This is a genomic window from Pseudoxanthomonas mexicana (assembly GCF_014397415.1).
GTDB lineage: Bacteria > Pseudomonadota > Gammaproteobacteria > Xanthomonadales > Xanthomonadaceae > Pseudoxanthomonas_A > Pseudoxanthomonas_A mexicana.
In genome coordinates, this window is record NZ_CP060731.1 from 2,402,936 (window position 1) to 2,458,524 (window position 55,589).

General features: G+C 66.9%; 54 protein-coding genes (2 of these 54 running past the window's edge). 22 read left to right on the forward strand and 32 right to left on the reverse strand.

Annotation, left to right across the window (positions count from 1 at the left end; genetic code table 11):
* Positions 1–526: the 5' portion of a methylthioribulose 1-phosphate dehydratase gene (locus IAE60_RS11290; RefSeq protein ID WP_187572317.1), read on the reverse strand. The gene continues 116 nt to the left of window position 1, outside the view; the window shows 526 of its 642 coding nt (coding positions 1–526); the start codon lies at positions 524–526; the stop codon falls past the left edge of the window.
* Positions 527–639: 113 nt separating this feature from the next.
* Here IAE60_RS11290 and IAE60_RS11295 point away from each other — a divergent pair, with 113 nt between their 5' ends.
* Positions 640–969: a high-potential iron-sulfur protein gene (locus IAE60_RS11295; protein ID WP_162109598.1), complete on the forward strand. Its 330-nt coding sequence runs from the start codon at positions 640–642 to the stop codon at positions 967–969.
* A gap of 72 nt (positions 970–1,041) precedes the next feature.
* Here the strand turns inward: IAE60_RS11295 and IAE60_RS11300 are convergent, their stop codons facing one another.
* Positions 1,042–2,472: an amino acid permease gene (locus IAE60_RS11300; RefSeq protein ID WP_187572318.1), complete on the reverse strand. Its 1,431-nt coding sequence runs from the start codon at positions 2,470–2,472 to the stop codon at positions 1,042–1,044.
* A gap of 75 nt (positions 2,473–2,547) precedes the next feature.
* The gene (locus IAE60_RS11305) at positions 2,548–4,038 is read right to left on the reverse strand and encodes an amino acid permease (RefSeq protein WP_162109596.1); all 1,491 of its coding nucleotides are present in this window, start codon (positions 4,036–4,038) and stop codon (positions 2,548–2,550) included.
* Between the two features lie 132 nt (positions 4,039–4,170).
* Here IAE60_RS11305 and IAE60_RS11310 point away from each other — a divergent pair, with 132 nt between their 5' ends.
* On the forward strand, positions 4,171–4,794 hold the full coding sequence (locus IAE60_RS11310) for an NUDIX hydrolase (RefSeq protein WP_425504422.1): 624 nt from the start codon (positions 4,171–4,173) through the stop codon (positions 4,792–4,794).
* A 127-nt stretch (positions 4,795–4,921) separates the two neighbouring features.
* Here the strand turns inward: IAE60_RS11310 and serA are convergent, their stop codons facing one another.
* Positions 4,922–6,163, reverse strand: coding sequence for a phosphoglycerate dehydrogenase (gene serA / locus IAE60_RS11315; protein WP_187572320.1), 1,242 nt, complete (start codon positions 6,161–6,163; stop codon positions 4,922–4,924).
* 192 nt (positions 6,164–6,355) lie between these two features.
* Here serA and IAE60_RS11320 point away from each other — a divergent pair, with 192 nt between their 5' ends.
* The 3 genes from IAE60_RS11320 to IAE60_RS11330 all read left to right on the forward strand — a co-directional run bounded on the left by IAE60_RS11320 (position 6,356) and on the right by IAE60_RS11330 (position 9,993).
* Positions 6,356–7,744, forward strand: coding sequence for an FAD-binding oxidoreductase (locus IAE60_RS11320; RefSeq protein ID WP_187572321.1), 1,389 nt, complete (start codon positions 6,356–6,358; stop codon positions 7,742–7,744).
* 144 nt (positions 7,745–7,888) lie between these two features.
* Positions 7,889–8,188, forward strand: a complete 300-nt coding sequence (locus IAE60_RS11325) for a DUF2388 domain-containing protein (RefSeq protein WP_162109591.1) — start codon at positions 7,889–7,891, stop codon at positions 8,186–8,188.
* The gene (locus IAE60_RS11330; RefSeq protein ID WP_187572322.1) at positions 8,188–9,993 is read left to right on the forward strand and encodes a DUF7844 domain-containing protein; all 1,806 of its coding nucleotides are present in this window, start codon (positions 8,188–8,190) and stop codon (positions 9,991–9,993) included. Before IAE60_RS11325 ends, IAE60_RS11330 begins: the two co-directional genes overlap by 1 nt.
* Before the next feature lie 77 nt (positions 9,994–10,070).
* On the opposite strand, the gene yeiP is transcribed toward IAE60_RS11330, so the two are convergent.
* The 8 genes from yeiP to IAE60_RS11370 form a co-directional block, all read right to left on the reverse strand.
* Positions 10,071–10,637 carry an elongation factor P-like protein YeiP gene (gene yeiP / locus IAE60_RS11335; RefSeq protein ID WP_162109589.1) on the reverse strand — a complete coding sequence of 189 codons (567 nt, stop codon included), beginning with the start codon at positions 10,635–10,637 and terminating at the stop codon, positions 10,071–10,073.
* Positions 10,638–10,766: 129 nt separating this feature from the next.
* Entirely contained in the window at positions 10,767–11,537 is a 771-nt protein-coding gene (locus IAE60_RS11340; RefSeq protein WP_187572323.1) for an SDR family NAD(P)-dependent oxidoreductase, read from the reverse strand.
* 228 nt (positions 11,538–11,765) lie between these two features.
* On the reverse strand, positions 11,766–14,330 hold the full coding sequence (locus tag IAE60_RS11345) for a sensor domain-containing protein (protein ID WP_187572324.1): 2,565 nt from the start codon (positions 14,328–14,330) through the stop codon (positions 11,766–11,768).
* Entirely contained in the window at positions 14,327–15,247 is a 921-nt protein-coding gene (locus IAE60_RS11350) for a hydroxymethylglutaryl-CoA lyase (RefSeq protein WP_162109586.1), read from the reverse strand. The genes IAE60_RS11345 and IAE60_RS11350 overlap by 4 nt, the downstream gene beginning before the upstream one ends.
* A complete protein-coding gene (locus tag IAE60_RS11355) occupies positions 15,244–15,855 on the reverse strand; it encodes a hypothetical protein (protein WP_187572325.1) in 612 nt (203 codons plus the stop codon). Before IAE60_RS11355 ends, IAE60_RS11350 begins: the two co-directional genes overlap by 4 nt.
* Positions 15,856–15,863: 8 nt before the next feature.
* Positions 15,864–17,855 (reverse strand): acetyl-CoA carboxylase biotin carboxylase subunit, encoded by a 1,992-nt coding sequence (locus tag IAE60_RS11360; protein ID WP_187572326.1) that lies wholly within the window; start codon positions 17,853–17,855, stop codon positions 15,864–15,866.
* A complete protein-coding gene (locus tag IAE60_RS11365) occupies positions 17,855–18,256 on the reverse strand; it encodes a VOC family protein (protein ID WP_187572327.1) in 402 nt (133 codons plus the stop codon). The genes IAE60_RS11360 and IAE60_RS11365 overlap by 1 nt, the downstream gene beginning before the upstream one ends.
* A 4-nt stretch (positions 18,257–18,260) precedes the next feature.
* Positions 18,261–19,061, reverse strand: a complete 801-nt coding sequence (locus tag IAE60_RS11370) for an enoyl-CoA hydratase-related protein (protein WP_187572328.1) — start codon at positions 19,059–19,061, stop codon at positions 18,261–18,263.
* Positions 19,062–19,169: 108 nt separating this feature from the next.
* Here IAE60_RS11370 and IAE60_RS11375 point away from each other — a divergent pair, with 108 nt between their 5' ends.
* The 3 genes from IAE60_RS11375 to IAE60_RS11385 are packed head-to-tail and all read left to right on the forward strand — an operon-like array spanning position 19,170 to position 21,535.
* Positions 19,170–19,415 carry a FeoA family protein gene (locus IAE60_RS11375; protein WP_187572329.1) on the forward strand — a complete coding sequence of 82 codons (246 nt, stop codon included), beginning with the start codon at positions 19,170–19,172 and terminating at the stop codon, positions 19,413–19,415.
* Positions 19,412–21,277 (forward strand): ferrous iron transport protein B, encoded by a 1,866-nt coding sequence (gene feoB / locus IAE60_RS11380; RefSeq protein ID WP_187572330.1) that lies wholly within the window; start codon positions 19,412–19,414, stop codon positions 21,275–21,277. The genes IAE60_RS11375 and feoB overlap by 4 nt, the downstream gene beginning before the upstream one ends.
* Positions 21,278–21,280: 3 nt before the next feature.
* Positions 21,281–21,535, forward strand: a complete 255-nt coding sequence (locus IAE60_RS11385; RefSeq protein WP_187572331.1) for a DUF6587 family protein — start codon at positions 21,281–21,283, stop codon at positions 21,533–21,535.
* A 9-nt stretch (positions 21,536–21,544) separates the two neighbouring features.
* On the opposite strand, the gene IAE60_RS11390 is transcribed toward IAE60_RS11385, so the two are convergent.
* From IAE60_RS11390 to IAE60_RS11415, 6 genes are all read right to left on the reverse strand, one after another.
* A complete protein-coding gene (locus IAE60_RS11390) occupies positions 21,545–21,913 on the reverse strand; it encodes a hypothetical protein (protein WP_162109579.1) in 369 nt (122 codons plus the stop codon).
* On the reverse strand, positions 21,910–22,443 hold the full coding sequence (locus IAE60_RS11395; protein WP_187572332.1) for a bactofilin family protein: 534 nt from the start codon (positions 22,441–22,443) through the stop codon (positions 21,910–21,912). The genes IAE60_RS11390 and IAE60_RS11395 overlap by 4 nt, the downstream gene beginning before the upstream one ends.
* Before the next feature lie 186 nt (positions 22,444–22,629).
* Positions 22,630–24,237 (reverse strand): carboxyl transferase domain-containing protein, encoded by a 1,608-nt coding sequence (locus IAE60_RS11400; protein WP_187572333.1) that lies wholly within the window; start codon positions 24,235–24,237, stop codon positions 22,630–22,632.
* Positions 24,238–24,358: 121 nt separating this feature from the next.
* Positions 24,359–24,736, reverse strand: a complete 378-nt coding sequence (locus IAE60_RS11405; RefSeq protein WP_162109576.1) for a hypothetical protein — start codon at positions 24,734–24,736, stop codon at positions 24,359–24,361.
* 167 nt (positions 24,737–24,903) lie between these two features.
* Entirely contained in the window at positions 24,904–25,248 is a 345-nt protein-coding gene (locus IAE60_RS11410) for a hypothetical protein (RefSeq protein WP_162109575.1), read from the reverse strand.
* Positions 25,249–25,419: 171 nt separating this feature from the next.
* Positions 25,420–26,595, reverse strand: coding sequence for a thiolase family protein (locus tag IAE60_RS11415; RefSeq protein ID WP_187572334.1), 1,176 nt, complete (start codon positions 26,593–26,595; stop codon positions 25,420–25,422).
* A gap of 112 nt (positions 26,596–26,707) precedes the next feature.
* Between IAE60_RS11415 and IAE60_RS11420 the strand changes: the two genes are divergently transcribed.
* Positions 26,708–27,481, forward strand: a complete 774-nt coding sequence (locus IAE60_RS11420) for a DUF2189 domain-containing protein (protein ID WP_187572335.1) — start codon at positions 26,708–26,710, stop codon at positions 27,479–27,481.
* A gap of 118 nt (positions 27,482–27,599) precedes the next feature.
* On the opposite strand, the gene IAE60_RS11425 is transcribed toward IAE60_RS11420, so the two are convergent.
* The gene (locus tag IAE60_RS11425; protein ID WP_187572336.1) at positions 27,600–28,772 is read right to left on the reverse strand and encodes an isovaleryl-CoA dehydrogenase; all 1,173 of its coding nucleotides are present in this window, start codon (positions 28,770–28,772) and stop codon (positions 27,600–27,602) included.
* 53 nt (positions 28,773–28,825) lie between these two features.
* Positions 28,826–29,926, reverse strand: coding sequence for a Glu/Leu/Phe/Val dehydrogenase dimerization domain-containing protein (locus IAE60_RS11430; RefSeq protein ID WP_185895921.1), 1,101 nt, complete (start codon positions 29,924–29,926; stop codon positions 28,826–28,828).
* Positions 29,927–30,144: 218 nt separating this feature from the next.
* On the opposite strand from IAE60_RS11430, the gene IAE60_RS11435 reads away from it, so the two are divergent.
* From IAE60_RS11435 to IAE60_RS11455, 5 genes are all read left to right on the forward strand, one after another.
* A complete protein-coding gene (locus IAE60_RS11435) occupies positions 30,145–30,765 on the forward strand; it encodes a TetR/AcrR family transcriptional regulator (protein WP_187572337.1) in 621 nt (206 codons plus the stop codon).
* Positions 30,766–30,785: 20 nt separating this feature from the next.
* On the forward strand, positions 30,786–31,715 hold the full coding sequence (locus tag IAE60_RS11440) for an alpha/beta hydrolase (RefSeq protein ID WP_187572338.1): 930 nt from the start codon (positions 30,786–30,788) through the stop codon (positions 31,713–31,715).
* 56 nt (positions 31,716–31,771) lie between these two features.
* Positions 31,772–33,337 carry a tetratricopeptide repeat-containing sulfotransferase family protein gene (locus tag IAE60_RS11445; RefSeq protein ID WP_187572339.1) on the forward strand — a complete coding sequence of 522 codons (1,566 nt, stop codon included), beginning with the start codon at positions 31,772–31,774 and terminating at the stop codon, positions 33,335–33,337.
* Between the two features lie 121 nt (positions 33,338–33,458).
* Positions 33,459–37,094 (forward strand): methylmalonyl-CoA mutase family protein, encoded by a 3,636-nt coding sequence (locus IAE60_RS11450; RefSeq protein ID WP_187572340.1) that lies wholly within the window; start codon positions 33,459–33,461, stop codon positions 37,092–37,094.
* Positions 37,095–37,159: 65 nt separating this feature from the next.
* Positions 37,160–38,935, forward strand: coding sequence for an AIPR family protein (locus tag IAE60_RS11455; protein WP_187572341.1), 1,776 nt, complete (start codon positions 37,160–37,162; stop codon positions 38,933–38,935).
* Positions 38,936–39,214: 279 nt separating this feature from the next.
* On the opposite strand, the gene IAE60_RS11460 is transcribed toward IAE60_RS11455, so the two are convergent.
* On the reverse strand, positions 39,215–40,069 hold the full coding sequence (locus IAE60_RS11460) for a type II toxin-antitoxin system RelE/ParE family toxin (RefSeq protein ID WP_187572342.1): 855 nt from the start codon (positions 40,067–40,069) through the stop codon (positions 39,215–39,217).
* Positions 40,070–40,354: 285 nt separating this feature from the next.
* Here IAE60_RS11460 and IAE60_RS11465 point away from each other — a divergent pair, with 285 nt between their 5' ends.
* The 3 genes from IAE60_RS11465 (at position 40,355) to IAE60_RS11475 (ending at position 44,691) form a co-directional block, all read left to right on the forward strand.
* Entirely contained in the window at positions 40,355–42,172 is a 1,818-nt protein-coding gene (locus IAE60_RS11465) for a P-loop NTPase fold protein (protein ID WP_187572343.1), read from the forward strand.
* Positions 42,173–43,016: 844 nt separating this feature from the next.
* Positions 43,017–43,856 carry an amidohydrolase family protein gene (locus IAE60_RS11470; RefSeq protein ID WP_222937113.1) on the forward strand — a complete coding sequence of 280 codons (840 nt, stop codon included), beginning with the start codon at positions 43,017–43,019 and terminating at the stop codon, positions 43,854–43,856.
* 328 nt (positions 43,857–44,184) lie between these two features.
* On the forward strand, positions 44,185–44,691 hold the full coding sequence (locus IAE60_RS11475; protein WP_187572344.1) for a hypothetical protein: 507 nt from the start codon (positions 44,185–44,187) through the stop codon (positions 44,689–44,691).
* Positions 44,692–44,784: 93 nt separating this feature from the next.
* On the opposite strand, the gene IAE60_RS11480 is transcribed toward IAE60_RS11475, so the two are convergent.
* Positions 44,785–45,588, reverse strand: coding sequence for a DUF2306 domain-containing protein (locus tag IAE60_RS11480; RefSeq protein WP_187572345.1), 804 nt, complete (start codon positions 45,586–45,588; stop codon positions 44,785–44,787).
* A 191-nt stretch (positions 45,589–45,779) separates the two neighbouring features.
* Between IAE60_RS11480 and IAE60_RS11485 the strand changes: the two genes are divergently transcribed.
* Positions 45,780–46,856 carry a helix-turn-helix domain-containing protein gene (locus IAE60_RS11485; RefSeq protein ID WP_187572346.1) on the forward strand — a complete coding sequence of 359 codons (1,077 nt, stop codon included), beginning with the start codon at positions 45,780–45,782 and terminating at the stop codon, positions 46,854–46,856.
* A 186-nt stretch (positions 46,857–47,042) separates the two neighbouring features.
* On the opposite strand, the gene IAE60_RS11490 is transcribed toward IAE60_RS11485, so the two are convergent.
* The 3 genes from IAE60_RS11490 to IAE60_RS11500 are packed head-to-tail and all read right to left on the reverse strand — an operon-like array spanning position 47,043 to position 49,785.
* Positions 47,043–47,303, reverse strand: coding sequence for a hypothetical protein (locus tag IAE60_RS11490; RefSeq protein WP_187572347.1), 261 nt, complete (start codon positions 47,301–47,303; stop codon positions 47,043–47,045).
* Positions 47,300–48,622, reverse strand: coding sequence for a TFIIB-type zinc ribbon-containing protein (locus tag IAE60_RS11495; RefSeq protein WP_187572348.1), 1,323 nt, complete (start codon positions 48,620–48,622; stop codon positions 47,300–47,302). The genes IAE60_RS11490 and IAE60_RS11495 overlap by 4 nt, the downstream gene beginning before the upstream one ends.
* A 14-nt stretch (positions 48,623–48,636) precedes the next feature.
* Positions 48,637–49,785 carry an SPFH domain-containing protein gene (locus IAE60_RS11500; RefSeq protein ID WP_187572349.1) on the reverse strand — a complete coding sequence of 383 codons (1,149 nt, stop codon included), beginning with the start codon at positions 49,783–49,785 and terminating at the stop codon, positions 48,637–48,639.
* A gap of 172 nt (positions 49,786–49,957) precedes the next feature.
* Here IAE60_RS11500 and IAE60_RS11505 point away from each other — a divergent pair, with 172 nt between their 5' ends.
* Positions 49,958–50,485: a hypothetical protein gene (locus IAE60_RS11505; RefSeq protein WP_187572350.1), complete on the forward strand. Its 528-nt coding sequence runs from the start codon at positions 49,958–49,960 to the stop codon at positions 50,483–50,485.
* Between the two features lie 10 nt (positions 50,486–50,495).
* Here IAE60_RS11505 and IAE60_RS11510 read toward each other — a convergent pair whose 3' ends face one another.
* Positions 50,496–50,975, reverse strand: coding sequence for a VOC family protein (locus IAE60_RS11510; RefSeq protein WP_187572351.1), 480 nt, complete (start codon positions 50,973–50,975; stop codon positions 50,496–50,498).
* A 76-nt stretch (positions 50,976–51,051) separates the two neighbouring features.
* Positions 51,052–51,669, reverse strand: a complete 618-nt coding sequence (locus IAE60_RS11515; protein ID WP_187572352.1) for a dihydrofolate reductase family protein — start codon at positions 51,667–51,669, stop codon at positions 51,052–51,054.
* Positions 51,670–51,821: 152 nt separating this feature from the next.
* On the opposite strand from IAE60_RS11515, the gene IAE60_RS11520 reads away from it, so the two are divergent.
* Positions 51,822–52,004, forward strand: coding sequence for a YgaP family membrane protein (locus tag IAE60_RS11520; protein WP_185895939.1), 183 nt, complete (start codon positions 51,822–51,824; stop codon positions 52,002–52,004).
* Between the two features lie 59 nt (positions 52,005–52,063).
* Positions 52,064–53,113 carry a S66 peptidase family protein gene (locus IAE60_RS11525; RefSeq protein WP_187572353.1) on the forward strand — a complete coding sequence of 350 codons (1,050 nt, stop codon included), beginning with the start codon at positions 52,064–52,066 and terminating at the stop codon, positions 53,111–53,113.
* Between the two features lie 16 nt (positions 53,114–53,129).
* Here the strand turns inward: IAE60_RS11525 and IAE60_RS11530 are convergent, their stop codons facing one another.
* From IAE60_RS11530 to IAE60_RS11550, 5 genes are all read right to left on the reverse strand, one after another.
* Positions 53,130–53,339, reverse strand: coding sequence for a hypothetical protein (locus IAE60_RS11530; RefSeq protein ID WP_187572354.1), 210 nt, complete (start codon positions 53,337–53,339; stop codon positions 53,130–53,132).
* An 11-nt stretch (positions 53,340–53,350) separates the two neighbouring features.
* Positions 53,351–53,668 (reverse strand): YkgJ family cysteine cluster protein, encoded by a 318-nt coding sequence (locus tag IAE60_RS11535; protein WP_162111364.1) that lies wholly within the window; start codon positions 53,666–53,668, stop codon positions 53,351–53,353.
* Positions 53,669–53,946: 278 nt separating this feature from the next.
* Positions 53,947–54,258, reverse strand: a complete 312-nt coding sequence (locus IAE60_RS11540; protein ID WP_187574741.1) for a DUF6122 family protein — start codon at positions 54,256–54,258, stop codon at positions 53,947–53,949.
* 8 nt (positions 54,259–54,266) lie between these two features.
* Positions 54,267–54,737 carry a YaiI/YqxD family protein gene (locus tag IAE60_RS11545; protein ID WP_187572355.1) on the reverse strand — a complete coding sequence of 157 codons (471 nt, stop codon included), beginning with the start codon at positions 54,735–54,737 and terminating at the stop codon, positions 54,267–54,269.
* Positions 54,734–54,889, reverse strand: coding sequence for a hypothetical protein (locus tag IAE60_RS11550; RefSeq protein WP_187572356.1), 156 nt, complete (start codon positions 54,887–54,889; stop codon positions 54,734–54,736). The genes IAE60_RS11545 and IAE60_RS11550 overlap by 4 nt, the downstream gene beginning before the upstream one ends.
* Positions 54,890–55,185: 296 nt before the next feature.
* Between IAE60_RS11550 and IAE60_RS11555 the strand changes: the two genes are divergently transcribed.
* Positions 55,186–55,589, forward strand: partial view of an alpha/beta hydrolase gene (locus IAE60_RS11555; protein WP_187574742.1) — the start only. Its footprint extends 916 nt past the window's final position; only the first 404 of its 1,320 coding nucleotides appear in the window; its start codon is at positions 55,186–55,188; its stop codon lies beyond the right edge, outside the window.

A 55,589-nucleotide genomic window follows, 5' to 3' on the forward strand; every position in this document is an offset into this window, starting at 1 on the left:
CGTCGATCAGGTAGCCCCACAACGGCTGCCGGTCGAGCAGGGCGTCGACCTGCGCTGCCAGGGTCGGCATGTCCTGGGTGTTGGCGAACACCGGCACATCGATGGCCATCTCGTGGGTGTGGTTGCCGTGGAAGGCCTTCAGCAGTTCGAAGCCCTCCAGCCGGACATGGCCGGCGCCGGCGAACAGGCGCGAGGCCACCGTCTGCACCAGCGAGTGCGTGTGCAGCACGCAGCCGATCTCGGGGTAACGCCGATAGAGCTGGGTGTGCAGCAGGGTTTCCGCCGAGGGGCGATGGTCGCTGCCGACGGCCTTGCCCTCGAAGTCCACCACCATGATGTCCGACTCCACCAGCCGCCCCTTGTCGCGGCCGGAGACGGTGATGGCCGCATGCCGTTCGTCCAGCCGCTGCGAGAAGTTGCTGCTGGTGGCCGGGGTCCAGCCCAGCTGCGACAGTTCGCGCACGTTGGAGATGATGGACTGCGCGCGGTCGCGCAGCTGGTCGGCGTCGTAGGGCAGGGCGTTCATGCCGCGCATTCTAACGGAACCCGTCCGGCGGCCCGACTGATTGATCCTGCTCAATGCGGTCGGCGGGCCGGAAGCGCGACACTGCAGCCTCCTTCCCGCAGGTGCCCAGCCAGATGAGCCACGATGCCTCCCGCCGCCGTTTCCTGACCACCACCCTGACCGCCGCCGCCGTGGCCCCGCTGGCCTGGCACGCGGTGCGTGCCGAGGCTGCCGCGCCTGCCGCCCTCCCCAAGCTGGACGCCAACAACCCCACCGCCAAGGCGCTGGCCTACAGCGAGAACGCCGCCACCGTGAAGCACCCCAAGCACAAGGCGGGCGATCACTGCGCCAACTGCAACTTCTTCAAGGCGCCGGCGGGCCAGGCCTATGGCCCGTGCACGCTGTTCCCGAAGAACTCGGTCGCCGCGAAGGGCTGGTGCAGCGCCTGGGCCAAGAAGCCCTGATACATCCGGTTCACGGAAAGCGAAAAGGCGCGGTCACCCGCGCCTTTTCCATGTCCGGTCCCCGGAACCGGCTCAGCGCGGCGTGCGCAACCGGCTGTGGCGGTAGCCGTACAGGAAATAGATCAGGAAGCCGACCGCCGTCCAGACGCCCATCAGCATCCAGTTGTGCGCCGTCATCGCCGACAGCAGCGCCATGCAGCTCAGCACGCCCAGCGAGCAGACCAGCCAGGCCGCGGGGATGCGGAACGGACGCGGCAGGTCCGGCTGCGTGCGGCGCAGCACCAGCACGCCCACGCAGACCGAGGCGAACGCGATCAGGGTGCCCATCGAGGTCAGTTCGCCCAGGATGTCGAGCGGGAACAGTGCCGCCAGCAGGGCGATGCCCACGCCGGTGATGACCGTGTTGATGTGCGGCGTGCGGTATTCGGGATGGATCTTGGTGAACACCGGCGGCAGCAGGCCGTCGCGCCCCATGATCATGAAGATGCGCGGCTGGCCGATGATCATCACCAGCACCACCGACGACAGGCCGATCAGCGCACCGATCTCCACCGTCACCCGCAGCCAGCCCAGTTCCGGATGGGCGGCCACCGCGGTGACCACCGGCTCGGCGGTGCCCAGCGCGGTATAGGGCACCAGGCCGGTCATCACCGCGGCCATGGCGATGTAGAGGATGGTGCAGATGGCCAGCGAGGCCAGCATGCCGACGGGCAGGTCCTTCTGCGGGCGATGCGATTCCTGGGCCGCCACCGACACCGCCTCGAACCCGATGTAGGCGAAGAACACCATCGCCGCGCCCCGCAGCACGCCGTCCCAGCCGAACTTGCCCGGGCCTTCATTGGCCGGAATGAAGGGCTGCCAGTTGCCCGGGTCGACGTACTGCCAGCCGGCGATGATGACCAAGATGATCAGGCCGGTCTTCAGCACCACCATCGCCATGTTCATGGCCGACGACTTGCGGATGCCGACGTAGCACAGCCAGGTCAGCAGCAACACCAGAAGGGCAGCCGGCACGTTGGCGATCGCGCCGGTGGGGCGCAATTGCGCGTCCAGCGGCGCGCTGACGAAGGCTTCGGGCAGATAGATATTCGCGTGTTCGAGCAAACTCAGCAGATAGCCGGTCCAGCTGACCGCGACCGCGGACGCCGATACGCCGTATTCGAGGACCAGCATCCAGCCGATGAACCAGGCGGTCAGTTCGCCCAGCGTCGCGTAGGTGTAGGTATAGGCGCTGCCGGACACCGGCACCATCGCCGCGAATTCGGCATAGGCCAGCGCGCAGAACGTGCAGCAGATGGCGGCCAGCACGAACGACAGCATGATGGCGGGGCCGGCGTGGTTGGCCGCGGCCTGGCCGGTGATCACGAAGATGCCGCCGCCGATCACCGCGCCGATGCCGAGCGCGGTCAGGCCCCACGGGCCGAGCGTGCGGCGCAGGCTGAGCCCTTCGGCTTCGGTATGGGCGGCGTGGGGGTGCTTGGTGGCCAGGAGCTGTCGGAGCATCGTGCGTGGTCTCGGGACGTTATCGAGGAGTACAACCAAAAAGGCCGGCGGTGTGCCCGCCGGCCTTGAAGACGATCAGGCGCGCTGCCTGAGTTTGCTGTTCCGGAAGCCGTAGGCGAAGTAGATCACCTGCCCCAGTACCGTCCAGCCCACGAAGATCTGCCAGTGTTCCATGAACGACTGCATGAACAGGAACAGGCAGGCCAGCACGCCCAGCGGGCAGATCAGCCAGAACATGGGCACGCGGAACGGACGGGCGAGGTCGGGGCGGGTGAAGCGCAGCACCAGTACGCCGAGACAGACGGTGGCGAAGGCCAGCAAGGTACCCATCGAGACCAGTTCGCCCAGCACGCTGAGCGGCATGAAACCGGCCAGCAGGCAGGCCAGCACGCCGACGATGATCGTGCCGACGTAGGGCGTATGGAACTTCGGGTGCACCTTGCCGAACAGGCGCGGCAGCAGTCCGTCGCGGGACATCGAATAGAAGATGCGCGGCTGTGCCATCAGCATCACCAGGATCACCGACGACAGGCCGGCGATGGCGCCGATCTCCACCGCTGTCTTCAGCCAGCCGACGCTGGCGCCCGGATCGGCCTTCAGGACCTCTTCCAGCGCGGTGGCCACCGGCTTGGCGGTGCCGAGCAGGCTGTAGTGGGTCATGCCGGTCAGCACCGCGCAGACGGCGATGTAGATGACGGTGCAGATGGCCAGCGAACCCAGGATGCCCTTGGGCATGTCGCGCTGCGGATTCTTCGCTTCGCCGGCCGCGGTGGAGACCGCGTCGAAGCCGATGTAGGCGAAGAACACGATGGTCGCCGCGCGGAACACGCCGTCCATACCGAACTGTCCGGGACCGGTGTTCTCCGGGATGAAGGGCGTCCAGTTGGCCGGGTCCACGTACTGCACGCCGAAGCCCAGGAACGCCGCGATGACGAGCACCTTGATCGCCACGATGATCGCGTTGACGAAGGCCGACTGGGTGATGCCGACATAGCACAAGCCGCTGACCGCCGCGACGATCAGCACCGCGGGCAGGTTGATGATGCCATTGGTGGCGACGAACCCGCCGTCGGCCCAGGTGATGGGCGCGGTGGCCAGCTGTTCGGGGAAGGGTACGCCCAGCGTGGAAGTCAGGAAGCTCACCAGGTAGCCCGACCAGCCCACCGCGACGGTGGACGAGGCGAACAGGTATTCCAGTACCAGGCACCAGCCGATGAACCACGCCACGGCTTCGCCCAGGGTCGCGTAGGAATAGGAGTACGCGCTGCCGGACACCGGCATCATCGAAGCGAATTCGGCGTAGCACAGGCCCGCCATGGCGCAGGCGAAGCCGGCCAGCACGAAGCTCAGCATGATCGCGGGGCCGGCATGGTTGGCGGCGGCCTGGCCGGTCAGCACGAAGATGCCCGCGCCGATCACCGCACCCACGCCCAGCATGACCAGGTGCTTGGCCGTCAGCGTCCGTTTCAGGGTGGCTTCGCCGTCCAGGCTGCCTTCGAAGGGTTCACCGGCATCGACGTGGCCTGCCGGCGCGACCGGCTTGACCCTGAACAGAGCTTTGAGCATTCGCAGCGTCCCCTGAGATGACTGAGTGCCGATGGACAGGCCCACCGGGCGGTGACAACGGTCATGGGGACGGTCCCCACGGAAGGCCGTACCTTGCCAAAGCGGGCGGGGGATCACAAGCGCAGGTGCAGCATGGCCGGCGATAATCGGCGCCGTCTTCGCCATCGCGGAAAGGAAAAGCACGTCGTGTCAGCCGCTTATGCTTCGCTACGAGAACACCTGGCCGACTACGGCCGCCGCTGGCCCGACGAAGAAGCGGTCATCGCCCAGTTCCTGGCCCTGCTGGACGAGCCGGCCAACCCGTTCGTCCGCGAGCGGCTGGAAGGCCATCTGACCGGCGGCGCGTGGCTGGTCAGCGGTGATGGCCGGCGCATCCTCATGACCCATCACCGCAAGCTGGACCGCTGGCTGCAACTGGGCGGGCACGCCGATGGCGACACCGACATGGCCCGTGTCGCACTGAAGGAAGCCGAGGAGGAGTCGGGCCTGTCCGACCTGGCGGTGGAGGGCGGCATCTTCGATCTGGACCGCCACTGGATCCCCGAGCGCAAGGGCGTTCCCGGGCACTGGCACTACGACGTGCGCTACGTGGTGCGCGCAGGCGGCAGCGAGGCCTACGTGGTCAGCGAGGAGTCGCTGGACCTGGCCTGGCGCGAGATCGCCCCGCTCGCGGGCGATGCCGACGTGTCGATCAGCCGCATGGCCCGCAAGTGGCTGGCGATGCAGGCCCTCGCGGGCGAGGATGCCGCTCTGTAGGAGCGCCCCATGGGCGCGATGCTGCTGTCGGCGGATGTGGAAAAGCATCGCGGGCATGGCCCGCTCCTACAGTCGCCTGCGCGACGAAACTCAGGAGCGCCAGCCTTGCCACGCCAATGCTTGCTGCTCAGTACAGCACGCGTACCCGCAGCGTACCGTCGATGGCCGCCATCGCCTCGCGCAGGCTGGTGGTCTGTTCCTCGTCGGCGGTGACGTCGATGACCACGTAGCCGACCTTGGGATCGGTACGCAGGAACTGCCCGTCGATGTTGATGCCGCGGTCGCGGAAGATGTCGTTGATCTGCGACAGCACGCCCGGCACGTTGCGGTGGATGTGCAGGATGCGGCGGCTGCCGTCATGGCCGGGCAGGGTGACCTCGGGGAAGTTCACCGCCGACAGCGTGCTGCCGTTGTCGCTGTAGCGCACCAGCTTGGCCGCCACCTCGATGCCGATGTTGTCCTGCGCTTCCAGGGTGGAACCGCCGACGTGGGGCGTGAGGATGACGTTGTCCAGCCCGCGCAGCGGCGACTCGAACGATTCGGCATTGCCCTTGGGCTCGACCGGGAACACGTCCACCGCCGCGCCGCCCACCTGGCCCGACTTCAGCGCATCGGCCAGCGCGTCGATGTCGACCACCGTGCCGCGCGAGGCGTTGATCAGGTGCGCGCCGCGCTTCATGCCGGCGATCTGCGCCGCACCGAACATGCCCTGGGTGGCCGGCGTTTCCGGCACGTGCAGGGTCACCACGTCGCTTTGCGCCAGCAAGTCGTCCAGGCCGATGGCCGGGCGCGCGTTGCCCAGCGAGAGCTTGGTCTCGATGTCGTGGAACAGCACGTGCATGCCCAGCGCCTCGGCCAGCACGCCGACCTGCGTGCCGATATGGCCGTAGCCGATGATGCCCAGCGTCTTGCCGCGCACCTCGTGGCTGCCCGCGGCCGACTTGCTCCAGCCGCCGCGGTGGCATTCGGCGTTCTTCTGCGGAATGCCGCGCATCAGCAGGATGGCCTGGGCGATCACCAGCTCGGCCACGCTGCGGGTGTTGGAGTAGGGTGCGTTGAAGACCGGAATGCCGGCCAGCTCCGCGGCGTCCAGGTCCACCTGGTTGGTGCCGATGCAGAAGCAGCCCACTGCGATCAGCCGGCGCGCCTGCGCCAGCACATCGTCGGTCAGATGCGTGCGCGAACGGATGCCGACGATGTGCGCCTCGGCGATGCGGCGCTTCAGTTCGTCTTCCGGCAGGGACTTTTCGTGGAACTCGATCTGCGTGTAGCCCGCCGCCCGGAAGGTCTCCACCGCCGTCCGGCTGACCCCCTCCAGCAACAGTACGCGGATGTCCTGCTTCGGGTACGAGGTCTTCTTGTTCGACATTGCCGGAAGGTCGTGCGGGGAATGGAAAGGGGTCGTCACTATGCCAGATGCGCGCCGTCGATGCTGCGGCGCGGAATGGAATGCTCGGTTGCCGATTTCCCGGCTTGGTTGCCTCTGAAACGACCTCGCCATCGGCTGGACGCCGCACGGCATCGCTGGCACCCTGAGCGCCCCCGAAAACCCACCCGTGCAATGAGCGATCCGCGCCTGCAAACCCTGCTCGACGCCGCCCCCGGGCTGCGCCTGAAGACCGATCCCGCCGACCTCGAACACTACGGCCGCGACTGGACCCGGCGCTGGACGCCCGCGCCGCTGGCGATCGCGTTGCCGGCCACCGTCGAGGACGTTCAGGCCGTCGTGCAGTGGGCCAACGCGCATCGCGTCGCGCTCGTGCCGTCGGGCGGCCGCACCGGCCTGTCCGGCGGCGCCGTGGCGGCCAACGGCGAACTGGTGCTCAGCCTGGAACGCATGAACCAGGCGATCGATTTCAATGCGGTCGACCGCACGTTGACGGTGCAGGCCGGCATGCCGCTGGAGGCCGTGCACAATGCGGCGCGCGAGCAGGGCCTGGTCTATCCGGTGGATTTCGCCTCGCGGGGCTCGTGCGCCATCGGCGGCACCATCGCGACCAACGCGGGCGGCATCCGCGTGATCCGCTACGGCAACACGCGCGAATGGATCGCCGGCCTGAAGGTGGTCACCGGCGCGGGCGACGTGCTGGAGCTCAACAAGGCACTGATTAAGAACTCCAGCGGCTACGATCTGCGCCATCTGTTCATCGGGTCCGAGGGCACGCTGGGCGTGGTGGTGGAAGCCACCGTGCGGCTGACCGATCCGCCGCCGCCGACCAACGTCATGCTGCTGGCGCTGCCGTCGTTCGAGGTGCTGATGCAGGTCTTCGCCGCATTCCGCGAGCGCCTGCAGCTGGAGGCGTTCGAGTTCTTCACCGACCGCGCGCTGCAACATGTGCTCGCGCACGGTGCGCAGAAGCCGTTCGACGAGGTGCACCCGTACTACGTGGTCACCGAGTTCGCCATCGGCGACGAGGCGAAGGAAGCCGCCGCGATGGCCGCCTTCGAGGCCTGCCTGGAGCAGGGCTGGGTCAGCGACGGCGTGATCAGCCAGTCCGACGCGCAGGCCGCGCAGCTGTGGCGCCTGCGCGAGGGCATCACCGAAGCCCTGGCCCGCTACGTGCCGTACAAGAACGACGTGTCGGTGCGAATCTCGGCCATGCCGGCTTTCCTGGCCGAGACCCAGGCCTTGCTGGGCGAGGCGTATCCGCAGTTCGAGGTGGTGTGGTTCGGCCATATCGGCGACGGCAATCTGCACATCAACGTGCTGAAGCCCGATGACATGGAGAACGCGGACTTCGTCACCCAGTGCGAGCAGGTCACCAAGCTGCTGGCGGCCTCGCTGAAGCGCCACGAGGGCAGCATTTCGGCCGAGCACGGCATCGGCCTGGTGAAGAAGGGCTATCTGGAGAGCACGCGCAGCGCCGAAGAGATCGCGGTGATGCGGGGCATCAAGCGGGTGCTGGATCCCCATGGCCTGATGAATCCGGGCAAGCTGTTCGACACCTGACCCGCGTTCGGCACCCGCAACCCTGCAGGAGCGACGATACGGGCGATGCTCTTGCGAGCGACCGGATTCAGGTGCTCGCCGGGCATTTGCGGGTACTCTTTGCGCTCCGCGCCGGTCACGGCGTTCCCCCGTGTGGAAATTTCCATGTCCCGATTGATCCTGGCCGGCGTGCTGCTGGCGTTCTCCGTGCCGGTACTCGCCGGCAGCTTCGCCGGTTCGTCGGCAGGCGCTTCCTCGGCCGGTTCGTCGGCCTCGTCCGACAGCTCCTCCGGCGACGACAAGATCGTCGTCCAGGCTCGCGAGGATGCCGCCAGTTTCGTGGCCAGCAATGGCCGCATCCGTGGGGCCCAGTTGGAAGCCGCGCTGCGCCACCTGCGCGAGACGGACGAAGCCGCGCGTCGCGCCAGCGATATGCAGCTGGCGCAGGCCATCCTGGCGCGTTGATGCACCCGCGTCGGCCCCGGGGCCGGCGCATCGCCGCGCTCCTGCTGTGGGCGTGGCTGGGACCGGTGGCGACAGCATCCGCACTCGTCATCGATCCCACACATCTCGCCACGGACGATGTCGTCGCGACGCAGGCACTGGTCGACGAAGTTCTGTCGCGTCTGCCGCAGGCATGGCGCGACGGCTTGCCAGCGGGGCTCGTCCTGGAATGGCGTGAAGGCCTGCCCGCGTACGTCGCCGGCCGACGGGTCGGCCATCGCATCCTGCTGCCGCGCCGGCTGCTGCAGGCATGGCGGTCGCGCGACGGCGTGTCGCCGGACGATGCCGGGTTGAGTGTGGTCCGTCATGCGCTGGTGCACGAACTGGCCCACGCCTACGACCGTGCGCAGCGCAATGTCCTGTCCGGCGATCCGCGCCTGCGCGATCTGGCGGGCTGGCAGCGCAGCGTGTTTGCCGTCGCGGGGCGTCGTTCCCGCAACGATTTCGTCGCGCGTACGCCCGATCCTTATGAGCTGGAACGCCCTTCCGAATTCGTAGCGGTGAATCTCGAGCATTTCGTGCTCGACCCTTCCTACGCTTGTCGGCGTCCGGCGCTGCATCGCCACTTCGCGGCCCACTTCAGGGTGCCGGCGACGGCGCATGCCTGCGCACCCGGGTTGCCGTTCCTGGACGTGAATGCCGAGGCGGGCGAGGCCTCGTTGCTGGCGCTGGATCCCGCCCGCGTCTACGAGGTGGACTACCTGCTGGCCGAAGGCAACACGCAGGCGATGAGCCGCTGGGGACACAGCATGCTGAGGCTGGTCGTGTGCGCGCCGGGACGCATGCCGGGGCCCGACTGCAGGCTGGACCTGGCCCATCATCGCGTGCTGTCGTTCCGCGCCTTCGTGGGCGACGTGCAGATCTCCGGCTGGCGCGGATTGACCGGCTCGTATCCGTCGCGCCTGTTCCTGCTGCCGCTGGACCAGGTGATCGAGGAGTACACCCGGGTCGAGCTGCGTGGCCTGCAGTCCATCCCGCTGCGCTTGCAGGAGGACGAAATTGCATCGCTGCTGGAGCGGGCCGCGCAACTGCACTGGAGCTACGACGGGCGCTACTACTTCATCGGCAACAACTGCGCGGTGGAAACATGGAAGCTGCTTCACGACGGCGTGCCGCGGCTGGCCGACACGCCATTGGCCAGCATCACGCCCACCGGTCTTCTGAAGAAGCTGGAACGGCAGGGCGTGGCCGATGCCGCCGTGCTGGAAGACGCCGGTGAAGCGCGGCGGCTCGGCTACTACTTCGAACCGATGAGCGCGCGCTACGACGCCCTGTATGCCGTCGCACGGGACGCGCTGGCGCTGCCGCACCCGGATGCGCAGGCCTGGCTGGTCCTGCCACCCGCCGGACGCGCCCCCTGGCTGCCGCAGGCGGACCTGCGTACCAGCGCGGCCCTGCTAGTGCTGGAGCACGCCGCACAGCGTCGCCAGCAGCTGTTGCTGCGCGATGCGCTGAAGCGACGCTACCTCGGTCGCGACGCACCGGACGACATCGCGCCCGCACTGCAGGCCCTGCGTACGTGGCTGGGGGATACCGGGTTCGTCAGCAGGCCGTCGGAGCTTCTGCCGGACGGCTATGGACTCCCGCAGTCCGAGGAACGCGTGCGCGTGGCGAAGGAAGCGCAACTGCGCGTAGCCCGACTGCGAGAGCAGGACGGGGCGCTGCGGGAAGACCTGGAGCGCTGGCTACCGGCGGACCAGCGCAACGTGCTGCGCGGCATCGAGGCGAATCTCGAGACGATTGGTGCGCGCCTGCGCCACCCGTAGCGTGCGCCATGCGCACGACCACGGAGCGCTTCATGGCGCAGCGGGAGTCGGCGGATCCTGCGCGCAGCGCACGCTACTCAGTCCGCGCGGCCGCCGAATTCGCCCGTGGTCGTGTTGACCAGGATGCGCTCGCCGGTGGTGATGTACTCAGGCACCATGATTTCGATGCCGGTGCTGAGCCTGGCCGGCTTCGGGCGCTTGGTGGCGGTGCCGCCCTTCAGTTCCGGCGGCGTTTCCACCACTTCCAGCGTGACGTGCTGCGGCAGCTGCAGCGCGACCGGCAGTTCGTCGATCACCTGCACGTAGCAGCCGCTCAGTCCGTCGGTGATGTAACCGGCGTCGTCGCCGATGACGTTGGCGTCCAGCGTGTACGGCGTGTAGTCCTCGTCGTCGAGGAACACGAACGCATCGCCGTCCTTGTAGGAATACGTCGCCTGGCGGCGCAGCAGTTCCACTTCGGACAGGTTGTCATCGGCGTCGAAGCTGGCGTCCAGCTTGTTGCCACCCGGCACGCTGTACATGATGAAACGGAAGCGCACGTTGCCGCCGCGGCCCTGCGGCGAGCTGCGCTCGATGTCGCGGATCTGGTACACGCCGCCGTTGTGTTCGACGACGTTGCCTTTCTTGATGTCGAAAGCCTTCATGGGATGTCCGTTATGTAAAGCGGGAATGGGGAACAGGGAATGGGGAACGAGGGTGCGCTGCGGGTCGGTAGGCGGCGGTGAACTGTCATTCCCTGTTCCCCGTTCCCGCTGTCCATTCCCGCTTCCGCCTCACTTCGGTGCCAGACGCACGGCGCCGTCCAGGCGGATCGTCTCGCCGTTGAGGTACGTATTGCCCAGGATGTAGGCGACGAGGTCGGCGAATTCTTCCGGTTTGCCCAGGCGGGACGGGAAGGGGATCGACGCGCTGAGCGACTGCTGCACCGCTTCCGGCATGCCATCGACCATCGGGGTCCAGAAGATGCCCGGGGCCACCGTCATCACGCGGATGCCGAAGCGCGACAGCTCGCGCGCCATCGGCAGGGTCATGCCGACCACGCCGCCCTTCGATGCCGAGTACGCCGCCTGGCCGATCTGGCCTTCGTATGCCGCCACGCTCGCCGTGTTGACGATCACGCCACGCTCGCCGTCCGCGTTCGGCGCGTTGTGCTGCATGAGGTCCGCGGCGGCCTTGGCCACGTTGAAGCTGCCCACCAGGTTGACCATCACCGTGGTCTGGAAGGTGGAGAGCGGCATCGGCGCCTCCTTGCCCAGTACCCGGCCGGCGCCGAGGATGCCGGCGCAGTTGATCGCGGCATTCAGCCCGCCCAGGGCGTCCTTCGCCGCGGCGATGTTGGCGGCCACGCCGGCCTCATCGGTCACGTCGGTGCGGAAGTAGCGGACGTTGGCCTCGCCCAGCTCGGTGACCGCCGCAGCACCCTTGTCGTCGTTGACGTCGAACAGCGCGGCTTTGCCGCCATGGGCGACGAGATGGCGGGCGACGGCCAGCCCCAGGCCGGAGACGCCGCCGGTGATGACGGCACGGGTATCGGAAAGCTGCATGCGGCGGACCTGCTGCGGAAAAGCCGGCATTTTACGCGATGGCGGGTGGCGAGGGCGCCATGGACCCACTGTAGGAGCGACGTCAGTCGCGACCGCGAACCATGACCGGCAGTGCCCCTTGTCGGGCCCGTAAGCAAGGCGCGCCGGGGTTCGTTGCCTGCGAATGAGGACGTGGGAGCGGAAGGTCTCCGGTCGCGACTCACGTCGCTCCTACAGGGATCATCACGCTCAGGCGTGCAGCGCCCGCTCCAGCGGGCTGTCGGCCAGCCGCCGCGCGAATTCGTCCGGCGACAGGCCGGGCGCGAACAGGAAGCCCTGGCCGACGGGGACGCCGAGATTCAGCAGGAACTGCCGCTGGGCCTCCGACTCGACGCCTTCGGCCACCAGGCCCAGGCCCAGGCTGCGGGCGATGGCCGAGACGGCCTGGCAGACGGCCACGTCCGAGCGGTTGTTGGGCACGCCCTCGGTGAACAGCGGGCTGAGCTTCAGGCCATGGATGGGCAGGCGGCGCAGGTAGTTCAGTGCGCTGTAGCCTTCGCCGAAGTCGTCGATGGTCAGCATCACCCCCAACTGGCGCAGGTCGGCGAAGGTGCGCAGCGTGGCGGGGGCGTCCTCGATCAGAACGCGCTCGGTGAATTCCAGTTCCAGCGCCGCGCCGGGCAGGTCGAACTCGGTCAGGATCGCGCGCACGCGGTCGGCGAGGTCGTCGCCGGCGAACTGGCGGTACGACACGTTCACCGCCACCCGCACGATGCCTAGCCCCTGGTCGCGCCACGCGGCCACTTGCCGGCACGCCTCGCGCAGTACCCAGCTGCCTATCCGGACGATGTCGCCCGTCGTCTCCGCATGGCTGATGAACACGTCCGGCCGCAGTTCCCCCAGCTGGTGGTTCTGCCAGCGGATCAGCGCTTCGCCGGCGATGATGCGGCCGTTGCGCAGGTCCACCTGGGGCTGGTAGACCAAGCGGAATTCCTCGTTGTCCACCGCCCGCCGCAGCTGCGTCTCGATCTGCAGGCGGTCCTGCTGGCGCTGCGCCAGCTCCTGGGTGAAGCTCTGCCAGCCATTGCGCGCGCGATGCTTGCTGTCGTACATCGCGATGTCGGCGTTCTGGATCAGCTGCTGCGGGCGCAGGCCGTCGCTGGGGGAAACGGCCAGGCCGATGCTGGCGGTGATGGCGAACTCGTCCTTGCCGAAGCGGAAGGCGTCGGCGAACGCCCCCAGCACCGCATGCGCCAGCTTTTCCGGCAGATGCGGATCCACGCCCGCATCGCAGATCACCAGGAACTCGTCGCCGCCGAAGCGCGCGATCATGCCGTCGGTGCCCACCGCGCCGCGGATGCGGTCCGAGGCCTGCACCAGCAGTTCATCGCCGGCGTTGTGCCCCAGCACGTCGTTGACCATCTTGAAGCGGTCCAGGTCGATGTAGAGCACCGCTACCTGCGCGCGCTCCGGATCGGCCAGGCGCGCGCCCAGTTCGGTCAGCACGGCGTCGCGGTTCATCAGGCCGGTCAGCGGGTCGGTGCGCGCCTGGATGCGCAGCGTCTCCTCGGCCTGCTTGTCCTGCGAGATGTCCTGCATGGTGCCGGTGATGCGCGAGGCCCCCGGATCGCCGGGTTCGGCGTCGCCGATCACGCGGATCCAGAACGGGTGTCCGTCGGCCTGCGTGCCCTGCAGCTCCAGGTCGAAGCCCTGGCCACCGGCGGTGATCAGGTCCAGCGCACCACGCAGGCGGCGGCGGTCGGATTCGCGCAGGCAGGACAGCACGTCGTCCAGCGTCACCAGCGGGCGCGCGGCACCGAGAATGCGCTGGGCCTCGTCGGTCAGGTAGACACGGTCGCGGCCGATGTCCCATTCCCAGCCGCCGATGTGGGCCAGCGACTGCGCGCGGTCGAACAGCGCACTGTCGCGCTTGAGTTCGGTGACGTCGCTGAACAGCGTGGTCACCTGCGACGGCTGGCTTTCGCCGGGGGCGAACTGCGGCACCGAGGTGGCGGTCAGCCAGATCAGGTGCTTGCGCTCCCGGTGGTACATGCCCAACAGCACGCTTTCCACCATCTGCCCGGCGTCCAGCGCACGCTGCGCAGGCAGTTCGTGACGCTGCATCTCGCGCCCGTGCTCGTCGACGATGTGCCAGCGGTCCAGCGCCAGTTCCTGGCCTACGCGCTGGTCCTCGCGGATCCCGAAGATGCGCATGGCCGCGCCATTGCAGTACTGCACCACCAACTCGCGGTTGTTGACCACGATTCCCTTGTCGATGGTCTCCATCAGCTCGCGGTAGCGGAGTTCCGCGAGCCGCCGGCTGCTGATGTCGCGCGCGACGGCGACGATGCTCTTGCGTCCGTCGAAGTTGATATTGGCCGAATGCACTTCCACCGGGAACCGCGTGCCGTCGCCCCGCATGTTGGTGACTTCGATGACGTAGGTCTCACCGCGGTTCAGCGTTTCCCAGACCGGCACCAGGTGGTCGCGCGGCAGGTCCGGATTGAGCACGTTGATGTTGCGCCCGACGATCTCCTCGCGTGGCCGCTTGTAGGCCTGCATGCCTGCCTTGTTGAGGTCCAGCACGGTGCCGTCCTCGGCGATGATGCTGACCGGGTCGGGTACGGCGTCGAACAGGTTGCGATAGCGCGAACGTTCGGTGTCGGCCTCCTGCTGCTTGGCGAGCAGGGCGTCGCGTGCCTGCCGCAGGAGCAGGGCAGTGGCGTCATCCGGGGCGCGTTCGGCAGCGGCGCGCTCCAGCGCGGCGACGAGCGCCGGCAGGTCGAGACCTTCGCTGGCTGCGTCATGGCTCATGTGGCGGCCGCCAGTGCCTTGCCGACACGGCTGCCGGTCTCGCGGCCCAGCCGCGTCGCCAGCCAGCGCCCGGTTTCGGCCAGCAGGTCCAGGTCCACGCCGGTGCGCAGGCCCTGGCCGTGCAGCAGGTAGACCACGTCCTCCGTGGCGACGTTGCCGCTGGCACCCTTCGCATAGGGGCATCCGCCGGCGCCGGAGACCGCGGCATCGACCACGCGCACGCCCGCGTCCAGGCAGGCCAGCAGGTTCGCCAACGCCTGGCCGTAGGTATCGTGGAAATGCACGGCCAGCGCAGGCAGGGGCACTTCGGCGGCGACCGCCTTCAGCATGTCGGCCGCCTTGCGCGGCGTCCCCACGCCGATGGTGTCGCCCAGCGAGATTTCATAGCAGCCCAGCGCATGCAGCCGTTTCGCCACGCGCACCACGTCCGCCAGCGGCACCTCGCCCTGGTAGGGACAGCCGAGCACGGTGGAGACGTAACCACGGACTTTCACGCCATCGGCGGCGGCGCGTGCCAGCACGGGGCGGAAACGTTCGATGGAGGCATCGATGGACGCATTGATGTTCTTCTGGTTGAACGCTTCGGACGCGGCGGTGAACACCGCTACTTCCTCCACGCCCACGGCGCGCGCACGGTCGTAGCCTGTTTCGTTCGGCACCAGCACCGGATACGCCGTGCCCGGTCGCCGCTGGATGGCCGAAAACACCTCGGCCGCATCAGCCAGCTGAGGCACCCATTTCGGACTGACGAAACTGGTGGCTTCGATGGTCAGCAGGCCGGTGCGCGACAGGCGGTCGATCAGCGCCACCTTGTCGGCGGTCGCGACCTGCGTCTTCTCGTTCTGCAGGCCGTCGCGCGGCCCCACTTCGACGATGCGGACGAAGTCGGCGTCGGGAGGAGGCGAGGGCAGCGTCATTTGCCCGCCTTCGCGCGACGCATGCGCAGGGTCTTGGCCTTGCCGTCGAATGCGTCGAAGAGTTCCGGATGCCTGCGCAGCAGGTCGCGCAGCTGGGCAGGACTGCCTTCGAACAGGTAAGTGCTGGCGTCAGTCTCGCGCGCCTTGAGGCCGCCCTGTCGGACCCGCTGCATAATGGCCACCGTGTCGAGCATCGCGATCTGCAGCGTATCGTCATGGATGCGGTATTTCAGCAACGTGACGGCACCCGCGGGCATGCCTTTGGGTATCGGCGGCGCGGCCTCCTTGCCGGTACCGAACAGACCTTCCAGTTCCTTGAACCCGAGGGCGAGGTAGCGGTCGCCGTCCACTTCGAAGCCCAGCGCATCGAAGCCGGGTTCGTCCTGGCGATTGTTGTCGCGCAGGCGGACATGGCAGGTCGCGTCGACGTCGGCATAGTCGTCCTTGCCCAGGGGCACGCGATCCTGCGGGCTGTCGGGCAGCGGAATCCAGTGTCCGACCAGGGCCGGGTCGCAGGTGAGCGGGGCAGGGGCTTGTTCGAACATGACGCATCCGGCCAGCAGACTGGCCGCCAGCAGCACGACGGCCCACGGACGCAGCGGCGCCACGGCGGCCCTCATTCCAGCGCCACGAGGACGGTATCGGCCTCGACGAAATCGCCGGCCGCCGCGCGCACGTCGGCAACGACGCCGTCGCGCGACGCCTTGACGGCCAGTTCCATTTTCATCGCTTCCATCACCAGCAGCTCCTGTCCGGCCACCACTTCATCGCCGGGCCGCGCCTTCACCAGCACGACGCGTCCCGGCATCGGTGCGACGATCTTTCCGCTCCCCGACGCCTCGGCCATATCCGTGCGCCGGTAGGCCGGCACCGTCTCCACCGCCGTCCGTTGTTCCCCATCGTGCAGCGTCAGGCGGTTGCCATGCCGCAGGATGCGGAATCGTCGCGCCTGTCCATGAATACGCAAACCGAGCAGGTCGCCGGTCAGGCGGGCGTCCTCGACTTCGTGCACCTTATCGGCCAGCTCGATGCGATAGCGTCCGCCATGGCCGTGCGCCAGCGCCGTCCAGGTCTGCCCCAGGTGGGCGAAGGCGAGGGGGCGCGCGCCGGCATGGCCCAGCCGCCAGCCGTCGGCGATGGCCCAGGGCGAATCGGGTTCGTCGCCATCCCCGGCCTGAGCGCGGGCGCGGGCTTCCTGCCAGAGCAGTTCCGCGGCCACGAGGGCCACCTGCTGCGTGGATGCCAGCGACGGGGCGGGCATGAACTCGTCCAGGTGGCGGTCGAGGTAGCCGGTGTCGATCCAGCCCCCGGTCACGGCCGGATGCCGGACCAGCCTCTCCAGGAACGCGATGTTGGACTTGGGGCCGGCGATGTCGCAGCGCGCCAGGGCGTCGCGCAGGCGGGCGAGCGCCTCCATCCGGTCGGCACCATGAACGATCAGCTTGGCGATCATCGGATCGTAGAAGATTGTGACCGTGTCGCCTTCCACCACGCCGGCGTCGATCCGCACGCCCGGGGACGCCTCGGGTAGCGCAAGCCGTTCCAGGCGACCGGAACCGGGCAGGAAGCCCGCCTCCGGGTCCTCGGCGTACAGGCGCGCCTCAATCGCGTGGCCCTGCTGGCGGACGTCGTCCTGGGCCAGCGGCAGCGCTTCGCTCGCGGCCACGCGCAGCTGCCATTCCACCAGGTCCAGCCCGGTGACCAGCTCGGTGACCGGGTGCTCCACCTGCAGGCGGGTGTTGATCTCCATGAAATAGAACTGCCCGTCGGGATCGACGATGAACTCCACGGTGCCGGCGTTGACGTAATCGATGGCCTGCGCGGCCTTCACCGCCGCATCGCCCATCGCCGCGCGCAGCGCGGGCGTCAGGAACGGCGAGGGGGATTCCTCCAGCACCTTCTGGTAGCGGCGCTGGGCCGAGCATTCGCGCTCGTTGAGGTGCAGCGTGTGGCCGTGCGCATCGGCGAACACCTGAATCTCGATGTGGCGCGGCGACGCCACGTAGCGTTCCAGCAGCACGCGGTCGCGGCCGAAGGCGTTGGCGGCCTCGCGCTGGCAGCTTTCCAGCTGGGCGATGAAGTCCTCCAGCCGGTGCACCACGCGCATGCCCTTGCCACCGCCACCGTGGGCGGCCTTGATCATCAGCGGGAAGCCGATGCGCGCGGCTTCGCGGGCCAGCGTGTTCGGCGACTGGTCCTCGCCGGTATAGCCGGGGACGACGGGCACGCCTGCGGCCGCCATCAGTTCCTTCGCACCGGCCTTGCTGCCCATCTTGCGCATCGACGCGCCCGAGGGCCCGATGAACACCAGGCCGGCCGCCGCGACGGCATCGGCGAAGTCGGCGTTCTCCGACAGGAAGCCGTAGCCGGGATGGATGGCCTCAGCGCCGGCTTCCCGGGCCGCCGCGATCACGGCGTCGCCGCGCAGGTAGCTGTCCGCCGGACGCGGCCCGCCGATCAGGTAGGCCTCGTCGGCCTGGCGTACGTGCTGGGCATCGGCGTCCGCCTCGGAATACACCGCGACGGTGCGGATGCCGAGCCGACGGCAGGTACGGATGACACGGCAGGCGATCTCGCCGCGGTTGGCGATCAGGATTTTCGAGAACATCAGGCGTCGGTATCCGCGAGCAGGTGGCAGACGGCTTCGATGTTGTGGCCGTCCGGATCGATGGCGAAGGCGCCGTAGTAGTGGGGGTGGTAATGCGGGCGCAGCCCGGGCGCGCCGTTGTCGCGCGCACCCGCGGCCAGCGCCGCGGCATGGAACGCGTCGACCTGCGCGCGGCTGCCAGCCGTGAAAGCGATGTGCGCACCGTGACCGGGCTCGCCGTCGCCCTTGCCGACCCAGAAGTGCGGGCGACCGGGCGGGCCGAACCCGCAGCCCTCGTAGCCGCCGGTCATGTCGCGCGTGACCTCCATGACCACGCCATACCCCAAGGTCGCCAGCACGCGCTCGTAGAACGCACGGCTGCGCGCGTAGTCGGCAACTTCGATGCCCAGATGGTCGATCATCGGTTCAGTCCTCCACCCAGCGGGGCGCGCGCTTGTCGAGAAAGGCGGACAGGCCTTCCTGTCCTTCCGGCGACACGCGAAGGCGTGCGATGAGGTCGGCGTTGTCGCGGTCGGCACGATCGCGGTCGGCCGTGGCGGCCACGCGTGCGACCAGCTGCTTCGCGTGCGCTGCGGCCACCGGTCCGGCCTTCAGCAGCAGCGCGATCTGGCGCTCGATGGTGGTGTCGAGCGCATCCGCTTCGACCACCGTGTGCAGCAGGCCGATCCGCAGTGCCGTGGCGGCATCGAAGATCTCGCCGGTGGCGAACCAGCGCCGTGCCTCGCGCGCGCCGATCGCCGCGATGACGTAGGGCGAGATCACCGCCGGCAGCAGGCCCAGCTTGCTTTCGGTCAGACCGAACTTCGCCTCGGGCACGCCGATGGCGATGTCGCAACAGGCCACCAGGCCCACGCCACCGCCGAAGGCCGCGCCCTGCACGCGGGCGATCGTGGGCTTGGGCAGTTCGTCCAGGGTGCGCATCAGGCGGGCGAGGGCGAGGGCATCGTCGCGGTTCTCCGCCTCGCTGGCCGACGCCATGCCGCGCATCCAGTTCAAATCTGCACCTGCCGAGAACGACGCCCCGCTGCCTTCCAGCACCACCACGCGCACCTCGGGATCGTCGGCGAGTCGGTCCAGGGCGTCGGTCAGGGCCGAGATCAGGCCGGCGTCGAACGCATTGTGAAGGGCGGGGCGGTCCAGGCGCAGGCGGGCCACGGCGCCGACGCGTTCCAGTGCGAGGGGATGTTCCTGCGGGGCTTCCGCCATTGCGGCCGTTCCTTGCGAAGTCGCCGAATGATACCGGCACGCTGCGTTGCCGCCTTCCTGCACTGCGGCGATGCTACAATGAGAATAGTTCGCATTTGAGAGCCTGGCGTGATCCTCACAGAGCTACCCTCGCGTATCCCCGCCATCGTCGAGTCCGTGGAAGAGCACGGTCCGCAGGACGCCATCGCCCGGCGCCTGCGTGAACTGGGCTTCGTCAATGGCGAGGAAGTGCAAGTGGTGGCGAAAGGCCCGCTGGGTGCCGAACCGCTGCTGGTGCAGGTGGGCTTCACCCGCTTCGCACTGCGCCGTTCCGAAGCCGCGCGCATCCGCCTGCGCAACGGAGCCTCCGCATGAGCACCGCGGACGCCTCGACGTTGCGGCTGGCGCTGGTCGGCAATCCGAACTGCGGCAAGACCGCGCTGTTCAACCAGCTGACCGGCAGCCGCCAGAAAGTGGCCAACTACGCCGGCGTTACCGTCGAGCGCAAGGAAGGGCGGCTGCACTCGGCCGCATCCGGCCGCCACTACGCGGTGCTCGATCTGCCAGGCGCCTACAGCCTGCACGCGGCCAGCCTGGACGAGGCGGTCACCCGCGACGTCTGCCGCGGTTTCTATCCGGGCGAGCCCGCGCCCGACGTGCTGGTCTGCGTGGTGGACGCCACCAACTTGCGCCTGCACCTGCGCTTCGCGCTGGAGGTGCGCGAACTCGGCAAGCCGATGATCCTGGCGGTCAACATGATGGATGCCGCGCAGCGCCGCGGCATCGCCATCGACCTGGCTGCACTGGAGCGCGAACTGGGCGTGCCGGTCGTCGAGACCGTGGCGGTGAAGCACAACGGCGCGCGTGCGCTGGTCGAACAGATCGATCGCACGGCAGCGCACCCGCACGAACCCAGCGCGCGCCTCGCCGAGGGCGCGGACCTGCACGCCGAAACGCGCCGGCTGTTGTCGCTGGCCGTGACCATGCCCACGCGCACGGCGAAGATCGATGACGCACTGGACCGCTGGCTGCTGCATCCCGTGTTCGGCCTGCTGGCGCTGGCCGTGGTGATGTTCCTGATATTCCAGGCGGTCTATGCCTGGGCGACGCCGCTCATGGACCTGATCGAAGCGGGTACGGGCGCGCTCGGTGGCTGGGCCGGCGGCTTGTTGCCTGAAGGGCCGCTCAGCAGCCTGCTGGTGGACGGCATCATCGCCGGCCTGGGCGGCGTGATCGTGTTCCTGCCGCAGATCCTGATCCTGTTCGCCTTCATCCTGGCGCTGGAGGAAAGCGGCTACCTGCCGCGCGCGGCGTTCCTGCTCGACCGCGTGATGGCCTCGGCCGGTCTGTCCGGCCGCTCGTTCATCCCGCTGCTGTCGAGTTTCGCGTGTGCGATCCCCGGCATCATGGCCACGCGCAGCATCCAGGACCCGCGCGATCGCCTGGCGACGATCCTGGTGGCGCCGCTGATGACCTGCTCGGCACGGCTGCCGGTCTACGCGCTGCTGATCGGCGCGTTCATTCCGCAGAAGACCGTGTGGGGCATCTTCAACCAGCAGGGCCTGGTGCTGTTCGGCCTGTATGCCGCCGGCATCCTCAGTGCGCTGGTCGTGTCGTGGGTGATGAAGAAGTGGCGTCGCGACAAGAGCGAGCATGCGCTGCTGCTGGAACTGCCTTCCTACCGCATTCCGCACCCGCGCGACCTGCTGATCGGCCTGTGGGAGCGTGCGATGATCTTCCTCAAGCGCGTCGGCGGCATCATCCTGGCGCTGACCATCCTGCTGTGGTTCCTGTTGAATTTCCCGGCGCCGCCCGAGGGCGCGATCGGTCCGGCGATCGACTACAGCTTCGCTGGGCGCATCGGCCACGCGATGGCGGCATTCTTCGCGCCGCTGGGGTTCAACTGGCAGATCTGCATCGCGCTGATTCCCGGCCTGGCGGCGCGCGAGGTCGCGGTGTCGTCGCTGGCGACCATCTACGCGTTGTCGGCCGCCGACGACGACGCGGCGATCCAGGCGCTGACCCCGGTGATCAGCGATGGCTGGTCGCTCGCCACCGCGCTGTCGCTGCTGGTGTGGTTCATCTACGCCCCGATGTGCATCTCCACGCTGGCCACGATCAAGCGCGAGACCAACTCGTGGAAGCAGATGGGCTTCGCCGCGTTCTACCTGTTCGCGCTGGCCTACCTCGCTTCGCTGGTGACCTACCAAGTCGCCAGCGCATTGGGCGCCGGTTGAACCATGGACGCTTCGCTCGCCCTGCAGTACGCCATCATCGCCATCGCCGTGGTGGTCAGCGCGTGGGTGGTGCTGAAGAAGCAGTTTCCCGGCCCGGTGCGCAAGGCGCGGATCGCGCTGGCGCTGCCGCTGCTGCGCGAGGGCAGGGCGGCGTGGCAGCAGAGGCTGGGGCGCTGGATCGCCCCGGCGGGGGGCTCCTCGGCCAACGATGCCGCCTGTGGCGGCTGCAACGGGTGCGGACCCGACAAGAAGGGCTGACCACGCGTCTTAATGCCGCGTGCGCCGCCCTGCGGCCTTGCCGGTGGCGGGGTTCAGTTCCACGGACAGGACAAAGCTGCGCCGTTCGTGCGGCTGCATGGCGCCGACGCCGACGACCTGGCGGGTGACTTCCTCACCCCGGTCGTTGCGGATCGACAACACCACGCTGTATTCCCACGCTGCGCCCTCGGCGGGTGGCTGCAGCGTGCCCTCGATGCGCAAAGGGGTGAGCGCAGGCACCGCGTTGGCGCCCGCACCGGGTTCGAAGCGCAGGTGATGGCGGCAGCCGGGGCAGACCGCCGCACTCTCCAGGATGGTCGCCTTGCAGTGCGGGCAGGTGCGGGTGGCGCCGGCACTGCCGGGGCGGGGTTGGCTCATGCGGCGGTGCCGGGCTCCGTGCCGCCGCCCTTGCCGGCCTTGGCCGGTTCGTCCCAGCCGAAGTCGGCCTGTCCCCGCATGCGGGAACCTGCCGCCACGGTGAGCGAGCCGGCCTTGACGTCGCCGACCAGGACCCCGGAGGCGAGCAGTTCGACGCGCGAGGCCGATTCGATGTTGCCCTCGAGTTCGCCGGCGATGGTCACCTTCTTGGCGCGGACGCCGCCGTTGAGCTTGGCGCCGGTTTCGATGGTCAGGTCGCCCTGCACGTTGACATCGCCCTTGAACCTGCCGGCGATACGAATGTGACCCGTGCCTTCGATCTTGCCCTCGATGGTCAGGTCGGCGGCGATCAGCGACTCCTTCAGCGTCTCCTGCGGCGTGCGTTCTGGTGCGCGGGTACCCGGCGGAGCGGTGACCGTCGGCGAGAAATCGGCTACGGCCGGGGCTTCACGCATGCCGGCGGGCGTGGGTTCGGTGGGAGGCGCGACGGCCTCTTTCTTCGCGGGGCCTTGGTCTTTCCAGATGGACATGCAGGGGATGCTCCGGGTGGCAGGGACCTTGGACTATCGCCGCCCTTTCGCGCGCGCACTGTGACCTGCGCAGCCGATTGATGGCGTGGCACAGGCCAGGTGGGCGTGGTTCACCCTGGAGTCGGGCTTGTGCACGCGGCGCTCACAACGATGAAGAGGAGGCGCTGCACGAGCGCGCGCCCGATGCTACATCCGGAATACGCCGAACTTCGCCGGCTCGATCGGCGCGTTGAGCGAGGCCGAGATGCCCAGGCCCAGCACGCGGCGGGTATCGGCGGGGTCGATGATGCCGTCGTCCCACAACCGCGCGGTGGCGTACCAGGGACTCCCCTGGGTCTCGTACTGGTCGCGGATGGGCGCCTTGAAGGCATCTTCCTCTTCCGTGCTCCAGGCCTCGCCCGCGGCTTCGATGCCGTCGCGCTTCACCGTGGCCAGCACGCTGGCGGCCTGTTCGCCGCCCATCACGCTGATGCGCGCATTCGGCCACATCCACAGGAAGCGCGCGCCATAGGCACGGCCGCACATGGCGTAGTTGCCGGCGCCGAAGCTGCCACCGATCACCACGGTGAACTTGGGCACGGACGAGCATGCGACGGCGGTGACCATCTTGGCACCGTCCTTGGCGATGCCGGCGTTCTCGTACTTGCGACCGACCATGAAGCCGGTGATGTTCTGCAGGAATACCAGCGGGATGCCGCGCTGGTTGCACAACTCGATGAAATGCGCGCCTTTCAACGCGCTCTCGCCGAACAGGATGCCGTTGTTGGCGACGATGCCGACCGGATAGCCATGCAGGTGGGCGAAGCCGGTCACCAGGGTCTTGCCGTAGCGTGCCTTGAACTCGTCCAGTTCGCTGCCGTCGGTGATGCGGGCGATGACCTCGCGGATATCGAACGGCCGGCGCGTGTCCTTGGGCACGATGCCGTACAGCTCTTCGGCGGCATACAGCGGCTCGCGGGCCTCGCGCAACGCGATCGGCACGGATTTGCGGCGGTTGAGATGGCCGACGATGCCGCGCGCGATCTCCAGCGCATGGCGGTCGTCCTCGGCGAAGTGGTCGGCCACGCCGGACACGCTGGTATGCACCTCCGCGCCGCCCAGCGCCTCGGCATCCACCACCTCGCCGGTGGCGGCCTTCACCAGCGGGGGCCCGCCCAGGAAGATCGTGCCCTGTTCCTTCACGATGACGCTTTCGTCGCACATCGCAGGCACGTAGGCGCCGCCGGCGGTGCAGCTGCCCATGACCACGGCGATCTGCGGGATGTTCTCCGCGGACAGCCGCGCCTGGTTGTAGAAAATGCGGCCGAAATGCTCACGATCGGGGAAGACCTCGTCCTGCAGCGGCAGGAAGGCACCGCCGGAGTCGACCAGGTAGATGCAGGGCAGGCGGTTCTCGCGCGCGATCTCCTGCGCGCGCAGGTGCTTCTTCACCGTCATCGGAAAATAGGTGCCGCCCTTGACGGTGGCATCGTTGGCCACGATCACCACCTCGTTGCCCATCACGCGGCCGATGCCGCACACCATGCCGGCGGCGGGTGCAGCCCCGTCGTACATGTCCTCGGCGGCGAGCGGGGCGATCTCGAGAAAGGGCGAGCCGGGATCGAGCAGGGCGGTGATGCGGTCCCGTGCCAGCAGCTTGCCGCGCTCGGTATGCCGGTTGCGGGCCTTCTCGCCGCCACCGTCGGCGGCACGCGCCAGCCGGCGGTCCAGTTCCTGCACCAGCACACGATGATAGGCCGCGTTGGCGGTGAAGTCGGGCGAGCGCGGATCGAGTTGCGAGGCGATGGCAGGCATGCGGTACGGAAAGGCAGGAAAGGCGGCATCAGACCATAAAGCCCGGCACGCGCCAAACCGCAGTGCAAAAGAAAAGGCCCGCTTGCGCGGGCCTTTTCCGATTCGCGCGAACGCGAGTCGATTACTTCTTGACTTCTTCAGCCTTGGCGTCGGCCTTCTCGGCCACTTCGGCGGCCTTGTCGGCGGTCGCCTGGGCGGCGTCGGCGGTGGCCGAAGCAGCGGCGGCGGCAGCGTCGGTGGCGGCGGCTTCGGTCGCAGCAGCGGCGTCGGAGGCAGCGGCCGTGGCGGCGGCAGCGGCGTCGGCGGTAGCGGCGGCGGCGGCGTCGCCCGCGGCAGCAGCGGCGTCGCCAGCGGCGGTGGCGGCGTCACCGGCAGCGGCGGCGGCCTGGTCGGCGGCGGCAGCGGCGTCGGCAGCGGCGGCGTCGGTGTTCTCGCTCTTCGTGCAGGCGCTCAGTGCCAGGGCGGCGGCGACCAGCAGGACGGTGCTCTTGATCTTCATGGTGGATCCCCAAATCGGTAGTGTGGAAGATGGTGTCGGGCAAGGCCCCTGCATCCGATCGCGAACAGGCGCGACACGGAAGAGAGCCCGGTCCCGGATACAGAAAAAGCCGCCAGCGAACTGGCGGCTCTCTCAGTTTAACGCCAAATCAGGCAACCGCCAGCAGATTACTGCTTGGTGGCTTCCTTGGCAGCGTCGGTCGCGGCTTCGGCGGTGTCGGCAGCCTGGGCAGCGGCGTCGGCAGCAGCGTCAGCGGCTTCCGTCGTGGTGGCGGCAGCAGCGTCGGTCGCGGCGGTGGCAGCGGCGTCGGCGGCAGCGGCAGCGGCGTCGGCCGACTGCTGGGCGGCGTCGGCGGTCGCTTCGCCGGTGGCGGCGGCGGCGTCGGCGGCAGCCTGGGCTTCGGTCGCGGTCGCGGCGGCGTCAGCAGCGGCGTCGGCGGCCTGTTCCTGGTTCGAGCACGCAGCCAGGGCGAAACCCAGAGCCAGCGCGATCAGAGCCTTGTTCATGGTCATCGTTTAATTTCCTCGTCGTTAGTTAGGCAACGCGCAATTGCGCGCCTGCAACATGATGACAAGCCCATTACGCGTGTCAAGCGCCTGGCCGGTTATCTTTGTCAATCCGTTGTTAAACCTTATGGGGCGGGCGAAGCACGGCCGCTTCGCCCCCCATATTTGCGCAAGAACTCAGACGATCTCGACCGCGACGGCCGTGGCTTCGCCGCCGCCGATGCACAGGGTGGCGATGCCACGCTTGAGGCCGCGGACACGCAGCGCGTTGACCAGGGTGACCACCAGGCGCGCGCCGGAGGCGCCGATCGGATGGCCCAGCGCACAGGCACCGCCGTTGACGTTGACCTTGGCGTGGGGGATGCCCAGTTCCTTGATCGGCGCCATGGCGACGACGGCGAAGGCCTCGTTGACCTCGAACAGGTCCACCTGGTCCACGGTCCAACCGACCTGCTTGAGCAGCTTGTCGATCGCCGCGACCGGCGCGGTCGTGAACCACTCCGGCGCCTGCGAATACGTGGCGTGGCCGACGATCCGGGCCAGCGGCTGGATGCCGCGCCGGGCCGCTTCGTCGGCGCTCAGCAGCACGGTGGCCGCGGCGCCGTCGGAGATGCTGGACGAACTGGCCGCGGTGACGCTGCCGTCCTTCTTGAAGGCGGGCTTCAGGGTGGGGATCTTGGCGACATCCGACTTGCCCGGCTGTTCGTCCGAGGCCACTTCCACCTCACCCTTGCGGGTGGCGACCTTGACCGGGACGATCTCGCCGTCGAAGGCGCCCGAGGTCTGTGCCGCCTGGGCGCGGGTGACCGATTCGATGGCGTAGGCGTCCTGCTCCTCGCGGGTGAAACCGAACTTGGCCACGGTGGCTTCGGCGAACACGCCCATGGCCTGGCCGTCGTAGGGATTGGTCAGGCCGTCCCAGGCCATGTGGTCGACGGCCTGGAAGTTGCCGTAGCGGTTGCCGGTGCGCGAGTTGGGAATCACGTGCGGGGCATTGCTCATGGACTCCATGCCGCCGGCGACCACGATGCTGGCCGACCCGGCCTTGATCAGGTCATGGCCCAGCATGATGGCCTTCATGCCCGAGCCGCACACCTTGTTGATGGTGGTGGCGCCGGCCGCATCGGGGATGCCCGCGGCGCGGGAGGCCTGGCGAGCGGGCGCCTGGCCCAGGTTGGCCGGCAGCACGCAGCCCATGATGACCTCGGACACGTCCGCGGCCGGAATGCCGGACTGCTCCAGTGCCGCGGCGATGGCGGCGGCGCCCAGCGTCGGGGTGGGAACGCCGTTGAACTGGCCAAGGAACGAGCCGATGGCGGTGCGCTTGGCGGCGGCGATGACGATGTCGGACATGGGGGGTTCCCGCGTGGAGTGAGGCGCCGATTATCCCGCCCCCGCCCGACGGCGGGCAAATCGGCCGTTGGTACAGGGCCGCGCCGGCGTATGCTGGTGGCGGGAGGGGAGCATGGCGGAACCACCAGCGACAGACCCGGCGGCGCGTCCTTTCGTCGTGCCCTGCGCCGACCTTGACACGGGCGCGCCCTGGCGCTGGCTGCGTGCGGGCTGGCGGGACCTGCGCCGCGCGCCGGCATTGAGCCTGCTGTTCGGGGTGGTGATCGTGCTGGTCAGTGCCGGCATCTCATGGCTGGCCTATGCGCTGGGGCGCTTCGCGCTGCTCGCGACTCTGCTGTCGGGCTTCGTGTTCGTGGCGCCCTTGATCTGCGTGGGCCTGTACTGCGTCAGCCGGGCGCTGGAGCAGGGGCGCACGCCGCGCCTGCGCGATTCGTTCGTGCTTGCGCGCCGCGTGCTGGGGCAGGCGGGGGTGTTCGCGCTGGGGCAGGGGGTGATCATCCTGCTGTGGTCGCGCGCCGGCATGATGGTCGGTGCGTTCTTCCCGTTCGACGGCGGGGATCCGGGCGCGTTCTGGGAGTTCCTCGCGCTGGGGTCTGCGGTCGGCGCGGTGTTCGCCACGCTCACCTTCGCCGTTACCGCCTTCTCATTGCCGATGATCGCCGACCGCGACGTGGACATGGTGACGGCGGCCGTCTCCAGCGTGCATGCCGTGATGCGCAACAAGCGCGTGATGCTGGTGTGGGGCCTGCTGCTGGTGGTGCTGACGGCGATCGGCTTCGCCACCGCGCTGCTGGGCCTGGGCCTGCTGATGCCCTGGCTGGCCTACGCCAGTTGGCATGGGTACCGGGAGACGCTGGATGCCGCCGCGTGGCCGGCGCTGGAGTGAGCGGCGTGCGGGGCGTTGGGGTGCTCAAGGCGCGGCGTAGGGCGGGCTCAAGCCCGCCTTCGCGATGGACGCACGTACGTAACGGCGGGCCGGGGCCCACCCTACGACGACCTCCAGATCAGCCCCGGCCGTCGAACAGTTCCCGCCCGATCAGCATGCGGCGGATCTCGTTGGTGCCCGCGCCGATGGCATACAGCTTGGCGTCGCGGAGCAGGCGGCCGGCGGGGTACTCGTTGATGTAGCCGTTGCCGCCCAGGGACTGGATGGCTTCCAGCGTGACCTGCACGGCCGCTTCGGAGGCATGCAGCAGGCAGCCGGCCGCCGCGGCGCGCGAGCCCTGGCCTTCGTCGAAACCGCGCGCCACCTGGTAGGCGAAGGCGCGGCTGGACTGCAGGGCGGTGTACATGTCGGCCAGCTTGCCCTGCATCAGCCCGAAGGTGCCGATGGCCGCGTCGAACTGCTTGCGTTCGCGCACGTAGGGCAGGGTGATGTCGAGCGCGGCCTGCATCAGGCCGATGGGTCCGCCGCTCAACACCAGGCGCTCGGTGTTCAGGCCGCTCATCAGCACGCGCACGCCCTGATTGACCTCGCCCAGCACGTTCTCGGCCGGGATCTCGCAGTTCTCGAACACCAGTTCGCAGGTGTTGCTGCCGCGCATGCCCAGCTTGTCCAGCTTCTGCGCGGTGGAGAAGCCCTTCATGCCGCGCTCGACGATGAAGGCGGTCATGCACTTGCTGCCCGCGTCCTTGCCGGCGGTGCGCATGTAGACCAGCAGCACATCGGCTTCCGGCCCGTTGGTGATCCACATCTTGTTGCCGTTGGCGACCCACACGCCGTCCCTGAGATCGGCACGGCAGCTCATCGAGCCGACCACGTCCGAGCCTGCGCCCGGCTCGCTCATGGCCAGCGCGCCCTTCCACTCGCCGCTGCACAGCTTGGGCAGGTACTTCGCGCGCTGGGCGGCGTTGCCGTTGAGGTAGAGGTTGGAGACGCACAGGTTGGAGTGGGCGCCGTAGCTCAGGCCCACCGAGCCCGAGGCGCGCGAGATCTCCTCCATCGCCACCAGATGGGCCAGGTAGCCCATGCCGCTGCCGCCGAATTCGGGGTCGACGGTGATGCCCAGCAGGCCCAGTTCGCCCAGCTTGGGCCACAGGTCCTGCGGGAACGCATTGTCGTGGTCGATCTGCGCCGCACGCGGCGCGATCTCGGTCTGCGCGAACCGCTGCACGGCCTCGCGCAGCGCATCCAGTTCTTCGCCCAGCGGAAACCCGCTGACGGTATCCGGTCGCATTCGGTCCTCCCTCCTATTGCGGCCAATCCATGTTGTCGATGGAACGTCCTACGTCAGTGTTCGCCGCGCAGATGCCCCATGAAGCGCGGCGCGGTGCGGCCCAGCGGCAGCTTGAGCTTGCCGATTGCGGTCATGCGCGCCTCGGCGATGCGGTCGGCGGCGTACTGCGGGGCGATGTTTTCCTTGTCGGCCAGGTCGAAGATCCTGCCGACCGTGTGGTAGATGGTCCGCATCATGCGCATGGCGCGCTCGCGGTTGTAGCCGTCGATCTCCAGCGACACGTTCATCACGCCGCCGGCGTTCACCGCGTAATCGGGCGCATACAGGATGCCGCGCTTGGCCGCTTCCACGCCGGTGACGTGCGACATCTGGTTGTTGGCGGTGCCGCAGATCACCTTGGCCTTCAGGCGGGGCAGGGTCTGCTCGTTAATGGCGTATTCCAGCGCGCACGGGCTGAACACGTCCACCGGCAGGTCGTAGATCTCGTCGGGCTTGACGGCTTCGGCGCCGTATTCCTCCACCGCGTGTTCGACCAGCGCCGGATTGAGGTCGGTGACGAACAGCTTGGCGCCGCGTTCCTTCAGCAGCTTCACGTATTCCATGCCGATGTGGCCCAGGCCCTGCACGGCGAAGCTGTACTTGCCGATCTCCTCGTTGCCGAACTTGCGGTTCAGCGTGGCCATCAGGCCCTGCAGCGCGCCGTAGGCGGTGAACGGCGCCGGGTCGCCGGAGCCGCCGTGCACCTGGTGCACGCCCACCACGTATTCGGTCTCGCGGTAGACGTTCTCCATGTCGTTGACGTCGGTCCCCACGTCTTCGGCGGTGATGTAGCGGCCGCCCAGCGAATCCACGTAGCGGCCGAAGCTGCGGAACAGCACCTCGGTCTTGTCCACGGTGCTGTCGCCGATGATCACGGCCTTGCCGCCGCCCACGTTCAGGCCGGCCAGGGCGTTCTTGTAGGTCATCGTGCGGCTCAGCCGCAGCGCGTCGTTCAGCGCCAGCGCGCTGTCGGCATAGGGCCGCATGCGCACGCCGCCCAGCGCCGGGCCCAGCACGGTGCTGTGGATGGCGATGATGGCCTTCAGCCCGGCATCCGGGTTGTGGCAGAAGATGACCTGTTCGTGGCCGGAAGTGTCGAGGGTTTCGAAGATCATGGGTGGGCTCCGGTGCGCGGGTGGGGGCCGGCGCGGGCTTGCCTTCACGGCTAACGGGTTGTCAGAAAAGAAAAAAGCGACGTTTCCGGAACACGGCCGTGGTCGTCGCAGGGCGGCAGTTTAATGCAATCGGCGGTGGGCGCCATGACCATGCCGCCACGGCACATCGGCCGCGAGGTTGGTTGTGCAAATCGAACGGTCGTGCTATTTCTGCCCGCATGACCCCTCAAGCCGCCACCCACAAGGGCAACGCCACCCGCGAGATGATCCTCGCCCGGGCCTACGACATCGCCGCCCGGCACGGTCTGGAGGGCCTGTCCATCGGCGAGCTGGCCACGGCGGCCGGCATGTCCAAGAGTGGCGTGTTCGCCCACTTCGGCTCGCGCGAGGACCTGCAGTTGACCGTGCTGGAATGGACGGCCGACCGGTACGCCCGCGCCGTGATCGCCCCGGCCATCGGCCAGCCGCGCGGCCTGCCGCGCCTGCGCGCGATCATGGAGAACTGGTTCCGCTGGGTGTGCGACAACCCGGATGGCTGCGTCATCCTGGCGGCCGCACACGAATACGACGCCCGTCCGGGCCTGCTGCACGATCGTGTCGTCGACTGGCTGCTGCAGCTGCGCCAGCAGCTGGTGAAGGCAATCGGCATGTGCATCGACACCGGTGAACTGTCGCCGAAAACCGACCCGGTCCTGCTCGCGTTCGAACTGTTCGCCGTCGCCCAGGGCCTGCACGACGCCCGGCTTTACGACGCCGAACAGGCGCCGTTGCTCGCCCGCCGTTCCCTGGACCGCCTGCTGGCGTCCTACGGCGCCCCCGCTGCCTCCACCCCCGCCTGACGCTCCCGAGGTCCGCCGCCATGGCCGCTGTCACTGTCCGTCAAAATAGCACGATCGTTCGCAAACCCCTCGCGCTGCGCCTGCTGAGCGTCCGCCTGGCCGTCGGCAGCTGGCTCGCCCCGCGCAGCACGCTGAACCGCGCGTTCCAGCTGTTCTGCACGCCCATGCCCGGTGCCCGCACGCGGGCGAGGCAGGCCGATACCGGCGGCGCGCGCGTGGGTGAACTGGTCTTCGGCCGCGAACGGCTGACCACCTATACGTGGGGCGATCCCACCCGCCAACCGGCCGTCCTGCTGGCCCATGGCTGGTCCAGCTTCGGCCTGCGTTTCCTGCCGTGGGTGGAACCGCTGCGTCGCGCCGGCTATGCCGTGGTGACGTTCGACCAGCCCGCCCATGGCCGCAGCAGCGGCCGCCGCGCCACGCTGCCGATGTTCGCTGAGGCGATTGCCCGCGTAGGCGAACACGTCGGCCCGCTGGCCGCCGTCGTCGGCCATTCGCTGGGCGGGGCGGGGACCGCCATCGCCATGGCGCGCGGGCTGCAGGCCGAACGGGTGATCCTGCTGGCGCCCGCGGCCGATCCCTTCGACGCCGCGCGCCGCTTCGGCGGCATGGTGGGACTGGCGCAGTTCCTCAGCCGGCGCCTGTTCGACGAGTACCAGGAACTCACCGCCCATGACGTGGGCGACCTGCATGCCCACGCCACGGCCCCGCGCATCGGTCGTCCCGGCCTGATCGTGCACGACCTGGAAGACACCGACGTGCCGTGGTGCGAGGGCGAACGCTACGCGCGCTACTGGCCGCAGGCCACGCTGCTCAGCACCACCGGCCTGGGCCACCACCGCGTGACGATCGCGCTGGAAACGCTCGATGCGTCGCTGCGCTTCCTGCGTGGCGACACCGTCGGGCAGCGCGTCGTCTCTACGCTTGAGTTGCCGTTCGGGCTGGGGTGAGGCCTCCGACGGGCGGCGCTTGCTAGACTCGGCGCTCCTCCGTGCCGCCATGCCCCATGCCCATCGATCCGTTGCAGGTCTGGCAGGAAGCCGAGCACCTGATGTCCGCGGGGCAATCGGAGCCCGCGGCTGTGCGCTACCAGCAGTTGATCGATCTGGACGGGTGGCAGTCTCCGGCAGCGCTTCGGCTGTCCACACTCGCCGCCCGGTTGGGACGCATGCGCGACGCCGTGGCGTTCGCGTTGCGGGCGTCGGCACCAAGCCAGCATGAGGACGACGCCGCGCTCCTGGAAGCGCTCACCCGGCAGCTGTTCGATCTCGGTGAGATCGAGGCGGGCCTTGCATGCGCCCAGGCTCCTGCGCTGTCTTCGGCGTCCGATCCGGACGTGTTGCACGGTCTTGGTCAGGCACTGTTGTCGCAGTCGTTCCCTGACCTGGCCGAGACATTCCTGCAGCGAGCGCAACGCATCCGCGACGGTGGAGCGCCGGCGCGATACCTGCTTGGACTGGCCGCCTTCTACCAGGGGGACGAAGCGGAGGCCGAAAGAGCCTGGGAAGCTGCCCTGCAGCGCAATCCGATGATGCCGCCGGTGCACCGGTTGCTGGCCAAGCTGCGCAGGCAGACGCCTGCGCGCAACCACATCGACCGTTTGCGCGCCACGGTGGCGCGCATGCCCCAGGGGCATCCCGAGGCGCCTTGGCTGCACTACGCACTGTTCAAGGAACTGGACGACATGGATGACATCGAAGGCGCGTGGCAGGCGCTCGTGCAGGGCATGCAGGCCAGGCGTCGCCAGGTCGCCTACGACGCCGTGGCGGAGGCCCGCCTGTTCGACCGTCTTCAAGCTCGGTCTGTTCCCGCGACCGGTGTCGCCGTGTCCACCACCGCGCCCACGCCCATTTTCATCGTTGGCATGCCGCGATCGGGCACCACTTTGCTGGAGCAGATTCTGGCGCGTCATCCTCACGTCCAGGATGCGGGCGAACTGCGCGACATGCTGTGTCAATTGCGCTGGGTCTGCGACCGTGTGGGTGGGCCGCACCTGGATGAAGCGCTGTGCGTCGCGGCCGAACAGGCCGATATGGGACTGCTCGGTCGTCGCTATCTCGAGAAGACCGCATGGCGCGCCAATGGGCGAGCGTTCTTCACCGACAAGATGCCGGCCAACTTCCTGCTGGTGGATCACATCGCGCGTGCGCTGCCACAGGCCAGGATCCTGCACATGGTGCGCGATCCGATGGAAGTGTGCTTCTCCAATCTCAAGGAACTCTTCGTCGACGCCTATCCGCATACGTACGACCAGCGCGAGATGGCGGCGCACTTCATCCGCTATCGGGGCCTGATGCGGCACTGGCACTCGCGTCATCCCGGCAGAATCCTCGATATCTCCTACGAAGACCTCGTCCGCGCGCCAGAGGCGGCAGCGCGTCGTGTGCTCGATTTCTGCGGCCTCGCATGGGACCCGGACGTACTGTCTATGGGGCCCCGCACATCTTCGGTCGCGACAGCCAGTGCCGCGCAGGTGCGTGAACCCATCCACGCGCGCTACGTGGGCCAATGGCGCCGGTACGCGCACCACCTGCAGCCGATGCAGACGGCGCTCGACGAAGCAGGGGTCTGACACATCGAGGATACGGGGGCGTATCGTGAGATGGCCAGGTCCATTGGTATGCAAAAGGTGAGGTGCTCACGCACGAGCGGCTACAATCCCGCTTCTGCATTCGTACCGTGAGTGAGCACGCGTGAGTACACCCGCCAGCCAGTTTCCCGCCGCCCAGACCGACCGTACGCCGCTGCGCTTCGTGACCGCGGCCAGCCTGTTCGACGGGCACGACGCCGCCATCAACATCATGCGGCGGCTGATCCAGGGCGAGGGTGCGGAGGTGATCCACCTGGGCCACAACCGCAGCGTCGAGGATGTCGTGCGCGCCGCGCTGCAGGAAGACGCCGACGGCATCGCGCTGTCCAGTTACCAGGGCGGGCACGTCGAGTACTTCAAGTACATGGTCGACATGCTGAAGGAACGCGGCGCCGGCCACGTGCGTGTGTTCGGCGGCGGCGGCGGCACCATCACGCCGGAAGAGATCGCCGAACTGCAGGCCTACGGCGTGGAGCGCATCTACCACCCGAACGACGGCATGAAGATGGGCCTGGTGGAAATGATCCAGGACGTGGTGGCGCGTGCGCAGCACGCGCGGGAATCGGGAACAGGGAATGGGGAATCCCTGCACGCCGTCAGGCCCGATCTCCACGACGAAGCCGCCATCGGTCGCATGATGTCCGCCATCGAGGATGGCGTTTTCAATGAGCAGGAGCTGGCCAGGCTGCGTAAGCAATGGGCTGCCGCCGGCTCCGATTCCCCATTCCCCGTTTCCCATTCCCGCACGGGCGGAACGCCCGTGGTCGGCATCACCGGCACCGGCGGCGCGGGCAAGTCGTCGGTCACCGACGAGCTGATGAACCGCTTCCTGTCGTGCTTCCCGCAGATGCACATCGCGGTGATCTCGGTTGATCCCACCCGCCGCCGCACCGGTGGCGCGCTGCTGGGCGACCGCATCCGCATGAACGCGCTGCGCAGCGAGCGCATCTACATGCGTTCGATGGCCACCCGCCGCCAGCACGTGGCGACCAATGCCGTGCTGAAGGATTGCATCGCGTTCCTGAAGTCGCTGGGCTTCGACCTGGTGATCGTGGAGACCGCCGGCATCGGCCAGAGCGATTCGGAGATCGTCGACCTGGTCGACTTCCCCATGTACGTGATGACCAGCGACTACGGTGCGGCCAGTCAGCTGGAGAAGATCGACATGATCGACTTCGCCGAGCTGATCGTGCTGAACAAGTATGACAAGCGCGGCGCCGAAGACGCCCTGCGCGACGTGCGCAAGCAGTGGAAGCGCAACCGCGTGGCGTTCCAGACCGCGGACGCCGACGTGCCGGTGTATCCCACCATCGCCAGCCAGTTCAACGACCCCGGCGTCAGCTGGATGTTCGCCAACCTGTGCCGCCTGCTGCGCGACAAGCTGCAACTCCCGGCGGAGAAGTGGACGCCCGCCATCGACACGGAGCTGAAGGAACCACGCGCCACCGTGCTGATCCCCGGCAGCCGCGTGCGCTACCTGGCCGAGATCGCCGAACAGGGCCGCGGCATCAACCGCCGCATCGAGACCGAAGCCGAGACGGCCAGCCGCGCGCAGCATTACTGGAATGCGCTGAAGGACCTGGGCGACCCGGCATTGCCGAAGGCACTGGAGCTTTACGCCACCGACGCTCTTGTAGGAGCGCCCCATGGGCGCGCTGCTCTTCCGTCGGCTGTGGAGGAAAGCATCGCGGGCATGGCCCGCTCCTACAACGGCCCCGACCGCTCGCTTCTGACCTTGCGCCAGCGCTACAACGATGCGATCCAGTCGCTGTCGTCCGAAGCGCTCAAGCTGCTGCGCGAATGGCCGGCGCGCCACAAGGCGGTGACCGACCCGGTGAACGAGTACCAGGTGCGCGGCAAGACCATCCGCATCGACAACTACACCACCTCGCTCAGTCACCAGCAGATCCCGAAGATCGCGCCGCCGCCGTACCAGGGCTGGGGCGAGCTGCTGACGTTCCTGCAGAAGGAGAATCTGCCGGGCAGCTATCCGTACACCGGCGGTGTGTATCCGTACCGCCGCACCGGCGAGGACCCCATCCGGATGTTCGCGGGCGAGGGCACGCCGGAGCGCACCAACCGCCGCTTCCACTACCTGAGCGTCGGCCAGCCGGCCGCGCGCCTGTCCACCGCCTTCGACAGCGTCACGCTGTATGGCGAAGACCCGGCGCCGCGTCCGGACATCTACGGCAAGATCGGCAACTCCGGCGTCAACATCCCCACGCTGGACGACATGAAGAAGCTGTACTCCGGCTTCGACCTGTGCGCGCCCACCACCTCGGTGTCGATGACCATCAACGGCCCGGCGCCGATCATCCTGGCGATGTTCATGAACACCGCCATCGACCAGCAGGTGGAGAAATACCTGAAGTCCGACGATGTGCGCTGGGCCGAGGCGCAGAAGAAGATCGACGCCTTCTTCGAGGGCCGTGTTCGTCCGCAGTACCATGGCGAACTGCCGCCGACCAACAACGGCCTGGGCCTGGGCCTGCTGGGCATCACCGGCGACCAGCTGGTGGACGCGGACACCTACGCCCGCATCAAGGCCGAGACGCTGGCGACCGTGCGCGGCACCGTGCAGGCCGACATCCTGAAGGAAGACCAGGCGCAGAACACCTGCATCTTCAGCACCGAGTTCGCCCTGCGCATGATGGGCGACATCCAGCAGTACTTCGTCGACAACGGCGTGCGCAACTTCTACTCGGTGAGCATCAGCGGCTACCACATCGCCGAGGCCGGGGCGAACCCGATCAGCCAGCTCGCCTTCACCCTGTCCAACGGTTTCACCATCGTCGAGTACTACCTGGCACGCGGCATGAAGATCGATGACTTCGCGCCCAACCTGTCGTTCTTCTTCAGCAACGGCATGGATCCGGAGTACACCGTCATCGGCCGCGTCGCCCGCCGCATCTGGGCCCGCGCCATGCGCGAGCGTTACGGCGCCAACGAGCGCAGCCAGATGATGAAGTACCACATCCAGACCTCGGGCCGCTCGCTGCACGCGCAGGAAATCCAGTTCAACGACATCCGCACCACGCTGCAGGCGCTGTATGCGCTGTTCGACAACTGCAACAGCCTGCACACGAACGCCTATGACGAGGCGATCACCACGCCGACGGAAGAAAGCGTGCGCCGCGCGGTGGCCATCCAGATGATCATCAACAAGGAGCTGGGGCTGAACTTCAACGAGAACCCCTGGCAGGGCAGCTTCGTCGTCGACCAGCTGACCGACATCGTGGAAGAGGCGGTCTACAAGGAGTTCGAGGCCATCAGCGAGCGCGGCGGCGTGCTGGGCGCGATGGACACCATGTACCAGCGCGGCAAGATCCAGGAAGAGTCGCTGTACTACGAGCACAAGAAGCACGACGGCAGCCTGCCGCTGGTGGGCGTGAACACCTTCCTGCCGCGCGAGCACGGCGGCGAGATCGCCACCGAGATCGAGCTGATCCGCTCGACCGAAGAAGAGAAGGCCCAGCAGATCGCCAACGTCCGCGCGTGGCAGGCCAGCCGCAATGGGCTGGCACCGGAAGGCGAGACCGACCACAGCCACGCCGCGGCGATGGAAGAACACGCCGAGCCCGAGGTGCACGACGGCCACGGCCTGGCCTACCTGCAGCGCACCGCCCGCGAGCGCCGCAATGTGTTCGAGGCGCTGGTGGAAGCGGTGAAGACGCACAGCCTAGGTCAGATCAGCCACGCGCTGTACGATGTGGGCGGGGAGTACCGAAGGAATATGTAGCCCCCTGCTTCGCTCGCTTTATGCGCTTGATCCAAATGTTCGCTGGGTTAATACAAGGAGGGTAAGTGGAACACCGAATTCTAGCATCACACGTTGAGACATTTAGTCAAAACGCTCAGGTTGATCGTCTTCCAGAGCATAAAAGATTTGAGTACTTCACCAACTACACGGTTATGTCTCAGGTTCACCCTGAGGCATTCTCCGAAGTAGCAAACCTTGCCGACGTTGATGTTGATAGGGATGGAACTTTCGGGCTCGATGCTGTTGCGGTGTTCATTAACAAAAGTCTGATAAGGACGACGGCGGACGTTGATGATCAGATAAAGTCAAGAAACCTTGATGTTGAAGTTGTTCTGATTCAGTCGAAAACTTCAAAGAGTATTGATTCTGGTGATGTCCTGAAATTTGTCGAAGGATCAAAAGACTTCTTGCGAGGATTGGAGAAGTATTCCATCAGTGGTGACGAGTGTTTGCGTAGGCCGGCAGAAATATTGAGCTATGTGTTCTCGTCTTCCGTGGCACGTTATCTATCCGCTAATTCCCCTGTTTGCAGACTTGTGTTTGCTTACGGAGGAAGTCATGAGCCATCAGCGCAGCAGATCGGCTTGGTAACGTCGTGTTGCATCGATTTGAAGGCTCAAGTTGCCGACTTCAGTGAGTTTTCTTTTGAGTTTTGGAATGCGGATCGACTGATTCATTCTTTTAAGCAAGTTGAAAATCAGTTTGAGGTGGAGCTTCGCATCCAGAATAATCTAGCGTTAGATACTATCGATGGGGTTGATCAGGCATACATTGGGTATTTGCGCGCTGATGAATTTATCAAACTTATTACGGCGCCTGATGGAGAAATTAGGAGAAATGTTTTCTACGACAACGTCCGCGATTTCCAAGGGCTCGACAATTCTGTAAATCAGGAGATTGCTTCGGCTCTTTCGGATCCGGATTCTGCCGACAAATTTGTTCTTTATAATAATGGCGTCACGGTAGTATCTTCATTTCTTAAGAATTTGGGCGCACATAGATTTATTCTAAGGAACTACCAGATTGTAAATGGATGCCAGACTAGCAATGTCTTGTTTACGAAGAAGGATGAAGCTGCCTTTGCCCGGGCGCTGATTCCAATTAAGATTGTTCATACATCTAATGCGGATGTTGTGGCGAAGATTATTCGAGCCAACAATCGCCAAACGCCTGTGCCAAACGAGGCTTTCCTGACGCTCGACAAGTGGCACAAGGATTTGCAGGAGTATGTTTTGCTGGAGTCACGCCGACTGGGTGAGAGTCTTTTCTATGAGCGGCGCTCTCGCGAATTCTCCCTGCTTGATGGTGCTCCTGAGAAAAAACGGGTTATTGGTCTTCATGCAATGGTTCGAGCTTTTGCTGCGGTCTATTTGCAGAGGCCGCACATGGTTATGGCCAACAATCCTAATTCTATTCTGAGAGAGAATGTTCATGTCTTTGGTGGTGGACATAAATTCTCACCCTATCTTGCATCCGCCATGCTGGTATATAAGATTAACGAGCATGCCAATAGGAGTGCGTCATCTGCCGATCTAATGAGGTTTCGGTATCATGTCGCAATGTTGATTGCCGCGACGATGGCCGGTTCTCGAAGTTTGCCGAGCGCTGACTCAAAGTTGGCCGACAAATTTTGTGACCAGATTATTGATGTTTCGCTTAATGAAAGTAGGTTTTCTAAGGCTGTTGGTACTGCGTTCCTGCTCGCAGAAAGAACTGAGAAGGATTTTCTTAGGGAGCGGGACTTCTCGCGAGGAAATTCGCCAGTGCGATCGTCAGACTTTACGGAAATGTTGATTGGGCAGATTTATCCTTCTCGTTAATTTTGACGGGAGTTCGATTAAAGCGGCCTCAGTCTGTTTTGCGAAGACTCCGGGGGCGGTGTTGGTGATCGACGGAGATTTTCGTCCTCGTCCCGGCCCGTCGCCTGCTTTGCTGCGCTCCATCGGCCTGCGTGGCGAGTCAAGGGTGCCAAAGGCGGGTGAGGGGCGAGTAGAGTGGTGAAAGTGTCGGCGCCTGTCTCGTTACCGCGCGCTGCCCCTCATCCGCCCGCTAGGCACCTTCTCCCCGCTGCGCAGGGAGAAGGGAATGCGCGCCACCGCTTACCGGTACGCCCCCGGTCCGCGCCAGATCAGTTCGCCGCGGCGGTAGATGCGCATTACGTTGACCACGTCGCGGGCGTCGCCGATGGTGGCCAGGGCGGGGTCGTTGGGTTGCATCAGGCGGCAGCCGCCGGAGCCGCGGGTGGCCACGATCTCCAGGGCGCAGACCATCAGTTCGCGGCGGCCGGGCAGGGGGAAGGAGATTTCCTTCATGCCCTGGGCCTGCCAGTCGGCGACTTTCAGTTCGTTGCGCAGGTCGTAGTAGATCTGGTGGCCGTCCACTTCCATGCTGGGGGCGGCGGCGTTGCCCTGGTTGTTGCCCTGGCGCTGGCCGGTGCCGACAGTGCGGCCGTAGTTGTCGGGGGCGGTGTCCTGGGCCAGCATGCCGGGGGGCTGACCCCATTGGGCGGAGCGGCGCCAGGCGGGTGGGTTGGACGGGGGGCGGTTCTGGGGCGGGGCGATGGCCTGTTGGCTGGCCGGGGGTTGGGGTTGGGTTTCGTCGGGGGCGACGGGGTTTTCGGCTTCGGTGACGCGGGTGGTGTCGACGGGGGAGGTGACGGGGGTGGTCACCAGGGGCTTGAGGGGTTTGGGGCGTTCGCGGGGGGTCTTGGCACCGGTGGGGGGCACGGGCGGTTGGGTGTCGTCCTGGGTGGCGTCGCCCAGGAAGTCGACTTTGACGCGGGCGCCGCCGCTGCTGCTGCTCTCGGTCTGGGCCAGTTCCAGCTTGGAGGAGTACAGCAGGGCCAGCACGAACAGCAGGTGCACCAGCAGGCTCACCAGCGAGGCGATGCTGCGCTCGTTCCGTCTGATGTAGCGGTCTTCCCTGTCCAGCGGGCTAATCAACGCGGTGAGCATGCGGGGTCGCACGTCGCTCGCGTTTGGGGGAGGGCGGCGGAGGTGGGGGACTTCATGGGGGGGAGTATCAGTCGCGCTGGTCAACACCCTACACGAGAGTTGTCGCAGCCATTGGCTTTATTCTGCTGAAGCGTAGCGAGTCTGATCGACTATGGCGAGCGGATGCGTATCCGATAGGGGGGGTCTTGAAAGGCCTATGGAAGGGAAGCATTCATGTGATGGAGTCATCCGCTAAGCGTTTGAAGCGGATCGCTGCAGAACTGACGTCTCTAGTTGGGGGGGGGGATGAAAGCTAACGAGGAACCGATGCAAACAGAGAGCCATGAAGAAGCTGGCGCTGGGGGCAGCTCAGTTGCTTTGAAAGTTATTGAAAACTACCTGAAAGATAAGAGCCCAAACTCAGCCATTTTGGTTAGTGGCGAATGGGGTGCAGGAAAGACGTACCTAATTGGATCGAAGAAGGAATATTTTCAGAAGAAGTCGAAGAAGAAGTTCGTCACCTTCTCGGTCGCTGGGCTGTCTACTCGTGAGGAGTTGGATCAGGCCCTCTTCTTGGCCTCAGCGCCCTGGCTTCTGGATGGGCATGTTCAAGCTGCTGGAGTTTTTGCAAAGGCGGCCCTTAGGTTTCTTAAGATTGAGCCCAAGGATTTCAATCTGAAGGCGGAATTTAACGAGAACAGGATTGTCGTAGTCATCGAGGACATTGATAGGTTCTTCGGGGATCTGAAGGTTCTATTTGGACTTGTGGTCGATCTCGTTGATCAATCCAAAGTGCATACGATTCTGGTTGCAGCAGAGGATAAGCTGTTCTCGCATGTTGCATATTCAGAGTGGAAGGAAAAGATCGTAGGGCAGACAGTATTAATTGAGCCTGACATTCCGAAGATGGTTGATGTGTTTATCAAGGAGATACCGGGTGATTCGACTAGATCTAGATTGGTTAGTCGTCAGAAGGATCTTGAGCGCATAGCGATTGAGTGGAATTTGAGTAACCTTCGAAGCTTGCGATTTGCGATAAAGCAGTTGGCCTTAGTTATTGATGAGATTGGCGAAAATATTGACCGACTCAAAGACCTAGACAAGATTCTCCTTTGCGGGATATTTCTCGGTCTTCTTGAGGTTCGGCGTAGCGCGAGGGCTGCTGCCACGATAGGGAGAATGTTTTCACACGAAGGTTTGAGCGAGGATGCTCAGGCTGCGCTCGCTGGTGCGTCTTTGGGTTCTGATGATCTCTCGGAAGAGGGTGCATTCGTAAAGCAGATGATCGAGCGTTATCCGTCATTCGAGTTTTCCTTGTTTCCGGGCGGAATTGCATTTCTAAGATTCTTCAGGACTGGCGATATTTCCGCTGAAGAGATGATTGCGGCGTTTGCACCTCAAGTGGAAACCGTTTCTAAGAGGGAGGTTTTCTTACGCGAGTATCTGTCCCTGAGTCAGGCGGAGTTCGATGAAGAGTACGATTCGATAATTTCCGATCTTAAGGCTGGACGCGTTAGTTCAATGGCTCAAGTAGCTCGTATCTATCTTTCCCTCAAGTTCTTGGCTGATAAGCGATCCATAGCCCTAACCTCTTCAGAGGTCAAGGAAGTTGTTCTTAGTGCTATAGATCTAGTTCCTTCTGAGAATGTTGAAGATCCTTATGCGGGTGAAGATTTTTGGTACATGACAGGCGCGGATGCAGAGATTGATGAGGTCAGGGACGCAATAGAGTCGAAGCGATCACAGGCTCGAGACGCAAAGTTGGAAGCTATGCGACTGGGGTTATGGAGCGACGAAGAAGGCCTCGCTGCAAGACTTCGCGAATGGCGAAATCAGGTGCTTTTCATTGGTGATGCCAGTACAGCGGTTTCTGGAATTCTAGCTCTCTCCCCTGCCGGAATTCAGGAGGTTGTACGGCTTTTTGGGTCGAGATCCCGCTTTTCGGATTTCCGTACTAGGCTTGCGGCGGAGAAGAAGACTCTTATTGAAGTCGCTGATGCGTTGGAGTCTAGTTTAAGTTCTATCGATAAACTTTCAGTGCGAGATTCTCAGCTTCTAGTGCTGGCTCGTACCATGCGAGCCTTCTCGGAACAGCTGGATGACGTGCCGGACGGGGACTCTTGAGTTACTGCTTCTTAGGCTTGTGAGGGTGGGGGTGCTGATGCTCGCCAGCGACACTGTTACGGCCGATTGCCCTGGGTCAACTCGTGAGCCCGCCCTACGCCCGCCGATTGTCATGTGTCGGGTCGCGTAGGGTGGGCCCTGGCCCACCTGCTTTCGCCTTGCGATGCCTGGAGACCCCCGGCATCCGGCTGCCATGGCCGCCAACGCGCCTCTCTTCTCACACAAACACCCTCGCAACACCCGAAAAGGGTCTCGCATGACCCTCCGACGGTGTTTCTTCTCACACTAAGGGTCTCTCTTCTCTCACTAAGGCCCAGCGTTTGACCAAAAAGGGGCTTTCTTCTCTCACTAAGGCCCAACGTTCGACCAAAAGGGTCTTTCTTCTCTCACTAAGGCCCAACGTTCGACCAAAAAGGGTCTCTCATCTCTCACTAAGGCCCAACGTTCTACCAAAAGGGGTCTCTCTTCTCTCACTACGGTCCAACGTTCCACCAAAAAGGGTCTCTCGTCTCTCACTTAGGTCCAACGTTCCATCAAAAAGGTCCTCGCGAGACCCAAAAAGGTCCTCGCGAGACCCGAAAAGCCTCTCGTGACAGCCGAAAAGGCTCAAAACCGGCGCCGGGCATCCCGAGCCCAGCCCCGGGAACCCCGCGCACCGCACCGCCCAACGCGTCCATCCCCACACCGATACATCCCCGAGACGGGCAGGGCGACCCGGGACGGCGACGAATCCAGCCCATGCAACCCGATGTCACGCCTGCGTGGCCGCGGCCCGAGCGCGGTCAGAGCCTTCGCCCGCACGCCCATGGCACCATGCGCGCATCCCCTTGTTGTGAGACGACGCATGCTGCGCACGCTGTTCCTGCTGCTTTGCCTGGCCCCGCCCACCGCCCTGGCCGCCACACCCGTGTTCGACGTGCACGTCCACCTGCGCGAAGGCGAAACCTCCCTGCGCGAATACCGCGACAAGGTCCACGCCGCCGGCCTGGAGCTGTCCGGCATCGGCGCCATGTGGTTCGGCGGCCCCCACCAAGCCCGACAGGGCGACCTGGCCAAGATCCGCGCCGGCAACGACAAGGTGATCGCCCTGGCCGCCGCTCACCCCGACGTGCTGCCCATCGCCACCGTCCACCCCTACGACGGCGACGCCGCCCTGGCCGAACTGGCCCGCGTGGCCGCCGCCGGCGTGAAAGTGCTGAAGATCCACGCCCATACCCAGCGCTTCGACGTGTCCGACTCGCGCGTGGAGGCCCTTGCGCGACGTGCCGGCGAACTCGGCATCACCGTGCTGATGGACAACGCCAACATCCTGCCCGGCGACACCGAAAAACTGTTCAACCTGGTGGTGCGCGTACCGAAGACGAACTTCATCCTGGCCCACATCGGCGGCCTGAACTTCCGCTTCTGGAACGTCCTGGCCCTGGCCCGCACCGCCGACGGCTTCGGCTTCGACAACCTCTACTTCGACATCTCCGCCACCGTGCTGCTGACGGCCGATTCGCCCCTGGAAGACGAGTTCATCTGGACCCTGCGCAACGTGGGCCTGGACCACGTGCTGCTGGGTTCGGACTACCCACAGATCGGCCTGGACACCACCGTGGAGGCGTTCGAGCGCCTGGACCTGACCGCCGACGAGAAGGCGAAGATCCGCAGCGGCAATGCGATGAAGCTGTTCGGGCGCTGACGCTTGCATTTCGTAGCCAGGGTAAGCGCAGCTCACCCGGGGCTGCGTGCAGCGCATGCGCGGACGGAACAGCGCCCCTCATCCGCCTTCGGCACCTTCTCCCCGTTGCACGGGGAGAAGGGAAGTGCGCATGCGTGTGTTTTGTTCGCGAGGGAGCAACATTCACCGAGGTAAACGCATGCAGCAACGCGCGTCGTGACGGGTCGCTGTCACCTTCAAGCTCAGGCGGTTCATCGCGACCGTGAATGCATGCGGTTGTGGGCGATCGGATCGCGTCGTAGCATCGGTCAACGCTGGTCGGGAGGGATTCTGGATGCGTAGATGGACGATGGTGGCATTGCTGGGTCTGGTGGCATGCACGGGAATGCGCGTCGGGCAGACGCCCGATGAAGCGGCCCCGGCTGCGACTGCCACAAGCGGCACGTTCGCGGGCGAATGGGAGGCGTGCCCAGGCAAGACCCCATCCGATCAATGTAGTCGCTACGTGCTACTGCAACGTGGCAGCCGCATTTGCGGCACCTGGTTTCATTTCGCTTCCGGAAAAGAGTACTCGGGCAGGATCGTCGCGCGCGCCGACTCGTCCACGGAGGCGCGGCGCACGCACGTGTGCGGTCGTCAAAGCGTCGAGTCCGATATCGAATGCGAAGACGGTTGGCAGCGCATCGACAAGCCGCTGCGGATCTGCAAGGGCAAGCTTTCCGACCTGACGCGAGCGGACGGCTCCTGCTTCGCCTACTACCACGCCGTGCGCATGGCGGACGACCGGCGCGACGCGCTGCTGGCGGAGCCGTGGATGCAGGCCTGCCTGTCCGGGGTTCCCGGCGATGCCCCCTAAGCCGCGCAGGCTGGAGTGCAAGCCCGGCCGAGCGCGGTGCAATCCCGAGCGCTGGGTTCGGCAACCCGGCCTGCGGAGCAGCGAGGTCTCGGCTCACAACACCGGCCACCACATGAAGGCGATCGCCGCCGCGCTGCCTGCCAGGGTGAGCAGGGCGAGCAGCCAGAGCAGGGCGCCCATCGCGATCTTGATGCCCGCGCGGTGCGACCGCTCCGCATGGAAGTACAGCGCCAGCACCGCCATCGGCACCATCCAGCTGCCGAAACTGACCAGGATGAAGGGCGCGCCGGTGTAGTCGATCGTGATGCCCAGCGGCGCCAGGACCAGACCGGTCAGCATGATGCCGATGCGCAGGAACCACACCCCGTTCACCAGCAGGTACGCACGCAGCGCGTGGCGCCGGTGCGCGGCGAAATCCCTGGCCCGCGCACTGCGCCAGGCCAATAGCGCGAAGACCACGATGAGCAGGCCGTTCAATGAGATCGACAGATTGCTGCCCGGCCCCAGCTGCGAGCCGCGCACCCAGACCAGATAGAAGCCGGTCAGGGTCACCACCAGCGCCACCGACAGGAACACCCGCCCGTTCCATCGGTGCAGCGTGGGCCAGCGCCGGCGCAGTGCGGGCACCAGCTGCCACGCCCCGGCGAAGGTCACCAGCCCGGCCAGCAGCGCGTGGCCGACGAACTGCAGGTTGCCCACCACATCGCCCGGCACGTAGCCGGTGACGTGCGGCTTGGCGTTCAGCGGTGCCAGATCGCCGTCCAGCACCGGCCCGCCGAAGAACAGCACGATGAAGGCCACGAACGCCCATTGCCCCAGGGTGGCGGCAATGAACCAGGCGGTGGCGCCGCGCGACAGCAGGCGGGAGGGGAACGGCAGGGATGCAGGGGCAGGCATGGCAGGGCTCCGGTGGGAAAGGCCCGCACGATGGAAGGCGACGCCCGCCTGCGTCCTGCCGATTCGGAATTCGGCCAGCCGGATCGCCCGTGTCGATCCGGCATTCAGCGGGGGGCCGGACATGACCGATGGCGCTTGGCGGCCCGTGCCGCGCCGGTGCACGCTTCGGCCGTCATCAGGAGGGCGCGAACATGCAGGAATGGCAGGCCATCACCACCGGTGCCGCCGTCGCGGTGGCGGTGGCGTCGCTGCTGGTGCTGGTGGGGCAACGCACCCGGCGCGATGCCGAGATCGTGTTCGCGGTGGTCAGCGGATCGATGGCGCTGTCGCTGATGTCGCCCTGGATGGACGGCGCGCCCGCGTGGATGCGCTGGGCGGTCGCGATCGGCGGCAGTGCGACCTGCAACGGTTTCTGGCTGGTGTCGCGGGCGCTGTTCCGCGGCGACGGCGGGGTGTCCCGCGTGCACGTGCTGGTGGCCGGCGGCGTGGCGTTGCTGATCGCGGCCTACCGGGGCGGCACGCTGGGGACGCACGGCGCGGTGTCGCCGTGGGTGGCGGGCGTGGAAAGCCTGCTGACGCTGGCCAGTTCCACCCTGCTGGCACTGACCTTCCTGGAAGCGCTGCGCGGCGGCTGGTCGTCGCTGCCGCGCGCCGAACGCCGCCTGCGCGTGGCCTTCATGCTGCTGTTCGCCACCTGCGTGCTGACCGTCACGCTGCTGGGGGCGCTGGCCGCCGCCTGGCCGTCGCTGGCCTCGGTGCGTGCCGGGGTGATCCCGCTGTGCGCGATGGCGATGATCCTGTTCACCCATGCCGCGCTGTGGCACCGCCGCCGTGTCCCGGTGGCGACGGTCGCGTCGCAGCCCACACCGCGCACGGTGCCCGGTCCGCTCAGCGACGAGGATGCGCGGCTGGCGCGCGCATTGCAGCGCCAACTCGACACGCTGCAGGTGTACCGTGAGCCCGAACTGAAAGTCGCCGATCTCGCCCATCGCCTTGGCACTGCCGAACACCGGCTCAGCCGCCTGATCACCCAGGGACTGGGCGAGAAGAACTTCAACCAGATGATCAACCGCCACCGCATCGCGTATGCCTGCGCGCGGCTGGCCGATGCCGACGACGACGCGACCATCCTCGACATCAGCGGCGATGCCGGCTTCGCCTCGCTGGGCCCGTTCAACCGCGCATTCAAGGCGGCGACGGGCTGCACGCCGACGGCGTATCGCGCCGCGCACCGCACCACCACGCGCGCCGAGCTGGAGTTGTCGTAGCGGGGCAGCGCTTGTCGCAGGCCGGGTTGCCAAACTCGGCGCCCTTCGTCGACGAGTGCGGCCCCTGGGTTGGCAAGCCGACCTGCGTGTCGCAGGAATCCTGCGATCTCAAGGATTGCGCGATGCTGGGTTGATGGAGCCAACCCAGCCTACGCAAGCGGTATCCCGCCTCCGCACGTGGCCCCGCTAGCCGCTGTCGCCGCGCACGCGATGCACGCGCTGCCGGTACGCGTGGACGTTGTCGCCGTCGATGCCGCTGCGCTGGGTGCCGCGGATCTCGTCGATCTTGCGGTCCGAGCCGGTGACCGGCTGGGCGACGACGTCGGTCTCGCGCTCGAAGGCGTGCGACTTGTCGGTGTTGCGGTAGTAGCGGTACAGCGCCCAGTACAGCGCGCTGGCACCCGCGGGGCCCAGCGCCAGCAGCCATAGACCGTTGTCGTCGCTCATGCGCCTGCCCAGAGGATGGCGAGGGCGATGCCCTCGAGGAAGGTACCGACCGTCAGCGCCGCCAGCAGCAGCTTCCAGTGCTGCACCGGGACGCTGCCCATGGTCTCGCCGGTGCGGCCATTGACCGCGATGTAGTGCAGCAGGCCGCCGTTCTTGCCCGGCTGGTGGTACGAGTAGAGCCACACCGGCAGGTACATGGACACCCAGCGCGTGCCGTGCACGTCCAGGCGTTCCTGTTCCCAGCGCACGCCGCGGTCGTAGCGGCGCACCGAATCCTCCACCTGCGCGCGGGCGATGGACAGCAACTGGTCCTCCAGCCGCGGGCGCAGCTGTTCCACGTCGGTGTCGCGCTTCTCCGAGGTGAAGCCGGACAGGTAAGAGGCGTTCCACTTCACCGCGTTCTTGGTGTCGAACGGCAGAATGGTGTTGATGATGTTCTGGGTGTTGACGGACGTGTCCAGGTTGCCGCGTTCGCGCGAGGATTCCAGCGGCAGATCGTCCACGGTGAAGTCCACCTGCCGCTCGACCTGGTAGAGGTCGGCGTCGTAGTAGGTCTTCTTGTTCTTGTCGGTGCCGCGGGTGTAGCGGCGGATCAGGATCTCGCCCCTGCCCGACACCCCGGCGCTCGCGTTGCCATCCACGATCATGTAGGGCAAGTACACGCCGACGACGTTCTCGGGGGTGAACTGTTCCTTGAACGCCTTCAGCGCGAACATCCGCCGCTTGTCGACGAACTGGCGGATGCGCGCCACCGCATCGTCCTTCCTGATATGGAACGGCAGCACCGCATCGGGGACGGCGCCGTTGGCGATCTGCTCGTTCACGCCGAACACGTGGCGGCACCAGTGGCAGCGCGCGGTCATCGCGTTCTCGGTGTTGACCGTGACCTCGGCGCCGCAGCCGGTGCACTTGAAGGTCATCAGCGCAGCGGCATCGGCATCGATGTCGCGCGCGCCGGAGGCGATGACCGTGCCGCGCAGGTCGGCGTGACCGGTACCGAAGCCGAAGGCTTCCTCCACGCGTGCGCCGTCCCATTCGTGGCGGCAGTACAGGCAGACCAGCAGGTCGCTGCCGATCTTGTGGCGGATGTCGGTGGCGCCGCACTTCGGGCAATGGTTCTGCCCGTCGCGCAGTTCGGCGGAGGCGGTGTCGATGGCGACCGGATCGGGCGCCTCGATCTCCTCGCGGATCGCATCGGGCAGGGTGGCGGGATCGATCGGGAAGGTGCCGGGCAGCGGCGGCACCTCCTGCGGCGAGCCGGGCCCCGTGGGCGGGGCCGGCGGCAGCGGCGGGGGCGCCGGACGGTTCGGGGTGGACATGGACGGCAGGCGGATTACAGGCCCAGGGCCTTCGCCTTCAGCGCGTCGTAGTCGGCCTGGGTGATCAGCCCCAGGTCGAGCATCTGCTTGGCCTTCTGCAGCTTGGCGACCGGATCTTCGGCGGCGGGTGCGGCCGGCGTGGCCGGCTGCTGCAGCCCGCCGACGCCCATCATGCCGGACGCCATGCCGATGCCCATCAGGCCGGCCGCGCCGCCGTTCTCGCCGGCGGACTGGATGCCCTGGGCCACGCTGGCCTGCAGGTTGGAATTGCCGCGCGAACCGGACAGCGCATCGGCGCGCTGCACCGTCTTCAGCAGTTCACGGGTGTTGGCGTCGTACTCGATGGAGACGATGGCGGTCTTGACGATGGCCAGGCCGCGGTCCGAACTCCAGTGGTAGCCCTGTTCCACCGCAGCGGACAGGCTCTGCGCGAAGCCCAGCGAGTCCTGCTGGATCTTGGTGATGCGGTTGCCCTTGGACGGATCGTTCGTATACAGGCTGAAAGCCGGCGCCAGCGAGCCCACCACTTCGTTGAACAGCTGGCTGGCGGCAGCGTTGTCCAGGTCGGTGAAGTCGAACACCTTGCCCGGCTGCAGGTAGCTGGCCGGCACGAAGTTCTTCACGAACAGGATGGGGTCGACGATCTTCAGCGTGTAGGTGCCGCGGGTGATCGCGCCGACCTGGGTGTTGAGGAAGCCGTCGTCCCAGTAGATCTCGGACTGGGTGCCGAAGCGGTTGTCCGGCAGTTCCTTCAGCGAGACGAAGAACGCTGCCTGCTGCGAGCCCGGCTGGCCGCCGAACTTGAAGCGCTCCCAGCTCTGGGTGATGAAGGTGGAGACCAGGCCGTCGCCGGCGAAGATCGACTTGGAGTTGATGTCGTCCGAACGCCATTCGTAGCCGCCCGGCTCGGCGACGAACGCGGTGATGGCGCCGTCCTGCATCAGCAGCAGGCCGTAGCCCTCGGGCACGACGATCTTCGAGCCGTTGGTGATGATGTTGGTCGAACCGCTGGTGTTGGATCCGCGGCCGGCATTGGTGCCCTGAGGCACCGCGGCGAACAGCGCCGCCGTCGAAGGCAGGCCCTGCGGCACCGTGTAGAAATCCTTCCACTGGTCGCCCAGCACGCCACCGACCGCACCCACCACCGCCTGTACAAGACCCATGACATCGCTCCGTGATTCGAGGCGGGTAGGGGCACCCGCCGAGTGTGACCGAGTATACAGAGCGGTATGCGGCCGTCATGGCGCAGAGGTCATGTGAGTCGGGGGCAACGTGTCGCCCGGCCAGGCGCGTGCCGGGATGACGGGGCAAGGCGGATTCTGGCTACCATCCTGCATGGCCCACGACGACATCGACGCCCTGGACTCCGACCTGCCGCTGGTGCGGCGCGCGTTCCCGTGGCCGGTGCGCGTGGGCTGTGTGGCGGCGGGTGCGTTCGCCATCGTCATGCCGCTGTGGGAACTGGGCCGCGGGCTGTGGCCACCCAGCATCGCCACGCCGGTGTTCGCCGTCATCGTGGGCGGTGCAGGCTATGTGGGCGTGCAGTTCATCCGCGCCGGGCTGTCCGGCTGGGGTGACAGCTGGACGTACGCGCCCCACACCATCGTCGTCGAGCGCCGCGCGTGGGGCCGGTCGACGAGCACCCGCCTGAGCGCGACGAACGTGGCGGCTGTCGAGGTGCGCCGCAGTCAGGACAGCGACCACGACGAAGCGCCATGGCAGGTCGTCATCGTGCCGCGGCCCACGTTCTCGGGCCTGGCCGCCACCGCCGGCCCGGGCGGCGTGTTCGACGCGGGCTGCTACGGCTCGCAGGCCTACGCTGAACGCGTGCGGTGCGCCCTGCACGAGCATCTGGGGCTTTGAGCGACGCGTCTCAGCCGCGGACAGCGGCCTGGATCCTGGCGACGTCGATCTTGCCCATCGTCATCATGGCTTCGAACGCACGCCGGGCGACGCTGCGGTCGGGATGGGCCATGGCGTCGGTCAGCACGCGCGGGGTGATCTGCCAGCTCAGGCCCCACTTGTCCTTGCACCAGCCGCAGGCACTCTCGCGGCCGCCGTTGTTGACGATGGCATTCCACAGGCGGTCGGTCTCTTCCTGGTCGTCGGTGGCGATCTGGAACGAGAACGCCTCGCTGTGGGTGAAGGCAGCGCCGCCGTTCAGGCCGATGCAGGGAATGCCGCAGACGGTGAACTCCACCGTCAGCACGTCGCCTTCCTTGCCGCTGGGATAGTCGGCCGGTGCGCGGTGGACGGCGTTCACCCGGCTGTCGGGAAAGGTGGCGGCGTAGAAGCGGGCGGCTTCTTCGGCGTCGTGGTTGAACCACAGGCAGAGGGTGTTCTTCGGGGTCATGGCATGCTCCAGGGTTGGGGAGGCGAGGCGGCGCCTTGCGTCCGTGGGGAAAGACAGGGTGAAGCGGGCAACGGGCTCAGCCGGCGGCGAAGGAGCCGGTGCGGACATCGCCCTCGCGTTCGTAGCGGCTGACGATCACGCCGGTCGGCGTGGCGCGCGTGCCGGCCAGGCGGAAGGCGGCCGCCTGCGCATCGTCATCGAACAGGCGCTTGCCGCCGCCCAGCACGATCGGATAGACCAGCAGGCGCAGTTCGTCGACGACATCGTGGGCCAGCAACTGATGCAGCAGCACGCTGCTGCCCTGGATCACCAGGTCGGGGCCGTCCGTGCGCTTGAGCGCGCGCAGCGCGTCGACCACGTCGCCGTCCAGCGCATGGCTGTGGGCCCATGCCAGGGTGTCCGGGCGATGCGTGGCGACGTGTTTGGTCGCCGCATTGAAGGCGTCGGCGATGGCGCCGTGCGGGGCGTCGCTGGCGACCTGCGGCCAGTAGCCGGCGAAGATGTCGTAGGTGTGGCGTCCGAGCACCAGCGCGAAGGGTCGGGTGAACAGCCCGTCCATCGCTTCGCCCTCGCTGGCATAGGGCCAGGCCCAGCCGCCCAGGGCGAAACCGCCGCTGCGGTCCTCGCCGGGGCCGCCGGGGGCCTGGATGACGCCGTCCAGACTGATCATGACGGCGGCGATGAGCTTGCGCATGGGAGGTTTCCGTGCGGATCGGTGGAGTCCGCCTTGCATGAGCGACGAGCGGGGCGGGGCGGATTCGACACGGCGCGCGGAGTTGATCGCGATCAATGCCGGCCGGTCGTGGCGCGCGCATGCTGCCTCCATCGGATGAGGAGGGTGCGCAGATGAAGGCGAACGTAGGCGGTTTCGACAAATGGGCCCGCATCGTGGTGGGCGTGCTGCTGATCGGCTGGGCGCTGGCCGATGGACCAGTCTGGGCGTGGGTCGGCGTGGTGCCGCTGGTCACCGGCCTGTTCAATTTCTGCCCGCTGTACGGTCTGCTGGGCGTCAACACCTGCAAGCGCTGACGCGGCACGCGGCCACGCCGGCTTGTTAAGCTGCCTGCAGTCCATCGACAGGCAGCACCATGCAAAGACGACATTTCCTCGGGAGCGCGGCACTGGCCGCCACGTCCTTGATGCTGCCGTGGGTCGGCGGCGCGCAGGCGTTCGCGGCGGCGCCGCGCAGGCGCCTGCTGCCGCCGGCACTGAATCCCGGCGATACCATCGGCCTGGTCAGCCCGTCCGCCGCCACCGACGAGCCGCTGGACCTGCAGCTGGCGCAGGAAGCGATGGAGGCCCTGGGCCTGAAGGTGAAGGTGGGGCCGCACCTGGGCGCCCGCCGCGGGCATCTGGCCGGCAGCGACGCCGAGCGCGCGGGCGACCTGAACGCGATGTTCGCCGACCGCGAGGTCAAGGCGATCGTCTGCGCACGCGGCGGTTCCGGCGCGGCGCGCCTGCTGCCGCTGCTGGACTACGCGGCGATCCGCCGCCATCCGAAGATCCTGCTCGGGTATTCGGACATCACCGCGCTGCACAACGCGCTGCTGTCGCAGGCCGGACTGGTCAGCTTCCACGGCCCCATCGGCATCGGCAGCTGGAACAGCTTCAATGCGGACCAGTTCCGCCGCGTGTTCTTCCAGCGCGAACAGATGGAATACCGCAACAGCGCGGACAAGGGCGACGAACTGGTGCAGCGACGCAACCGTACGGTCACCATCACCGGCGGCAAGGCGCAGGGTGAACTGGTGGGCGGCAACCTGTCGGTGCTGGTGGCGCTGGCCGGCTCGCCGTACCTGCCGGATTTCCGCGGCAAGATCCTGTTCCTGGAAGACGTGTCCGAAGCGCCGTACCGCATCGACCGCATGCTCAGCACGCTGCGGTTGATGGGTGCGCTGGACCAGGTGGCCGGCGTGATCTTCGGCGAGTGCACCGAGTGCGACCCGGGCAACGGCTACGGCTCGCTGACGCTGCCGCAGATCTTCGACGACTACTTCAAGCCGCTGAAGGTACCCGCCTACAGAGGCGCGATGATCGGCCACATCCGCCAGCAGTTCATCGTGCCGGTCGGCGGCCGGGTGGAAATGGACGCGGACGCGGGCACGTTCCGGATGCTGGAGCCGGTGTTCGCGGGTTAGCCCCGGTCAGGCGGCGCTAGACGGCTTTCTTCCGCCAGGACAGCGTGGTGCCCAGGACCTCGATGGTGCCACCGGCCTGGCGGAAGGTGTCCAGGTCCGCGGCGATGACATCGTGGGTCAGGGCGCCGCGATCACCGGCGGAGCGGCGCGCGAAGGCGCGGCTGGCGCCGCGGGAGGCATCGGTTGCGGGTACGCCATCCGGCGTGGTCTTGCGGGGGCGGGCCATGGGGGCTCCTGTCAGTACAAGATGAGAGGGATGCCGCGCGAGGTGCGGTCGAGGTAGTCCTCGCGCACGTCGCGGCAGTAGGGGCCGGACATCACGAAGCGTCGGCAGGTGTCCGGGCGTGTGGCATAGATGGAGCAGTGCATGTGCGCGGCGTCGATGGCCACGCACCAGCCTTCCTCGTCGCGCGCCATCACGTGCAGCCCGGCATCGGTATGCGTGGTCAGGTGCGCGGGAATGCGATCTTCCGGCTGCAGCACCACGGTCAGGCGGCAGCACACCGCGTCGCAGCGCGCGCACAGCGGGACCGCGGGGACGGCGACGGCGTTCATTCGGGCACCGGGGGGCGACGCGATGAGGCGGCGCCCGCCACGGGACGGGAAACGAGGGATAACGGTGTGGCCGGCATCGGGCGCTCCCGGAAGGGCGTCTGCCCGGCGGGGCCTGACGCATGGAGGAAAGCGCAGCGGGCGAACGTTGTCGGCGGTCGGACGGGACGCAAAGAGTTAAGCCCGGCCATCCTACGCGCTTGCGGCCCCCGGCGCCCGCCAGGGACGCCCGGACCTGAACGCGCCGGTCAGATTCCGGCCCGGCGCGCGGGGTGGAGGCGCTACATCAGCAGGCAGTCGATGCCGTCCAGCACGATGTGGATCAGCAGGCCGACGCCGAACCAGCGCGTCTTCTTCGGCACGCTCAGGCCCGCATACACGGCGATGGCCGGCCAGGTGTGCAGCGGGTGGAAGCCCAGGCTGCAGCGGCCGGGTGCGTAGACCGGGTCGGCGAGCAGATGATCGAGGTCGATCACCCAGGCAGCGAGCATCCACAGCGCCGCGCGCTTCCAGTCCTTCGGCCAGACCAGGCGTGCTACTGCCAGCGGCACGATGACGTGCAGCAGCAGGTGGAATACGGGACGGAACTCCAGTTCAGGCATCAGCGTCGCGAGGCGATCCAGCGGTCCAGCTGGCTGGCGAACGCCTGGCGGTCGCGCGCGTTGAACGCGGCCGGGCCGCCGGTCTGCACGCCGGCGCCGCGCAGCTCGTCCATGAAGTTCCGCATCGACAGGCGCTCGGCGATGTTGTCGGACGTGTAGCAGTCCCCGCGCGGGTTGATCGCCTGGGCGCCGTTGGCCAGCACGCGCGCCGCCAGCGGGATGTCCTGGGTCACCACCAGGTCGCCGCTGCGCGCCCGCTCGGCGATGGCATCGTCGGCCACGTCGTAGCCCCCCTGCACCTGCAGCGCGCGGATGAAGCGCGAGGGCGGGGTACGCAGCCATTGGTTGGCGACCAGGGTGACCTGCACCTGTGCGCGCTCGGCGGCGCGGAACAGGATCTCCTTCACGGGGCCCGGGCAGGCGTCGGCATCCACCCAGACCTGCGGCGGCGTAGGGATGCCCTCACTCATTCGGAGGCGGCGTCGGATCCGGTCGCGGCGGGATCGGCGTCGGGGCGGGCGGCATCGCGCTCGGCCCGCTTCTTGGCGTCCTTCTCGTCTTTCTTCTTTTTCTTGGCCAGTTCGCGCTGGCGTTTTTCGAAGGAGTAGTTGGGTTTTGCCATGGGCAGAGGGTATCCGGAGGAAAGGGGAGACGGATCAGGAGCGCGGTCCGCAGGCGTACACGATAGCCCGCATTACCGTTGGGCGTGCGAGGGAAAGGGCCTCAGCGCCTGTTTTCAAGGCCTTCGCGCCGCCGCGGCCACCCGCCAGGTCGCCGGAATGCGCGGGCAGGCCGCCCAGGAGGCAGGGGCGCCGAGGTTCGCGCCGCCCCTGCGGGCTGCTATACCATCACCGCGCGGGCCGTCCCGGGGGACGTGGACGGCCATGGCGTCTTTCGATGGGGTGATCAATGCGGCGAATGCTCTGCCTGTTGCTGGCGGCCCTGGTGCTGGCCGGCTGTTCGAAACGTGTCGTCCAGGAGCTGCCGCCGCCTCCACCCGAGGAGATCCCGGCACCGCCACCGCCACCGCCACCGCCACCGCCACCGCCACCGCCACCGCCACCGCCACCCAGCAGCGCCGCCGAAGCTGCTGCGCGCGCCGAGGCCGCGAGACGGGCCGCCGCGGAAGCGGCAGCCCGCGCCCGGCAGGAACGTGCGGCGGATGCCGAGCGGCAGGCATCCGAGCGGGCGGCGCGTGAACGCGAAGCCGCGCAGCCCGGCAGGCCGCCGCGACAGGACTTCGTCAACGTCGACGTGTTCTACGCCACCAACCGCACACCTGCGGCGACGTTCGCCAGCCTGCCGCCGGGCGACCGCTTCAC

Bases quoted from the DNA above. Each gene is read 5' to 3' on its own strand.
- IAE60_RS11295 (WP_162109598.1), top strand. From the start codon at position 640: ATGAGCCACGATGCCTCCCGCCGCCGTTTCCTGACCACCACCCTGACC.
- IAE60_RS11300 (WP_187572318.1), bottom strand. From the start codon at position 2,472: ATGCTCCGACAGCTCCTGGCCACCAAGCACCCCCACGCCGCCCATACC.
- IAE60_RS11305 (WP_162109596.1), bottom strand. From the start codon at position 4,038: ATGCTCAAAGCTCTGTTCAGGGTCAAGCCGGTCGCGCCGGCAGGCCAC.
- IAE60_RS11310 (WP_425504422.1), top strand. From the start codon at position 4,171: ATGGCCGGCGATAATCGGCGCCGTCTTCGCCATCGCGGAAAGGAAAAG.
- serA (WP_187572320.1), bottom strand. From the start codon at position 6,163: ATGTCGAACAAGAAGACCTCGTACCCGAAGCAGGACATCCGCGTACTG.
- IAE60_RS11320 (WP_187572321.1), top strand. From the start codon at position 6,356: ATGAGCGATCCGCGCCTGCAAACCCTGCTCGACGCCGCCCCCGGGCTG.
- IAE60_RS11325 (WP_162109591.1), top strand. From the start codon at position 7,889: ATGTCCCGATTGATCCTGGCCGGCGTGCTGCTGGCGTTCTCCGTGCCG.
- IAE60_RS11330 (WP_187572322.1), top strand. From the start codon at position 8,188: ATGCACCCGCGTCGGCCCCGGGGCCGGCGCATCGCCGCGCTCCTGCTG.
- yeiP (WP_162109589.1), bottom strand. From the start codon at position 10,637: ATGAAGGCTTTCGACATCAAGAAAGGCAACGTCGTCGAACACAACGGC.
- IAE60_RS11340 (WP_187572323.1), bottom strand. From the start codon at position 11,537: ATGCAGCTTTCCGATACCCGTGCCGTCATCACCGGCGGCGTCTCCGGC.
- IAE60_RS11345 (WP_187572324.1), bottom strand. From the start codon at position 14,330: ATGAGCCATGACGCAGCCAGCGAAGGTCTCGACCTGCCGGCGCTCGTC.
- IAE60_RS11350 (WP_162109586.1), bottom strand. From the start codon at position 15,247: ATGACGCTGCCCTCGCCTCCTCCCGACGCCGACTTCGTCCGCATCGTC.
- IAE60_RS11360 (WP_187572326.1), bottom strand. From the start codon at position 17,855: ATGTTCTCGAAAATCCTGATCGCCAACCGCGGCGAGATCGCCTGCCGT.
- IAE60_RS11365 (WP_187572327.1), bottom strand. From the start codon at position 18,256: ATGATCGACCATCTGGGCATCGAAGTTGCCGACTACGCGCGCAGCCGT.
- IAE60_RS11370 (WP_187572328.1), bottom strand. From the start codon at position 19,061: ATGGCGGAAGCCCCGCAGGAACATCCCCTCGCACTGGAACGCGTCGGC.
- feoB (WP_187572330.1), top strand. From the start codon at position 19,412: ATGAGCACCGCGGACGCCTCGACGTTGCGGCTGGCGCTGGTCGGCAAT.
- IAE60_RS11385 (WP_187572331.1), top strand. From the start codon at position 21,281: ATGGACGCTTCGCTCGCCCTGCAGTACGCCATCATCGCCATCGCCGTG.
- IAE60_RS11390 (WP_162109579.1), bottom strand. From the start codon at position 21,913: ATGAGCCAACCCCGCCCCGGCAGTGCCGGCGCCACCCGCACCTGCCCG.
- IAE60_RS11395 (WP_187572332.1), bottom strand. From the start codon at position 22,443: ATGTCCATCTGGAAAGACCAAGGCCCCGCGAAGAAAGAGGCCGTCGCG.
- IAE60_RS11400 (WP_187572333.1), bottom strand. From the start codon at position 24,237: ATGCCTGCCATCGCCTCGCAACTCGATCCGCGCTCGCCCGACTTCACC.
- IAE60_RS11405 (WP_162109576.1), bottom strand. From the start codon at position 24,736: ATGAAGATCAAGAGCACCGTCCTGCTGGTCGCCGCCGCCCTGGCACTG.
- IAE60_RS11410 (WP_162109575.1), bottom strand. From the start codon at position 25,248: ATGACCATGAACAAGGCTCTGATCGCGCTGGCTCTGGGTTTCGCCCTG.
- IAE60_RS11415 (WP_187572334.1), bottom strand. From the start codon at position 26,595: ATGTCCGACATCGTCATCGCCGCCGCCAAGCGCACCGCCATCGGCTCG.
- IAE60_RS11420 (WP_187572335.1), top strand. From the start codon at position 26,708: ATGGCGGAACCACCAGCGACAGACCCGGCGGCGCGTCCTTTCGTCGTG.
- IAE60_RS11425 (WP_187572336.1), bottom strand. From the start codon at position 28,772: ATGCGACCGGATACCGTCAGCGGGTTTCCGCTGGGCGAAGAACTGGAT.
- IAE60_RS11430 (WP_185895921.1), bottom strand. From the start codon at position 29,926: ATGATCTTCGAAACCCTCGACACTTCCGGCCACGAACAGGTCATCTTC.
- IAE60_RS11435 (WP_187572337.1), top strand. From the start codon at position 30,145: ATGACCCCTCAAGCCGCCACCCACAAGGGCAACGCCACCCGCGAGATG.
- IAE60_RS11440 (WP_187572338.1), top strand. From the start codon at position 30,786: ATGGCCGCTGTCACTGTCCGTCAAAATAGCACGATCGTTCGCAAACCC.
- IAE60_RS11445 (WP_187572339.1), top strand. From the start codon at position 31,772: ATGCCCATCGATCCGTTGCAGGTCTGGCAGGAAGCCGAGCACCTGATG.
- IAE60_RS11460 (WP_187572342.1), bottom strand. From the start codon at position 40,069: ATGCTCACCGCGTTGATTAGCCCGCTGGACAGGGAAGACCGCTACATC.
- IAE60_RS11465 (WP_187572343.1), top strand. From the start codon at position 40,355: ATGAAAGCTAACGAGGAACCGATGCAAACAGAGAGCCATGAAGAAGCT.
- IAE60_RS11470 (WP_222937113.1), top strand. From the start codon at position 43,017: ATGCTGCGCACGCTGTTCCTGCTGCTTTGCCTGGCCCCGCCCACCGCC.
- IAE60_RS11475 (WP_187572344.1), top strand. From the start codon at position 44,185: ATGGTGGCATTGCTGGGTCTGGTGGCATGCACGGGAATGCGCGTCGGG.
- IAE60_RS11480 (WP_187572345.1), bottom strand. From the start codon at position 45,588: ATGCCTGCCCCTGCATCCCTGCCGTTCCCCTCCCGCCTGCTGTCGCGC.
- IAE60_RS11485 (WP_187572346.1), top strand. From the start codon at position 45,780: ATGCAGGAATGGCAGGCCATCACCACCGGTGCCGCCGTCGCGGTGGCG.
- IAE60_RS11490 (WP_187572347.1), bottom strand. From the start codon at position 47,303: ATGAGCGACGACAACGGTCTATGGCTGCTGGCGCTGGGCCCCGCGGGT.
- IAE60_RS11495 (WP_187572348.1), bottom strand. From the start codon at position 48,622: ATGTCCACCCCGAACCGTCCGGCGCCCCCGCCGCTGCCGCCGGCCCCG.
- IAE60_RS11500 (WP_187572349.1), bottom strand. From the start codon at position 49,785: ATGGGTCTTGTACAGGCGGTGGTGGGTGCGGTCGGTGGCGTGCTGGGC.
- IAE60_RS11505 (WP_187572350.1), top strand. From the start codon at position 49,958: ATGGCCCACGACGACATCGACGCCCTGGACTCCGACCTGCCGCTGGTG.
- IAE60_RS11510 (WP_187572351.1), bottom strand. From the start codon at position 50,975: ATGACCCCGAAGAACACCCTCTGCCTGTGGTTCAACCACGACGCCGAA.
- IAE60_RS11515 (WP_187572352.1), bottom strand. From the start codon at position 51,669: ATGCGCAAGCTCATCGCCGCCGTCATGATCAGTCTGGACGGCGTCATC.
- IAE60_RS11520 (WP_185895939.1), top strand. From the start codon at position 51,822: ATGAAGGCGAACGTAGGCGGTTTCGACAAATGGGCCCGCATCGTGGTG.
- IAE60_RS11525 (WP_187572353.1), top strand. From the start codon at position 52,064: ATGCAAAGACGACATTTCCTCGGGAGCGCGGCACTGGCCGCCACGTCC.
- IAE60_RS11530 (WP_187572354.1), bottom strand. From the start codon at position 53,339: ATGGCCCGCCCCCGCAAGACCACGCCGGATGGCGTACCCGCAACCGAT.
- IAE60_RS11535 (WP_162111364.1), bottom strand. From the start codon at position 53,668: ATGAACGCCGTCGCCGTCCCCGCGGTCCCGCTGTGCGCGCGCTGCGAC.
- IAE60_RS11545 (WP_187572355.1), bottom strand. From the start codon at position 54,737: ATGAGTGAGGGCATCCCTACGCCGCCGCAGGTCTGGGTGGATGCCGAC.
- IAE60_RS11550 (WP_187572356.1), bottom strand. From the start codon at position 54,889: ATGGCAAAACCCAACTACTCCTTCGAAAAACGCCAGCGCGAACTGGCC.